We start from the raw sequence: 57,671 nt of genomic DNA on the forward strand, positions 1-57,671 counted from the left end.
TGATAGCTCTTTTCAAAACCATCTAAATGGCTCTCTAAAGTATTGGTATCACCTGGTGTTTGGTGTATACTAACGTGAGTAATGAACTGATTTTCATTGGATATTTGAGCATTATAAGCTGGTTTGAGCTGACCGTTTTTCATATGGTCATCTTTCATTCGCATAAAAGTAGCATCTGTATCTGTTTTGCTATAAGAATTTCTATCTCCCATTATTTTTAGACTTTCTTCATATTTTTCTAACTTTGGAAGATGCTCATTTTGAAGTTTTTCTAACTCCTTAGCTTGTTTTTTAGTAGGTTCTTTTAGCCTTTTATTAATCTCAGCTAATTTCTCTTTAAGCTCTTTGGTATTGATTTCTTTAGGAAGTTCTTGCTTAGTAATCTCTTGGTTATCTGATTGTATGCTATCTTCTATATCAGAGAGCACTTTATTTATTTTAGCCTCTAACTTCTTCTTGTACTTCTCTACAGAACCTCTCCACACAAAAGTATATTTGTTAGCAACTGATTCTATTTTTGTACCGTCAATATACTGTACATCAAGGCTTAGATAACCCTCTTTTACTAAGAGTTTTACTATTTCAGCAAAAAGTTTTTGCAAAGAATCTTTCAAAATTTTACCTCTAAAGTCATTGATTGTTCTAAAATCAGGAGTTGTACCTCCTGCAAGATACATAAGGGAGAGATTTTCTTTGACAGCAATAGCCATTTTGCGGCAAGAATAAATGTTAGAAAGATAGCTATAGAAGATTATTTTTATCATTGTACGAGGGTGGTATGCAGAACAGCCTCCACCCTTATATTTTTGAATAACATCAGTTATATCTAACTGATTAACAACCATTTCTACTAATTTAGCAGGGTGGTTACTATCTAACTTATCAAAAATATTCTCGGGGAAAAGTGTTAAAAATTTGTGAGGTTCAGATTTAAATGATACTTTTGCCATTGTGTTTTTTTTAGGAACCACAAAGATACAACTTTTGTGGTAAAACACCAAATAATAAGAGGCTATCTTTTGCCAGATAGCCTCTTTTTTATTCATTGCTGATAATCAGCCTGTTAAAACTTTTCGGACAGGCTCTTTTTTTTATTATATCATCATTTCATAAAATCTCATCACAGTTCCTCACCATTACTCCTTCCCAATCAGCCTTGTCAGAGTCGTCTGCCCGTCCGATTTTCTCCTACATTCTAAAAATAAAAAGAACCCTATCACTAGAATAGGGCTCCTTTAAATGTTTTCACAACGGAATAATCCTTATTGTGAATTGCTTTCAAATTCTGCGACAAAGGTAAGTGTAATATTTTTTATAAGCAAATTTTTCTTAATATTTTTTGTTTTTATTTCTTTTTTATTATCTTTGCCTCACCAAAATATAAAAAGAATGAAACGTATATTAGGCTTAGATTTGGGCTCAAACTCTATCGGTTGGGCTCTTGTACAACAAGATTTTGAAAACAAACAAGGAAAAATTATTGCTACTGGTAGTAGGATTATTCCTATGGATCAGGGTATATTAGGTGACTTTGAGAAGGGAAATACAGTTTCTCAAACTGCCGAAAGAACTACTTATCGCAGTACACGTCGTCTGAGAGAACGGCATTTACTTCGCCGTGAGCGACTTCATAGAGTACTTCACATATTAGGTTTTTTACCTCCTCACTATGATTCACAAATAGACTTTACCAAAAGATATGGTAAATTTATAGATAATGCTGAACCCAAAATAGCTTATAACAATGGGAATTTTATCTTTATGAATAGTTTCAATGAGATGATTGAGGATTTCAAAAAATATCAACCTCAGTTATTTTACAAGAAATCTAATGGCGAAGAGAGTAAAATCCCTTATGATTGGACAATTTATTACCTACGTAAAAAAGCACTCTCACAAAAGATTACCCAACAAGAATTAGCTTGGCTTATACTTCATTTCAATCAGAAAAGAGGGTACTATCAGTTACGAGGGGAGGAAGAAACAGAAAACCCTAACAAGGAAGTTGCTTTTCACTCCTTAAAAGTTGTAGATGTAGAGGCTGAAGCCCCTAATAAAAAAGGAGAGATTTGGTATACAATCCGTTTAGAAAATGGTTGGATATACCGTCGCACAAGTAAAATTCCATTGGACGATTGGAAGGGAAAAACGCGTGATTTCATTGTTACTACCGATCTTAATGATGATGGCACAATTAAAGTAGACAAAGAGGGAAAAGAAAAGCGTTCCTTCAGAGCTCCTGACGAAAATGATTGGAATTTACTCAAAAAGAAAACAGAGCACGATATTGATTTTTCTGGAAAAACTGTAGGTGCTTATATCTACGACCATTTGTTGCAAAACCCTAATCAGAAAATAAAAGGAAAATTAGTTCGTACTATTGAAAGAAAGTACTATAAAGACGAACTAAAGGCTATTTTGGCTAAACAAATAGCTCTTCAACCAGAATTGTTCACTGAAACCCTATTGGCGGACTGTATAAGAGAATTATACCGCAAAAACGAGACACAACAGCAAAATCTACTATCAAAAGATTTCCTTCATCTGTTTGTAGAAGATATCATTTTCTACCAACGCCCATTGCGTAGCAAAAAATCTACTATTGCCAATTGTACCTTAGAAAAACGTTCGTATATAGATAAGGAAACTAATGAGCGCAAAGACACTTTTATAAAAGTATGTGCCAAATCTAATCCTTACTACCAAGAGTTTAGAGTGTTACAATGGCTGCAAAACTTGAGAATTTACGAAATAGAAACCGACCGTGAGGTAACTGCTGAGTTTATCGAAACAGCCGAAGACTATGAGGCTCTCTTCAACTTCTTGATGTCTCAAAAAGAAATAGATAACGAAGGTTTACTGAAATACTTTTTGTTTGCAAAAAATCCTCAAATTAAAGATAAAGTAGCTAAAAGTGAGCTTAAAAAATGGCTCACTACTTATCGCTGGAACTATGTGTATGATGCGGCGGATAACTCTTCCAAAAAATACCCTATGAATGAAACAGGCTATGACCTTCAGCGGTATTTGCAGAAAGTAGAAGGACTCCCTGCCAACTTTCTAACCTTTGATACAACGTATCAATTGTGGCATTTGTTATATTCGGTGAAGGACAAAGTTGAATTTGAGAAAGCATTAAAGAGATTTGCTAAAAAGAAGCAATTAGACGAAACATCTTTCGTAGAAAGTTTCAAAAACTTCAAACCCTATCCTAATGAGTATGGTAGTTTCTCAGAAAAAGCTATTAAAAAATTGCTTCCTCTAATGCGTTTTGGCAATCATTGGGACTTTAATCGCATTGATGTATCTACTCAGAAACGTATAGATGACCTTATCAATGGAGTGGCGAATGAGGATATCCGTACCATCATTAGAGAAAAAGCAGAGAAGTATCAACTCAATAATGAGACCTGCTTTCAAGGATTACCGCTTTGGTTAGCTCAGTATGTAGTCTATAACCGTCACGCTGAAGCTACTGATATAGAAAAATGGACTTCAGTGAGTGATTTAGAAACATATTTAGAAGATTTCAAACAACACTCTCTTAGAAACCCTATAGTAGAGCAAGTAGTTACCGAAACTTTACGCGTAGTAAGAGATATTTGGCAACAATACGGCGGGGGACAAGCGAATTTCTTTGATGAAATACACATAGAACTGGGTAGAGAACTCAAAAAAACAGCCGAAGAAAGAAAACAACTTTCCAATAGAAATCAAGAGAATGAAAATACCAACCTACGCATTAAGAAATTACTTGCCGAATTAAAAGAAGATGCAAGCATACAAAACGTGCGTCCGTATTCGCCTGTACAGCAAGAACTGCTTAAAATCTATGAAGAAGGTGTGTTCAGTAGTACAGATCAAGTAGAGGAAGATATTCAGAAAATTCGCAAAAAAGCTGAACCTACCACCCTTGAGATACAACGCTATAAGCTTTGGTTAGAACAAAAGTATAAATCGCCCTATACAGGAGAGGTGATTTCACTTACAAAACTATTCACTGAGGACTATGAAATAGAACATATTATTCCGCAAAGCCGTTATTACGACGATAGTTTATCTAATAAAGTAATATGCGAATCGGCTGTAAATAAGCTAAAAACAAATCTATTAGGATTAGAATTTATTCAAAAACACCACGGAGAAAAGGTGCGCATAACAGGTAATAAAGAAGTTACTATTTTCACAGAAGAACAATACAAAGAGTTTGTGAAGAAACATTACGCTAATAATTCAGCTAAACAACAAAAACTTCTTTTGAATGAAATACCTGAAAAAATGGTGGCTCGCCAGCTCAATGACACTCGCTACATCAGTAAGTATATTTCAGAAATACTTTCTAAAATAGTGCGTTCAGACGAAAAAGATGAGGGGGTAAATTCTAAAAATGTAATACCTTGTACAGGAAAAATTACCACCGCTCTCAAACAAGATTGGGGACTTAATGATGTGTGGAATGAGCTTATACTTCCTCGTTTTGAGCGAATGAATCAGCTTACCCAAACACAGCTATTTACCTCATATAACGACAGACTTCAAAAAAATCTCCCTACTGTTCCAATAGAATACAGCCAAGGTTTTCAAAAGAAACGCATAGACCACCGTCATCACGCTATGGACGCCTTAGTGATTGCTTGTGCTACGAGAGAGCACATCAATTATATGAATAACCAACACGCATTGGATAAGAATAAGGATAAAAAAGAAAAACAACAATCTCGCATAGACCTTCGCACTATCCTCTGTGAGAAAAAGAATAATAACTGGCAGTTCAAGAAACCTTGGGGTACTTTCACTCAAGAAGCCAAAGAAGCCCTTGAACATATAGTAGTGAGTTTTAAACAAAACCTAAGAGTGATTAATAAGGCTACCAACTATTATGAAAAATGGGAAGAGAAAAATGGTGTACTTGTAAAAAAGAAAGTAAAACAAGAGGGGACTAATTGGGCTATCAGAAAGCCTTTACACAAAGAAACGGTTTCAGGTAAAATTGTTTTGGATAGAAAAATAGGTAAAGATAAAATACTTACAGCTACCCGAAAAGCAGTAGATATAACCTTTACAGAAAAGATTATCAGTAGTATTACCGATACGGGCATTCAGAAAATATTACTCAACTATCTCAACTATAAAGGAAGCCCCGAAGTTGCTTTTTCAGCAGAAGGATTAGAAGAACTCAACAAAAATATCGCTCAATATAACGATGGCAAGAAACATCAGCCCATTTATAAAGTGCGTATTTTTGAAGAAGGAAGTAAATTTCCTCTTGGAGAAACGGGTGCTAAAGCTACCAAATATGTAGAAGCAGCCAAAGGAACGAACCTCTTTTTTGGAGTATATCAAGGCAAAGAAAAACGCTCGTATGCAACGATCCCCCTCAACGAAGTAATTGAACGACAAAAACAAGGACTTCCTTCTGTTCCCGAGCGCAATGAAAAAGGAGAACCATTGTTGTTTAGCCTTTCGCCTAACGATTTAGTGTACGTACCAATGGAAGGAGAAGCCACAGAGACAATAGATTTCAATAATCTCAGCAAAGAACAGAAAGAAAGAATTTACAATGTAAATGATTTTTCTTCTACCACTTGTTATTTTACACCTAATAGAGTTGCAAAAGCTATTTGTCCTAAAGAGATTGATAAAAAGGGAAAAGATTCTGGTTCTTTTGATACTAAAACAGCGAGTATAGAAGGGGTGCAAATAAAAGAAGTCTGTATCAAACTAAAAGTAGATCGCTTAGGAAACATCATCAAAGCATAGAACAAAAACCAATAAACGCCCTTTAAACTATGTTATACCGTTCTATTTACATCGGCAATCCTACCCATTTGAAGTTGAAAGATAAGCAACTCAAAATAACAGACCCCACTACCCAAACTGTAAAAGGGAGTGTACCTATTGAAGATTTGGGCTTGCTGATGCTTGACCATTATCAAATTACTGTTTCACATCAGTTATTGCAAGAGTTGATGAAGAACAATGTGGTGCTTATCAGCTGTGATGAAAAACACTTACCCTTAGGAGCAATGCTTCCTTTTAGTGGAAATACTCAATATTCCGAACGGGTGAAAACACAGTTGGAAGTGAGCGAACCTCTTAAAAAACAACTTTGGAAGCAAACTGTGGAATGCAAAATTCAGAACCAAGCTAAGGTATTAGAACATTTAGGAAAGTATGCTGACCCGATGTACGACTATCTAAAAGAAGTAAAATCGGGCGATACAACCAATATGGAAGGTATTGCAGCGCAACACTATTGGAAGTACCTTATCGATTACGATTTTCTAAGAGATAGATTTGGTGAATATCCTAATCAGTTTTTCAATTTTGGATATGGAGTTTTGCTCAGTATCGTAGCCCGCGCATTGGTAGATACAGGTTTATTATTAGTATTAGGAATTTTCCATCGCAATAAGTACAACCCCTATTGTTTGGCAAGCGACATAATGGAACCCTACCGCCCCATAGTAGATTTATTGGTAATGGAATGGCTCACAACACATCCTGAAGTAGAAGAACTCAACAAAGAAAGTAAAGCTCATATACTTCAGATGGCAACCCGTGATGTACAGATAGAAAAGAATACCCACCCCTTGATAGTAGCAGTAAAGAACACAGCTTCTTCTTTATACAAATGCTATACGGGTGAAAAGCGACTGATAGCTTATCCTGAATTATGATCATAGCCGAACGATATAATGCTTATAGAATTATGTGGGTATTAGTATTATACGATTTGCCAACAGAAACGAAAAAGATGCGTAAAGAAGCACAGAACTTTCGTGATAAACTCATAAAGGACGGTTTTACGCTCTTTCAGTTTTCGATGTACATAAGGCATTGCCCTAGTAGAGAGAATGCCCAAGTGCATATCAATCGTGTAAAACAAAACTTACCTCAGTATGGCAATATAGCTATAATGTGCTTAACTGATAAGCAGTTTGGCGATATGGAGTTCTTTTACTGTCAGAGAGAAACAGCAGCGCCCGAAACTTATGTGCAATTAGAACTTTTTTAAGAAGAATAGGAAAGAGAAAACCTCCTCTTTAGCCTTTGTTTATAAGGTAAAAGAGGAGGTTTTTCAGTACTGTTTTTAAGCAAAACTGATTGATACTAAAACCTTTAAAATATTGAGGTTGTTATCAATCACAAAACTACAAAATTTGAAAGCAATTCACAACATATCGAGGATATATACTACGATATGAAGAGTTGTTATCAATCACAAAACTACAAAATTTGAAAGCAATTCACAACCAATTCCAGCCCCTTCAAGGGATAAAAGTGGTTGTTATCAATCACAAAACTACAAAATTTGAAAGCAATTCACAACTACAGGCGCAAACATACAACCGATAGCCTTGTTGTTATCAATCACAAAACTACAAAATTTGAAAGCAATTCACAACGCTACATCGGCTATAAACAAATCTCCAAATGTTGTTATCAATCACAAAACTACAAAATTTGAAAGCAATTCACAACCCAATGCGATAAAATGCAATGGTTAGGTCTGTTGTTATCAATCACAAAACTACAAAATTTGAAAGCAATTCACAACAATACGCTTCCTCTATCTCTCGCTTCTGCTGTTGTTATCAATCACAAAACTACAAAATTTGAAAGCAATTCACAACAAGACTTTGATGTGCTTGACCCTGTGGCTTGTTGTTATCAATCACAAAACTACAAAATTTGAAAGCAATTCACAACAGTCTCATCCTCACTATCATCTAATTGTATGTTGTTATCAATCACAAAACTACAAAATTTGAAAGCAATTCACAACAGACAAATGTTTAACTAAAATAAGTAAAACGTTGTTATCAATCACAAAACTACAAAATTTGAAAGCAATTCACAACAATGTAAATTTGCTCGGAAAAATAGCTTAAGTTGTTATCAATCACAAAACTACAAAATTTGAAAGCAATTCACAACAAGGAAGCCCATTATTTCCTCTACCTCGTCTGTTGTTATCAATCACAAAACTACAAAATTTGAAAGCAATTCACAACAGTCCCCTTAATGCTCAAAAGCTCCCTATGGTTGTTATCAATCACAAAACTACAAAATTTGAAAGCAATTCACAACTAGATGGGAAGCGACTAAATTTGTCAGTGAGTTGTTATCAATCACAAAACTACAAAATTTGAAAGCAATTCACAACAGCATAAACACAAATTCTTAAACAAAAAATGTTGTTATCAATCACAAAACTACAAAATTTGAAAGCAATTCACAACATTTCCAGCGGTTTCACAATTCTTCAGCCAGTTGTTATCAATCACAAAACTACAAAATTTGAAAGCAATTCACAACATTCGCTCCAATCTGTTGCGATGTTTCCTTGTTGTTATCAATCACAAAACTACAAAATTTGAAAGCAATTCACAACTTGCCCATCTGTTTTATGATAGCACGAACAAGTTGTTATCAATCACAAAACTACAAAATTTGAAAGCAATTCACAACAGCATAAACACAAATTCTTAAACAAAAAATGTTGTTATCAATCACAAAACTACAAAATTTGAAAGCAATTCACAACTATTCCTTTTGCAAAACTGCAATACAATCTGTTGTTATCAATCACAAAACTACAAAATTTGAAAGCAATTCACAACTAACGGAAAAACGACTTTTTATAACGGAAAGTTGTTATCAATCACAAAACTACAAAATTTGAAAGCAATTCACAACTGCATTCGCCTAATCTTGAATTTTCGGTTAGTTGTTATCAATCACAAAACTACAAAATTTGAAAGCAATTCACAACGCTGTAGCTATGATAGCAGGGTGTAGCAAGGTTGTTATCAATCACAAAACTACAAAATTTGAAAGCAATTCACAACACTTCGCCTCTCAATGGTGATATTGATATGTTGTTATCAATCACAAAACTACAAAATTTGAAAGCAATTCACAACAATTATTTCAGTCATATTTTTTACGAGTTGTTGTTATCAATCACAAAACTACAAAATTTGAAAGCAATTCACAACTGTCTCTTGATGATACTGTTACTCTCAAATGTTGTTATCAATCACAAAACTACAAAATTTGAAAGCAATTCACAACACGTATTGAGAGTATTAGCTTTTCGTAATGTTGTTATCAATCACAAAACTACAAAATTTGAAAGCAATTCACAACATCTGTTTTATACATTTTATAGACCTTATAGTTGTTATCAATCACAAAACTACAAAATTTGAAAGCAATTCACAACAAGTTTCCAGATTTCAAGAATAACACGGCAGTTGTTATCAATCACAAAACTACAAAATTTGAAAGCAATTCACAACTCTTTGCGCTCTTCGGTAATAAATCGTTCTGTTGTTATCAATCACAAAACTACAAAATTTGAAAGCAATTCACAACGCTTAGGCTCTTCACCACCTGAAAAAGAGCGTTGTTATCAATCACAAAACTACAAAATTTGAAAGCAATTCACAACAGTTGCAAAATAATATATACCTCCAGCGGAGTTGTTATCAATCACAAAACTACAAAATTTGAAAGCAATTCACAACCTGTGATGAGGTTGCCAGTGCGGGCGGTAAGTTGTTATCAATCACAAAACTACAAAATTTGAAAGCAATTCACAACTAGTTCGCTGAAAATCAAACATTTACAAAAGTTGTTATCAATCACAAAACTACAAAATTTGAAAGCAATTCACAACTACTTTGTCGATTTGTAGAATACTTTCAAAGTTGTTATCAATCACAAAACTACAAAATTTGAAAGCAATTCACAACAACTGCTTTGCTGTTGCGTCTTTTGTAACGTTGTTATCAATCGCAAAACTACAAAATTTGAAAGCAATTCACAACGTAACTGCACTTCCTAAGTGTCCAGTGGCTGTTGTTATCAATCACAAAACTACAAAATTTGAAAGCAATTCACAACAAGGGTAGTGATTGTAATAATTACAAAAAAGTTGTTATCAATCACAAAACTACAAAATTTGAAAGCAATTCACAACGAGCATCGTTGGTTTCTACGAATAGGTATTGTTGTTATCAATCACAAAACTACAAAATTTGAAAGCAATTCACAACCAATACAACGTATAAAAGGCGTATCCTGAAGTTGTTATCAATCACAAAACTACAAAATTTGAAAGCAATTCACAACTACTTGGCGAATGGAGTTGGCAATGATTACGTTGTTATCAATCACAAAACTACAAAATTTGAAAGCAATTCACAACAATGTCTTCATCTAAATCATAGCCTTTTGTGTTGTTATCAATCGCAAAACTACAAAATTTGAAAGCAATTCACAACTATATTGGTGAACATAGGTTTAGAGGTTAGGTTGTTATCAATCGCAAAACTACAAAATTTGAAAGCAATTCACAACGATGAGGCAGATTTTGATAATCTGAACACTGTTGTTATCAATCGCAAAACTACAAAATTTGAAAGCAATTCACAACCAATACAACGTATAAAAGGCGTATCCTGAAGTTGTTATCAATCACAAAACTACAAAATTTGAAAGCAATTCACAACTACTTGGCGAATGGAGTTGGCAATGATTACGTTGTTATCAATCACAAAACTACAAAATTTGAAAGCAATTCACAAAATCTAACTTATTAGCCCTTTCAGATAGTAAGTTGTTATCAATCACAAAACTACAAAATTTGAAAGCAATTCACAACTAAGGTTGTTGTATAGAGCGGTTTGTATTGGTTGTTATCAATCACAAAACTACAAAATTTGAAAGCAATTCACAACAGGTACTATTTAAGTGCGTATGTATCTAATGTTGTTATCAATCACAAAACTACAAAATTTGAAAGCAATTCACAACAGAGCAGCGCAAGTATATTAAAGAGCAGGTGTTGTTATCAATCACAAAACTACAAAATTTGAAAGCAATTCACAACTACTTGGCGAATGGAGTTGGCAATGATTACGTTGTTATCAATCACAAAACTACAAAATTTGAAAGCAATTCACAACACTTAAAAGAGCCTAACGGCGACAAAGATAGTTGTTATCAATCACAAAACTACAAAATTTGAAAGCAATTCACAACAGAATTTAAGGGAAAGTGGTATTGAGATAAAGTTGTTATCAATCACAAAACTACAAAATTTGAAAGCAATTCACAACTGTGAGGGTCATCGGGATAATTAGGGTTGAGTTGTTATCAATCACAAAACTACGAAATTTGAAAGCAATTCACAACTATCTTGGCAATCATCGCTTGGTTCTCGGTGTTGTTATCAATCACAAAACTACAAAATTTGAAAGCAATTCACAACGAGACATCACCCCTTCATTGGAAGTGAACAGTTGTTATCAATCACAAAACTACAAAATTTGAAAGCAATTCACAACAATCTTCTTTATCTACACGCAGGTACTGTAGTTGTTATCAATCGCAAAACTACAAAATTTGAAAGCAATTCACAACATAAATGTTTAATTTATCAAATAGTTCAACAATAAAGCGCGAAGATACAAAAAAAATATTTTATAAGTAACAAAGCATAAAAAAGGTTGCCCAGACTTCTGAGCAACCTCTTTCTATATTCTATTAGATGATTAACTTCCTAAGGTATACCAATGTACGCCTATCAAATATTGAAACTCCGCTGAAAACGACAACCGTACGGCAACTACCAGCAGAAAAGCCAACACGGATAAACCTATCTTTTGGTACGTCTTGCTCACGGTGGCAATGAGCATTCCTAATAAAAAAGCTGCCCCTGTGCTCACAATATAAATCAGAGCTAAACTGAAATGTGCATCAGGCAGACTCCCTGCAATAAGCATTAACCCCGTAAACGGAAGAACAATGCGTAAGGCACTTTGTAGGCATTCTTGGGGTCTCTCTCTCACAAAAAGATAACTGATAATCACCATCCCTGTTAAGTACAAGGGTAGGGTTACCAAATGATCTCCATAGGCTATTGAACTTATAAACAAGTAAAGTGCAATAGCTGAGATAAGTTCTAAAAAGATTTGTACTGACTTTTTCATAATTAAATATTTTAGAATTTTGCGACAAAGTTATAAGATATTCTCTTCTCTGTCAAGTAAGTTGACAAAGTTTAAGATTGTTTTAACTTTTAATTGTAGACTTTGTATTGTTTTTAACAAATTCTAAATAACAACCTTTAAGAATAAAATGCTAATGCCTTCCTCTCTCTCCTCTGATCACTGCCTCAAACTCCTTAACTAATGCAGGCTGCCGCCCAGCGATATTGTGTCTCTCAGCAGGGTCTACGCTCAGGTCGTAGAGCTGAGGAGCGCCCTCAAAGCCTGTTTCGATGCCTGTCTCCCAAGCCCGTTTCATAGTTTGGGCGGTAGGCTCGATATACTTGTATTTGCCTTTCAGCACTGCCAGCACATTGCGCAGCCCTTCCTGCACCGCATAAGTACGACCCTTCTTGTCCTTACCTACCCACGAAGCCCAATGCGGCTGATGCCATTCACTATCGTCATATAATGCCCGTGCGAGTAGCGCATACGCAGCAGCTCAGGGTTCTCCTTGCCCGTAGGCAGATTGCCTATCTTGTGCTGGTAGTTCACCTCCAAAGGGTCATCAGGGCTAAGGTTCAGCACCCGACCGTTGCGCAAATACACACAAGGCACGCGGTCAGAGGTCGCTGGCATAATAAAGCTCTCGTCAAAGCCAATATCATTAGGCGTATGAGGGATCGGCTTATTCCAATCGATACCGCCTCTATCGCCTAAGCCTAAGTGCCACTTGCCGATGGCAGCCGTAGCGTAGCCCGCCTTCTTAAAAAAAGTAGCCACCGTCTGATGCCTCGCAGGGATGAGCGCAAAGGCATCGTTGTTATCAATCGCAAAACTACAAAATTTGAAAGCAATTCACAACTATAAATTAGCAAATTTGAGAATTAGCCAATTTGAAAATTACCTAAGTTGTTATCAACCAAATAGCTATAAAGTTTGAAAGCAATTCACAACTATAAATTAGCAAATTTGAGAATTAGCCAATTTGGAAATTACCTAAGTTGTTATCAATCAAATAGCTACAAAGTTTGAAAGCACTCACACTGTTTTTCCTGTCTGTGCGGCTCGTACATCACAGAGCTACAAAATTTGAAAACAATTCACAAAATGTATAAGTAAATAATCTGAACAATAACGCCAAGTAAAGCGAGCGAATCCTCTCCCTTTTATGATTTTTATTTGTTTTTTAAATAATAATTCTTACCTTTGTACCCTAATTTAATATTAAAAATTATGGGTATTATCGCAACACTTATTATTGGAGCCATCGCTGGATGGTTAGGAGGAACTATCTACAAAGGTAGTGGATTAGGTCTTATTGGCAATATCATTATTGGTATTCTTGGAAGTGGCGTGGGATATTGGCTTTTAGGAGATGTGTTTCACGTCTCACTTGGAGGAGGATGGATTGGCGCTATCTTAACAGGAGCTATTGGAGCTATCGTTATTTTATTCTTGATAAATTTGATATTTAAAAAGAAGTAATAAGGAAGAGCTCATATTAAAAATCAAAAAAACCTCGAAAATTATATATTTTCGAGGTTTTTTAGTGCTTCTTTTTTAGAATTATTACCTACTTGCGTTAGCAATCCAGGTCTTTCCATCTGTAGTATACAGAATGTACAATGAAGAGGCGTTAATTCTGATTACTTTTAAACCATCTTGCAAATCAACATTTATTAAAGTGTTATCTCCTTCTTTTTTGAAGCTAACACCTTTAAGGTCAGGGATGCCGTCTGAAAAACGGAAATAATAGTTATTTCCTGTTTTAATAACTGTCACGGCTCCATTATCAGCAGATTTTTTCTGTTGACTATCAAAGTAAGAGACTTTACCTTTGTAGGTTCCTACAAAAAGGTCATTGTCTGCAGGGTCGTCATTCTTGCTGCAAGATATACAAGAAAAAGCTATTAGTGATAAACAAATCACCGATACTAAAGCAATAGTTTTTTTCATACTTGATTCAATTTAAAAATTAATATTAAAGTTTGATGCAATAATTATACCATTGGAATACTTTATGCAATTTTTAATACATTAATTGTGAGATTTTTAGTTATAATCTTGTTCGAAATTTGTAAATATATATCTTAATATTTTCAATATGGAAGATGGAGATGAAGCAAAAAATATTCAAGAATGGTTGAGTGACGACCCTAAAATAGAAGAGTAGGGTAGGGATAATGTTTCAGTTCATCACGGGGCTAATCGCTCTATTTTCCAGTCGTAATCTTCAGTGAGGGTGTAGCGCAGGCGGTCGTGTAGGCGGTTGGGACGTCCTTGCCAGAACTCTATGCTCAGAGGGCGCACTAAGTAGCCACCCCAATGAGGAGGGCGTGGTACTTCTTTGCCTTCGTATTGGGCTTCTAAGGTGTGTAGACGTTCTTCTAAGTACTCACGTGTGGGGATTACTTCGCTCTGTGGCGATACCACTGCTCCTAACTGACTGCCTAACGGGCGCGATTCGAAATAACCATCAGAAGTATTGGCAGCTACACGTTCGGCGATACCTTTGATGATGATTTGTCGCTCAAGAGATGGCCAAAAAAACGATAAACACAAGTGCGGATTGGCTTCTATAGCTCTACCTTTTTCGCTGTGGTAGTTGGTGTAGAATATAAATCCTTCGTAAGTGTATTGTTTGAGTAGTACAACGCGTGTTTTTGGAAATCCATCAAGCCCTATGGTGCTGACCGACATAGCATTAGCTTCGTCAATGCTATCAGCTTCATCGGCTTCATAAAACCACGTTTGAAAGAGCTGCATTGGGTTTTCGGGTGCGTCTTTCTCTAAAAGTTCCCGTTTGTTATAGGTTTTTCGATAATTACTTAAGTCCATTTATTTTTTTTTTGCAAATATACTAATAATTTATCAATTCACAACCGTATTTTTTGTAACAGATTGAATAATATTGCGTTGTTTTTTTGGTGGTATGCTTTTTGTGGCTTATTTTGGTAGTTCTAATTCAGATTAATTGTTGTGCTGATTTTATGGCAAAAGAAGGGTTTTTTACTATGGAAACTTCTTTAAATATTCTTAAAAATCTTTTTAAAGAAGAGCTTATCAGTTTTGATAAACAATATGATGAACTTACTTTAAAGTTTAAAGGCTACTATTTATGGTGTTATGTATATAAAGATACTGAAGAGGAAATATTGGAAGAGGAATTAGGAAAATTAAATTTGAACATTAAGTATGAAGCAGAAACACCACAACAAGTAATTGCTGATTTTAAGAAAAAGGCTTTAATGTTAGGACTTAAAGAAAGATTATTATGATATTAACACTCAGGAAACCTAAGAAATATGAAGAATATATAATTAATTCTCTAGACGAACTCATACAAAAGTTGATTCCTTTTTCACAAATTGAACAGGCTAAAATTCGTTTAGCAATAGATGATACTTGGGATGCTGATTGCCTTTCTTGTCAAATAGATAAAGGTAAGTATTTGTTGCTCTATTATACTACAGACCTTGATAATCCTCAAGAGAAATATCCTCGTAGTTATAATAGAAGACTTGCCACCCACAATAAGATAGAGATTAATGGTGATTTGTATGACGAGAATACTATTTGCTATGATTTTGGTTTTGTATTGATGCTATTTAAAGAGTTTTTTCAGCAGAAAGATATCCCTTTATATATTCTTGATTAATAAAATAACCAATTAAAAAATGAAAGAGTATGAGAGTAGTTATTCAAAAAGTAACCCACGCTTCAGTGGATATAGAGAAGCAAACGGTAGCCTCTATCAATAGAGGCTTATTAGTATTGGTAGGGATAGAAGATAGCGATAGCGATGAGGATATTGCGTGGCTATCGGCGAAGATAGTGAATTTACGCGTTTTTGAAGATGAAAATGGTGTGATGAACCTCTCGGTGAAGGATGTGGAAGGCGAGGTGCTTATAGTGTCGCAATTCACTTTGCACGCTGCTACTAAAAAAGGTAATCGCCCCAGCTATATCAGAGCAGCACGTCCTGAGGTGGCAATTCCTATCTATGAGGCGTTTGTAAAGCAAGTGGAAATATTGCTTGGCAAACGAGTGCCTACGGGGCAATTTGGAGCGATGATGCAGGTAAATCTCTGTAACGATGGACCAGTAACGATTTTGATAGATACAAAAAATAAGGATTTTTAAATGTCGGTAATTACTTTTTATCTTTGGTTAGGATGTTTGTTAGAATAGCAAAATTACATCTTTTTTTGAATAGTTGTAAATTGTTGGTTGTAAATTGTTAATTATTTTGTACTTTTGTGCGCTTAATATTTTTTACGTTTTTTTTGAATATGCAAAAACCTTTGATATTAGTAACAAACGACGATGGTATTACCGCTCCTGGTATCCGTTATCTGATAGACATAATGAAAGAATTAGGTGAAGTGGTGGTAGTAGCTCCTGATTCACCACAGAGTGGTAAAGGGCACGCCGTTACCCTCGATACTACGATGTACTGCGACCCTGTGCCGTCACATAACGGAGCTACTCGCGAATACGCTTGTAGTGGTACTCCTGCCGACTGTGTGAAAATAGCCAAACATGAAGTGCTGAACGGTCGTCTGCCCGATTTGTGTGTGAGTGGTATCAATCACGGTTCCAATGCTTCTATCAACGTGATATATTCAGGAACGATGAGTGCGGCTATTGAGGCGGGTACTGAGGGAATTCCTGCTATTGGTTTTTCGTTGTTAGACCCGAGTTGGAATGCTGATTTCTCTCAAGCGCGCTCTTATATCAAAAATATTGCTGAGAAGGTGCTTGCTAATGGGTTGCCTAAAGGAACAGTGCTGAACGTAAACATCCCTAATATCAAGAAGGAAGAAATTAAAGGTGTGAAAATATGCCGACAAGCACGTTCTCGATGGATAGAGAGTTTTGACAAACGCGTGAACCCACAGGGAAGAGTATACTATTGGATGACAGGTACTTTTGTGAATGAAGATGAAGGTACTGACACCGACCAATGGGCGCTTGAAAATGGCTATATATCGGTTGTGCCTATTCAGTTTGACCTTACTGCTCACCAAAATATTGAACCGCTAAAACAATGGGATTTATAGATATGAACTACAACCGAAAAAATCAACTTATAGGTTTTACAATAGGGATATTGGCTAATGCGATTGGGATATTGGCTTATATCCTTATTTTTTCTAAAAACAGTATTGGTGTAACCCTTCAAGATGCTTACTACAGAGGCTATTTGGGAAAACTCATTCTGTTGGGAGCCTTGTTAGACCTTGCTGTTTTCTTCTTTTTTATCAATCGTTATGAAAACGAACGCGCCAGAGGGGTGCTTATCGCTTCGGCAGTGCTTACCATCATTATTTTAATATTACAATTCATTTAAAAAACTAAATACAATGAGAATTAGAGAATATATAGTTTTTTTATACCGTATCTTCTTGGTATATTTGTTCTATGCTATTGCCCGTGGTTTGTTTATCTATTTCAATCACGGAGAAATGGGTGATTATAACTTATCAGACCTTTTTTATTATGGATTAGCGTTTGATAACTGTGCTATAATGTACACTAACTTGCTGTTTATACTGCTCAGTTTACTCCCTTTGTGGATAAATACCCATAAAAAGTTTCAAAAAGTGGTGTTTTGGTCGTATTTTATACCTAATACGATTGCTTATACTACTAACTTTATCGATATGGCATATTATCCTTTTAGCAAGTCCCGTCTTACCTCGGCATCGTTTGCTGTTATTGAACACGAAAATAACAAGATGAAATTATTTGGTAGTTTTTTAATAGACTATTGGTATTTATTTGTGGGCTTCTTTTTGTTGATAGCACTTTGGATTTTTCTCTATAAACGCGTGAAGCTTACTGAAACGCCTATCGCTCAAAAGAAATCTTACTTTGGATGGTCTGCTGTATTTTTCTTAGGCTTCGGTACTCTGATAATGATGGCTATACGAGGCGGTGGTTTTACCTCGGATACTCGTCCTATCAATATGCTTGATGCTAGCCGACACGTGAATATTACAGCACAGGCTGATGCAATTCTCAACACGCCTTTTTGCCTTATTCGCAGTATGGGTAAGAACAAAGGATTTAAAGAATATCACTTTGTAGATGAAGCCTACATCAATGAGAGTTTAAAACCTATTAAGCAGTACAACCGCGAAGTAGCTACCAAGCCTAATGTCGTCCTCTTTATTTTAGAAAGTTTCGGTAAAGAGTATTGGGGCTGTATGAATACTAAAACCCATATTCCTAACTTTAAGTCGTATACTCCCTTTTTAGACTCGCTCTCTCAACATTCTTATGTGCTCGATAACGCTTATTGCACAGGTCGCCAGTCGATACACGGAATGTCGTCAATGTTAGCGGGAATCCCCTCTTTTCAAGTGGCTTATACTTCTTCTCCTTATGTGAAACAACCTACACAGTCTTTGGTGTCTATCGCCAAAGAAATGGGGTACGATACTTCTTTCTTCCATTCAGCTCCTAACGGTTCTATGGGATTTTTAGGTTTTTCTAATATCTTAGGTTTTGACCATTACTACGGTAAAAATGAGTATAATAACGATGCTGATGACGATGGGCATTGGGGAATTTGGGACGAACCTTTCTTCCAATATATGTGCAGAACTTATTCCGAAAAGAAACAACCTTTTTTAGGCACTATTTTCACGCTTTCATCTCATCACCCTTTTCAAATTCCTAAACAATATGAGGGTAAATTTCCTAAAGGGAATTTAGAGATTCACCAATGTATTGGCTATACCGATTATGCTCTCAAACGATTTTTTGAGTGTGCTAAAAAACAACCTTGGTATAACAATACGATTTTTGCTTTTGTGAATGATCACCCTAACCAAACTTATTACGACCTTTATAAAGAGCCTATTACAGGTAGAGGAGCGGCGATAATGTTTTATAGTCCGAATCCTAATTTAGTGCCTAAAGGGGTAAATTCGGATATCGCTCAACAAATAGACATCTATCCTTCGTTAGTAGATTTGATAGGGTATAAAAAACCTTTCCGCTCTTGGGGACGCAGTGTGTTTGCCAATCGCCCTGATGAAACACCACGTGCTTTCATTTCGGATGCGCTGATGTATCAAATGATGCAAGGTAATTATACTTATATCATAGACGAGACTGGCAAAGTGAATGGAGTGTATAAAAAAGAAGATGGAGCTCTGAAAAACAATCTTTTAGGTAAAGAAGATAATGCTGAAATACAAAAAGGTATCAAAGATTTAAAAGCCTTTATGCAGGATTATATGGATAGGATTATCAATCACAAATTGAATAATTAGCAAATTAGGTGCCAGCGGCACAAGCAAATAAATTAGCAAAAGAGAAAGCGCGATGTTTCCAATGATAAACATCGCGCTTTCTTATCTCTTACCTCTTAGCTATTCAAGAGTAAGAAGGTATTTCTCTGCGTCCAACGCTGCCATACAACCTGAACCGGCAGCAGTAATGGCTTGGCGGTAGCGAGTATCGGCGGCATCACCTGCAACAAATACTCCTGCTACATTGGTGAGCGAAGTGCCCGCTACGTTTTTGATATAGCCTACTTCATCAGTATCAATATAAGGTTTAAAGACATCGGTATTAGGTTTGTGACCGATAGCTACAAAGAAGCCTGTGATAGCTATTTCGCTTATTTCTCCCGTTTTGTTGTTGCGGACTTTCATACCCGTAACGACTTGTCCGTCACCGAGAATTTCTTCAGTTTCAGTATTGAAAAGCACTTCTATTTTAGGTGAATTGAGTACGCGTTCTTTCATAATTTGCGAAGCGCGGAACTCATCGCGACGTACGAGCATAGTTACTTTTGAACAAAGGTTTGCCAAGTAAAGCGCTTCTTCACAAGCTGAGTCGCCTGCTCCTACAATAGCCACGTGTTGATTGCGGTAGAAGAAACCATCGCACACAGCGCAAGCCGATACGCCGCCTCCTGTTTGGAGGTAGTGTTGTTCGGAGGGTAACCCTAAGTATTTAGCTGAAGCACCTGTAGCGATAATCACGGCATCGGCGTGGAGTTCTTGGTCGTCTACCCATATTTTGTGAGGATGAGCCGAGAAGTCTACTTTAGTTACCCAGCCATTGCGAATATCAGCACCAAAACGTTTAGCTTGTTGTTCTAATTGCATCATCATTTCTGTACCCATTACCCCCTCAGGATAGCCAGGGAAGTTTTCTACCTCAAAGGTAGTAGTGAGTTGTCCGCCAGGTTGTTCGCCTTGGTAGAGTACAGGATTAAGGTTAGCGCGAGAGGCATAGATAGCGGCAGTATAGCCCGCAGGACCTGAGCCTATAATGAGGCATTTTATTTTTTCGATGTTTGCCATAGTGATTTTTTCTTTTTTAAATTTAGGCTGCAAAAGTACGAGATAATTAGCAAATTAGCAAATTAGCAAATTGGGGAATTAGCAAATTAGGGAATTAGCAAATTAGGGAATTAGCAAATTGGGGAATTAGCAAATTAGAGAATTAGCCAAAAGTTGCAGTTTATAGCTCTTAATTACGTTTAGCGTATCATAATTGATATTATTTTTTTATAAAAGGTTGCTTTCTGTACTTATCTTTAAAATTTTGAAATAATTTATTAGATTGTATATAGGGATCATTACAAGTTTCTAATGCTTCCCAAATACATTCTCTCAAATCTTCGGTTATTGGTTTATTGCTGAAATGAGCTATTTTTGTTATTATATAACAAGCAGGTGGGTAATGACTGTCACAAGCTCTTTTAATATAATATAACCCTCTGAATAAATCTGCTGCGTTATCTGTTATACATAGAAAATCTCCTGCGACCATTTGTGCAGGGGGGTAATCTAAATCAGCGGACTGTTTTATAAGTTCTACACCCGTCTTAAAATCTTTTTGTATCTTAATATTCTCTAAAATACCTTCCATAAGAGCCATTCCCCATATAAACATATACTTAGGGCGTTTTAGATCAGACAGACGTTTTACGTAGTATAACAACTTATCTTCATCTTCTTTATTATTTTTCTCTTTTATAACATAGTGGTAACGATGGTAGAGATTTTCACACGCTGAATTATCGCCTTCTTCACAAAGCCGTTTAGTTTCTTCTAAATTTTCTTTGAGATTATTCTCCTTTTCTTGAGAATAAGCTACTACCCCAATAAGAAGTAGTAGCAAAGATATAAGTTTTAATTTCATTTTAGTACTTGTCTTTATTAAAGAAAACAAACAATAGAAATACTATTTGGTGTATAATCCAACCAATAGCTCCCCATAAGATTAGAAAAAGGATTATACTCCAAAAACCTTTTGGATGAGATATTTTCCAAGAGATAATTCCTGAAACTATATAAAGAATTATTCTGTAGATGTTCATTGCGAAGAATAAATTTTCGCCTTCTTGTGAATTGTTATTACTCATAGTTTTATAAATTATTTAAATATTTACAATTATCTCCTTCTGCATACTTAGCAATAATATTTTCAATAAAATTAGTATCTGTTATTTCTAACGAAACAGAAACCTTTTCTACTTTATCATTTATATTCATTTCAAAGAGAGAAATGAAGTTACTTTCACCAAAAGAAATAGAACCAGAAAAATAATCTTGTTTTTTTAAGAGAATATTCCCATTTATATCTAAAAAATTGATGTACAAGTTATAAGTTGAAGAGGGAATAGAATATCTCGACGAGTTTTTATATTCAATATCTCCTCTAACCCAAACTTGGTTAGTCATTTGTTCTTTGTTAGCAGAAATATTTACAAGCCCAACATTACTTTCAATCTCATTCTTGATTTTTGTTACTAAATTCTTAAATTGAGGTTTGTTTTGTACACAAACTTTTGATATTTCTACATCATAACTGTTTGAAGGAATACAGCCTATATTCTTACAAAAAGTATATAAGTTTGTGTTAAGATAAATTGATAATCCTTTTGTTTTGGTAATGATATAATTTTCTTTTTCTTTTTTTATCTCAAAATATACCTCTCTTTTTTCTGCTCTACCTATGATTATAACGACTTCATTTTTTACTATAGTATTGGTTACTTTGAAGTCGTTCAATTTCCAAAAACTATCCATTTCCTTAGAAGCTGGATAATAGGTGTAAATATCCTCAAAATTTTCAAGATTGCAGCTACTTATAAAAAGAGTCACAACTTCTTTTGCTTTGTTTATTTTGTCCTCGTTTGTTTCACAAGCTATCAAACATAATAATAAACAAAAAAATAGTATATTTCTCATAAGGTTTAGAATTAATTGCATAATGATTTATAGGCTTTATTACCTAACTCATCTCCTTTATCAGAAGCTACTGAAAAGTCATTACAAGCTCCCCTAATATCTCCACTCTTATACTTAGCTCTTCCTCTTTCGAAATATTCTTGAGCTAATAATTCTTGGTTTTGCTCATTTTTGATAGCCATACTGTAGTTTTTAATAGCTTCATCATATTTTTTTAAGTTGTAATAGTTATTACCTTTCGTCATAAAGACTCGAGAAGTCATATCATTAGGAATATTATTCACTTCACTATAAGTTTTGTTACTTTGTTCCCACATTCCTAATCTATTTTCTATGATGGCTTTGTTACTCAATAAAACTATATTATTATAGTTATCGGCTCTTTCTCCTATGTCGTATGATACATTTTTTTTATCATTAGTGCTTCTATAGAGTTCTAGAGACTTTAGAATGTTAGAATAGGCAGTTTTATATCTCCTTTGTCTTAATTGAATAACAGACAAATCACTATATATATCACTTAATACTAAAATTAGATAACTACTAAGTTGTGTTTTAGGTAAGGTTTCTATGGCTTCTTCTTTAGCTTTCTCAATAGCAAAATCCAGAATCTGTTCAGCTTTTAGAAAATCTTCATCTTTAGCATAAAATCTTGCTAATTTTTTTAAAGATTCTATGTTACGAATATTTTTATAGTCTATCTTTTTTAATTCTTCTGAATACTGATTGCAAGATTTAGAAATATATTCTTGATTCATAATATGGTATTGAGTACAAAGATCATATACATCAATCAAATATTCAGGACGTTTATTGATAACGTAAGCTTTTTTAGTATATGTTTCAGCATTATGATAATCAAGTAGTAAGGCATAAACACTTCCTATTTCACTATAAACATTAGCATCATTAGGAGCTTCCCCTACTACTTTAAGATAGTTATTTAAAGCTTTTTCTAATTTTGATTTGTTATTTGACAATAGATAATCATAGAAATTTTCTCTCGCAAGAGATAGGCTTTTTTCATAAAGTCTCTTTTCAAAATATTTTTCTAAGATTGTACTATATTTTCTTAAAATACTCTTTTCTTCTTCAACCCCCATTCTATAACCATCTAATGCTGAAGCTAATCGTTTTTCGTTTATAGGGTGAGTCCCTGTATCATCTTTAGGATGAGGAATGGATTTAACTGCTTTTTTTAAATTCTCAATACTCCCCCCTAACTTACGAATTACAAAACCGGCAAATTTGTCACAATCTAATTCTTGTTGTCTTAGTTCTTTATTATTTTTCACATACATTATGGTATGTCCATTTAGATGATGAGCAATTTCGTGAGCTAATACAAAAATAGAAGTCCATTGATAATTTTTAGGATTTAGATTATAAACAAATTTTTCATCTACTGCAATATATCTAATTTTGTTATAGGAATCATAGTAAGCTATTGCATTATAAATATCTTTACAGCTTTTAGTAATGAAATTAGCATTTGATATACCTATTGTTTTTAGTATATTATCGATGGCTTTCTGATTTGTAGACTCAAGTTTTGCTTCATTATAAGTTGATAAACAACTCTCTATATTATAGCGTTCTATATCTGAAATACTACAAATATTTTGAGCATTTATTACACTATTTAAGTAGAAAGATGATAGTATATATATAATTACTCTTAAAAAACTTTTCATAACTGAGATTATTAGATGTCTTTATTGATAGTTACAAATATATCTCCTCCTAGCTTATTTATAATTAGCGTTATTGACAAAATCATTCCGTTGGTTTTTCTTTCAAAAACATAAGTAACACCATCTTCACCTTCATATTCTTCAGGAGAAGGAGATACATAACGTTGATAATCTTTAAGAGCTAAAGCAAAAAAAACTTTATCAATAGGAAGACAACGAAATAGTAATTTGTTAGAAGAGGTCTTGATAGCATAATAGTCATCTGATCTTGCTACTAAAAAACCTTCCTTTTGACTATAGTTATATTTAGACATAATGTTATAGACAAAATTTTCGTCAGTAAAAGCTAACATAATGTTGTTAAAAGTAGGGAGTACAATTAAACTTCCAGACCTATTCACAACATCTATTTCTTGAGAATGTATTTTTTGTGAAATTATTGCTGTAAAAGTCAGCAACAAAAATAATTTTAAAATATTCTTTTTCATTTGTTGTATATGAATTATTGATTATTTACTTACAATTTTAATGATTCTTTAAATCGATACCAAATAGGAGCATTTGAAGGTTCTTTACTATACATACAAGAAAAAGTAATGGTATAGAGTAAATTGCCTTTTACAACTTGATAGTTCTTATAATAGAATAGCCCATTATCTGTAATATAATCAAACCAAATAGCAGTAGCACCACTAAGTGTTGTTTTACCATATTTTAACACTTGAGGCGTGTTGAAATATTCATAAGCTCCTTCTTCCCAGTTTTTTACATAAGAAGGTAAATCATTTATAAGGTCTCCGATGGTATATTTCTTATTGTCAAACGATATTTGTTTCACAACAATAATGATAGAGTTTCCTTTCTCTTCACTACTTATTTTGAAATCTACATTGCTACCTACAATTTGTTGCGTTTTAAATCCTTTAGGAATTTCAACGGAATAACCATACCTTGAACTTTTCCATAAAGTTTGAGCATTAGTGGCTATAGAAAATAGCACTAAACTAACAAAAAATACCTTTCGTAACATTTTTAACTTGCTGATGATTAAAAAGATTAATTTTTCTTTTTCCAGATGACTCTAAAGCCAAGAAAGAGCACTCCAAAGAAAATTAAGGAGCCTATAAAACCAGCTCCGCCAGCTTGTCTAATGCCTGCAAGAATTACTGAGGCTACTACAAATAGTACAATAGATAATAAAATTTTTACACCTGTATTCATTATATAAAATTTAAAAGTTACTAAACATTGTCTAATAGATGCGTGCTAATACCTTTCATTTGGTAAAACTTTTTGGTAGCTATCAAAATAGCATTTTTAGCACGCCACGGAGCAAGATCTACTTTTTCAGCAATAAAAGAAAGTTCAATAGTAACCATTGATACATATTGAAACTGTAAGAAATTTTCCATTCCTTGTTTACTACCCTTCTCAGTAAAGTATTCTTGGTAGTTTTCATTAAGTCTCAAGAAAACAAAAGCTTCAATGTTAGGGTATGCACTATGCCATTTAATAATGTGATAAATAAAAAAGCCTACTACAGCAATAATGATAAATGTCCACATATCTTATTTTATTTAGTTACAAATTTTACTAAGATAAGAAGTGTTATCTTTACTCTTTAGAAGAAGTTGCACACAGCAAAGGAAAGCACTTTTGTGCTCCCTTTGCTACTAGGCTAACTCATTCTGTGTTGTGCTATTGAAGAATTTACCAGATTCCTGATAGCAGAATAAAGCTAACATTTTTAAACATAATAAAAAAAGTGTGAGTTTCACTATCTGCTATCAGAGGCTCTGGTATGCCATACAACACAGATAAGTCAGCTCACACCTATATAGGCTGAGCATTTACTTTCTTCTGTGTTGTAATAGAAATTTACCAGATTTCTGATAACAGAACAAAAGCTAATGCTTTTAATATGTCTAATTTTGGTGCATAGTTACGGCGATTTTTTATACTATGCAAATTTTTTAACATTTATTTTTTTACATTTAATTGTAACTCATTCATTTCCAAAATTATTAATTGTCATTATTATTTCTTTGAGTTCTCATAAATTGATCCCACCATTCCCTTTCTTTCTCGTCTCTTTCTTCAATTCTTGATTGAAAACTCTCTATCTCTTTAATTCTTTTTTCTTTACAGTCTTGTAAATCATCCTCTAATTCACTTTTTTCATCTATACAAGAACTTAATTCATTTTCTTTATCACTTAGAATACTTTCTAAGTTATTTAGTTCTTCTTTTAGATTTTCACTTTTTCTTACATAGAAAACTAATAAACCAAGAGAAATAACAAACCAAGAGGAAAAAATGATATAAATGATTTGTTGTCTGTTTATTTTCATTTGATTGTAATTTTTCTTAAAAAACTTTCTGGATTTCTGATAACATAACAAAAGCTAACGCTTATAATATGTCTAATTTTGGTGCATAGTTACGGCAAATTTTTATACTATGCAAATTTTTTAACATTCATTTTTTACAATGAAAGGGTAAGAAGTTGCAAATCAGGTAAGAGGTAAGAGATAAGAGATAAGAGATAAGAAAATGTGTTGTCTCATTAGCAAATTAGCAAATTGTGGAATTCATTGGCGGGGAGTAACTTTTCGCCAATACTGATGTATAGACTGTTGGGTGTGTTTTCTTGTAGATAGTGTTGTAGAAAGGTTTTTAGTATGTTTTGGACATCGTTGAAAGTATCGTAGTAATGATATAGGTAGATAGTTTTTACTTTAAAAGGGATTTGCGCTAACCATTCCTTAGTAAATACTCTCTTTATACGATTGTATTTGTAGAAACACACCCATTGATAACCGTTTTTATGGGAATATACTTGGGTGTAATTTACCGAACTTGTTATTTTGTGAGAAATATCTTTTAAATAATCGCTAATAGTTACTTTATCATCGGCAAAAAACAAGTGAATTTGCTCGGTAGCAATGGAAGGAGGGAGCTTATAATCGGGGGTTGATACTTTTTCTTTCCATTTGCGCAAGATTTTTAGTAGTAACTCGCGGTTCTTTTTGCTTTTTACAAAGGTGGGGAGCTTGGCTACCATTGTCATTCCCTCACGTTCGCGTAGGTCAGAGGCGATGTAATCTTCCATTACCTCTAAATGGCTCATATTTCTTGCCCAAAATAGGTTGCCGCGCACATTCTCTTGGAAAAAATAGGGCAACCCGAAAGTACTATCGCATTTCAGTCCGTTAGAGGGAGTGGGGTTGGGCTGTCGGTAGGATTCGTATTGGGGTTTTACAAGATATTCTTCGCTGCATTTGGGACATTTTACTTGCCAGAATTCATTGGTTTCTTTCAGTCCGCCTTGTCGTTGTTCAATTGGGGTGCCACAATTGGGGCAATTGAGTTTTACGATAGCTGCGAACAACTCTAATTCTTCAGCTTTCTTTTCAAAACCACAGTGCAGGCAATGTACTTGGCAATTGGTAACAACGGCGATTTTTTGGCACTCGGGACAGGTTACCCAAGTATCGTCTTTCCAAAGAATAATATGTTTTTCGGTATATCGTTTCATTAGAATATATCAAGAGTTCTCTCTTCCTCAAAGCCATCGGGGAGGGTGAAAACTACAGTGTAGCGCCCTTTGGGGAGATAGACTTTGCCATCGGTAGCGGTGGATAGGAATATCTTTTGGAGGCTTTTTTCATAAGCTAATTTGCCTTCGGGCGAGATGCTCAGGTCGTAAGGAATATAGTTAAACCCTTTATTGCTCTTGTAGTTGAAAGTTTGAAGTGTTACTCTGCCTTTCATTATTTTAATAGGCACTTCCACATTGTCGTTGGCAGCAAAAGCATAGAAATACACTTTAGGTTGTACGGGGTCATCCCATTCACTTGCAGCATTGCCCCAATTGGGTGAATAGGGGATTGTGATGGGAGTTTCTAACGGGAAAAAGGCTTGAGTTACAATAGCAGCACGGAGCTCTTGCATCATTTTCACTGAAGTGCGATAGATGCCACGTCCTAAAGTAGCGACGGTCATTTCACCATTTGAGTCATCGATATAAATATCATTCACACCTGTTTCGGGTAACCCTTGGCTGAAAGGTTGCCAGCTTTCGCCTAAATTGAAGGTGATATACAAACCGTTATCGGTTCCGGCATAGAGAATTTGTTCGTTTTTAGGGTCTTCTTTGAGAACGTTCACTTTGGCATCGGGGAGGTTAGAGTGAATGTCTGTCCAGCTTTTTCCGTTGTCGTTACTCATAAAAATAATGGGGTCGCCTTGAGTTTCGTCGGTGCTGATGAGGGTCGCCAATACGCGGTTGCGTTGGTGCTTAGAGGCGATAAGGTTGTTCACTTTTAGGGCACGAGGGAAGGCGTTGTATATCTGTTTCCACGATACGCCCCCATTATCGGTGGTGTAAATCATACCGTCATCACTACCTGTGTAAAGCAAGCCAAACATAAAAGGCGATTCGGCAATAGCCGAAATTGTGCCATAAGCCTTGTTACCCTGCTTGTTACCATTAGTTACATCGTCGGAAATAGTACGCCAATTGCGACCTTTGTCCATTGAGATATGTAGCTTGTTGCTCCCGATGTAGATGATATCTTTATTTTGAGGAGATATGAGCAGCGGTGCTTTTTCACCGAAGCGCAAAGGAGCTTTATTTTCGCCATAGTAAGCACTTCCGAGAGGGAAAAGTTGGTCTCTATCGGGGAAGAAAGTGAAGAATTTGCCATAAGGTTCAGCGGCATAGCTGTCGTTGCCAAACGAAAGGGAATGTATGTTTTTTTTGAAAGTATTCCAATGGCTGTTGTTCTGAGCCAATACAGCTTGATCACTCACATAATAAGGCGTTTTGCTCGCTTGGTCGTAACACAACTGATTGAAGGCTATAGCTTGAGGTACGTTTTTAGTAGCAAAACTTTTACCATTGTCGTAAGAGAGTTGTAGTCCGTTAGGGGTAGTACAGAACAAAGTGCCTTGTTGTAAGTAGAGTTGTTCATAACTATTTTGTAAAGAGAGCGGCTGTTTGCTTCTCCACGTTTTGCCACCGTCGCCAGATTCGAGCAGAGGATACCCCCCTATAAACAAGTGGTTTTTATTGGTAAGGTTTACGGCAATGCCTCCGAATTGTTCTCCATTTTGATAGTACATATCGTTGAGAGGTTGGCTGTTAGCTTTTTGCCAAGAGTTACCGCCGTCGTTAGTTACATACACTTCAGCACCTATAATCTCTTGAGTGCTTACGCCTAAATAACTGAAAAGTTTTGCAGGCGAAGTAACCTCGGCGGCTATCATATCCTTGAGGTTTTGTGCAGTATATTTCTTATCTTGACCGATATTGTGCAGGAAGATGTTCAATCGGTTGTTGTCTAAAGCAAGAAAATCGGCTTTGCTCATCGCATCGAAATCCTGAGCGGTAAGGTGGATACGCGCTGTTTTTTGCAGACTGTTATTGTTCTCTTTTTTCTTAGGATTGCGGTTATCAACCACGGCATAATAAATTTGCGAATTGAAACAAGTAACCCCTATTTTGCCGATGTTATTTCCTTTGATAAATCCGTTGTTTGCAGTGATTTTTGTCCACGAATTTCCACCATCAACACTCTTGTAAACAGCGCTATAGCTGCCATAAGGGAGGTCGTCCCACTGACTGTTGTTCACATCCCAAGCAACGGCTAAAAGCACACTGCCATCGGGGGAGGGGCTGATTTGGCTGATACCAGCACGAGTGCTCACAAATAGCTTTTGTTGCCAAGTTTTACCACCGTCGGTGGTTTTGAAGATACCGCGTTTTTCGTCGGCTTTGTAGGGGTTGCCTAATATTCCGGCGATAATTTCTTGAGGGTTGATAGGATTGATGTACAAACTGCTGATGTGCTGTGTGTTAGCCAATCCGCTGAATTTGGTTGTTTTTCCTTTATCAGCAGAGATGAAGATGCCGTAGGGGGTAGCAAGTGCTAAAGTGCCTGAAGTCCAGTCCATAGCGATAGCGCTGATAGATTGGGTAGGTAGGGTAGGGCAGAGAGGGGTATAGGTCTCGCCGCCATTTTGGGTGAGCCAGATGCCTCCGCTTTCAGGAGCGACGAGAAACTCGTTACTGTTTTTAGGGTTTACATTCAGCGCACTGATACGGTTGCCTATTTCTTTTACGATTACCTGTTCAAAAGGCGTTTCACGCACCCACGAACGCGCTTTGAGTTCTTCTTTTTGGCGTAAAGGCAGAGGGAGTAACTCTTGAGCGGTAAGGGTTACACTGCTTATTAATAAGGATATAGTACAAAAGACATTGTTTTTCATAGTAATGAATATACTTTATTGATTTGAAGTAATAGGGAATGCAATATATTCTTTTATCAATTCGTTATAATGATTGTAACACTCATATACAAAGGCAGTTATTTGAGGTTTGAGTTCTTCAAAGCGCCCTTCAGCTATCAGCATCGTATTGTATATGTTCATCTGTTATAGGAATTTTTCGATATGTTTTTATGTTTTGTATAAATTCTTGAAGCATTTTATCTTTTTAGCCATCTTCTTTTTCTATTTTTCAACTGCAAAAGTACAATAAATTATTGAATTACAATAGCTGAATGCCGTTTTCTTCGCAAAGTTGCAGCATATCGTCTGTCCAGATAGAGGCTTGAACTTCGCCTATATGCGCTTTTTGCATCAGTAGCATACAAATACGCGACTGACCGATACCCCCACCGATGGTGAGCGGGAGTTCACCTTTGAGCAACATTTGGTGATAGTCTAAGGTTTTGCGGTGTTCGGCATTAGCGAGTTGCAATTGGTGTGCTAATGATTTTTCGTCTACTCGTATACCCATAGACGAGAGTTCTAACGCGCTGTTTAACAAGGGATTCCAGATGATAAGGTCGCCGTTGAGTTCCCAATCGTCATAGTCGGGGGCACGGTTGTCGTGTTTTTTACCTGAGCGCAAGGTTTTACCTATCTGAGTGATAAAAATAGCCCCTTTTTCTTTGGCAAATACTTCTTCGCGTTTTTGAGGCGATAGAGTAGGGTAGCGGTCTTCTAACTCCTGCGAACTGATGAAGGTTATTTCTTTGGGCAAAAAAGCCTTACATTTAGGGTAGTGAGCAACGAGAGCAGCTTCAGTTTCTAAAAATGCGTTATAAAGCTGGTTGACTGTTTGTTGTAAGTATTCCAAGGAACGGTCGGAAGGAGCGATAACTTTTTCCCAATCCCATTGGTCAACGTAAATAGAATGGGTATTATCTAAAGTTTCATCGCGACGGATGGCGTTCATATCGGTATAGATGCCTTCGTGTAGTGCGATGCCATAGCGTTTCAGTGCCAAGCGTTTCCATTTGGCAAGAGAGTGAATGATTTCGATAGTTTGACCTTCGCCGTCTTTCATTTCGAAACTCACGGGTCGTTCTACTCCGTTGAGGTCGTCGTTGAGACCTGTATTGCGTTTCACGAATAGAGGGGCGGAGATACGAGTGAGGTGTAAGGCTTCAGCTAAAGCTTTTTCGAAAGTATCTTTGATGAGCTTGATCGCGCGCTCAGTGTCCATAATGCCATAAGGCGATGAGTAGTTTTTAGGAATGATAATCATAATGAGTTGATTTTCTGATTTGGTGAATTGGTGGTGAAGAAATGCACAAAATTTGTACCAATATTAATGATTAAGAGCAGGCGTTTTGTTCGATACGTGTTCGATGTGTGTTCGATGTGTGTTCGAATAGAGGAAAGGTTTTATTATTTTGGTATTAGTATAGGGGTCTGCCATTTTGTCATTTTTTAGTACTTTGGTACTCTTTTCGCTATTACGCTAACACTAAAAAATTAAATAAAAATGAAAGGAAATATAAACGTCTCTGTGGAAAACATCTTTCCACTTATTAAAAAATTCTTGTACAGCGATCACGAGATATTCTTACGCGAACTCATCTCCAACGCTACCGATGCCACCCTTAAACTGAAACACCTCACTACCATAGGCGAGGCAAAAGTGGAATATGGTAACCCTATCATCGAAGTGAAGGTCGATAAGGACAATAAAACCCTCCATATAATCGACCAAGGTATCGGTATGACCGCTGAAGAGGTCGAAAAGTACATCAACCAAATTGCCTTTTCAGGAGCTGAGGAGTTTTTGGAGAAATATAAAGATACAGCCAAAGACGCTGGAGTGATAGGTCATTTTGGATTGGGCTTCTACTCTGCTTTTATGGTAGCCAAACAAGTGGAAATCATCACCAAATCCTATACTGATGCTCCAGCCGTGCGCTGGGTATGCGACGGTAGTCCTGAATTTACCTTAGAGGAAACCGACCTGCGCACCGAACGTGGTACTGAAATTATCTTGCACATCGCCGATGACTCTACTGAGTTTCTGGAAGACTTTCGTATTGAAGAGTTGTTGCGCAAGTACAACCGCTTTATGCCTATCCCAATTAAATTTGGTACGAAACAAGAGCCGTTACCTCGTCCTGAAAATGCCCCTGACGACTATAAAACGGAATATGTAACGGTTGATAATATTGTAAATAACCCTAATCCTGCTTGGACGAAACAGCCAGCCGATTTAAAAGATGAGGATTATAAGGCGTTCTATCACGAACTCTACCCAATGCAGTTCGATGAACCTCTTTTCTACATTCATCTGAACGTAGATTATCCGTTCCACCTTACCGGTATTCTCTATTTCCCTAAGCTTACTAACGATATGCAGTTACAGAAAGACCGCATACAGTTGTATCAAAACCAAGTATTTGTTACCGATAACGTCGAAGGTATAGTGCCCGAGTTCTTAACAATGCTCAAAGGGGTGATAGATTCGCCAGATATTCCGCTAAACGTATCGCGTTCTTACCTCCAATCCGATGGTAATGTAAAGAAGATTGCCAATTACATCACTCGTAAGGTAGCTGATAAGCTGAAATCACTCTTTACTAATAATCGCGACGACTTCCAAAACAAGTGGAACGACATTAAGATAGTGCTCGAATATGGTATGCTTACCGATGATAAATTCTACGAAAAAGCAGCCGATTTTATGTTGTACCCCACTACCGATGGCAAGTATTACACTTTGGCAGAACTAAAAGAAGCAATAAAAGCTGAACAAACCGACAAAAATGGTACTTTGGTAGTGTTATATGCTCAAAATAAAGAACAACAATATACAGCTATTGAGCAAGCCAAAGAAAAAGGCTACGAAGTGTTGTTGTTGGATAGCCCTATTGTATCGCACTTGATACAGAAGTTAGAGGGTGATAATGAGAAACTTACTTTCACCCGTGTAGATGCTGCTCCTGTAGCTAAGCTGATACAAAAAGAAGAACCTATTATTGCCAAACTTTCTGACGAAGAGAAAAACACGCTGAAAGCTGAAATCGAAAAGGTAATTCCCAAAGAAGGCTATATGGTGCAGTTAGAAGACTTAGACAGCGATGATACGCCATTCGTTATCAATCAACCCGAGTTTATGCGCCGTATGAAGGAAATGAGTGCTACCGGAGGAGGTGGTATGTTCGCTATGGGAGGCTTCCCCGAAGTGTATCACGTAGTGGTAAATAGCAATTCTCCTTTAGCCGATGCTATCCTCCACTCTAAAGATGAAGTTCAAAAAGAAAGTCTTATCAAGCAAGCCTTCGATTTAGCACGACTCTCACAAGGTCTCCTCAAAGGTAAAGAGCTTGCCGACTTTGTAAAAAGAAATTGGGAAATTAACAAATTAGCAAATTAGTAAATGAACACCATACACTTTGCCAAAGGTTTTAGTAGCTTGTCGTGCTACGACCTTTGGCAAAGTTGAATATAATGATAATCAGGTATTTTTACAATATATTTTGTAGAAACGTTTTGTAAAATTCCTTACAATTTTTTTAGACAATCTTTTAATTATTCTGATAACTTATATTGATATGTTTAAGATTATAATGTTTGTGCGCAAGAAACAGCATCTTAGCACAGAAGAATTTATAAAACTATGGGAAGCACATTCTCAAAAAGTAATAAACTATAAAGAAGCCCTGCTGATAAAGGATTATACTAAAACATTTCCTTTTCAACCTACTGATGAAAAATCGTCTACACAGCGAGAAACCCTCCCTTTTACCTTTGATGCTATGGGTGAATTGTGGTATGAAAGTAAAGACGATTTTCTCAGAGCCCGAAACACTCCTGAGGGGCAAAAAGCCTTAGCCGACCTCCGTGCCGATGAACTCAAATTTGTAGATATGGCAAACTCCGTAATGTGGCTCGGTACTGAGGAAAGAATATTTGATAAATTGCCTTTTGAAGTTAAAAGTTGGACAGTTCTCGATGAGTATTTCTATTTGTCAGATTATGCAGGAAATAGTGTAGCAGACTTTGATAAGTTAATAGCTTTGTTTTCTGAAGATATTACAATGTTAAGTGCTGATGGCTCACAAATGAAAGGGAAAACTGCAGTAATCTCCTTTTTTAAACAATTTTTTGAAAGAAATAAAACTACAAAACACCTTTGGGAAACCATTAAAGTTGCTGAAAATACTCTTGAGACTCATTGGGCTGTCTCAGGGAAACGAAAAGATGGTACTTTCTTTGCCTTTAAAGGTAAAGATACAGCAAAACTAAATTCAGAAGGTAAAATCAATTATTTAAAAGTAGAGTTTTTATAATAAAAATCATCATACGCTGGCGCGAGCTTGTAGCTCGTGCCTCTTTTTTTGTAGTTTCTAAGAAAAACTTTATTTTTGCAGAGAATATACGATAAACTATTATGAAGAAGCCTTTACTTCTATATTCCTTTTTCTTATTCAGTTATCCTCTTTTTTCTCAGTCAATAAAAGGGAAAGTTACTGATATGTACCAGCTCCCTATTGAATTTGCTGAAGTGATACTATATGAGAATAATAAACCTTTTTTAAGTGAATTATCGGGAAATAAAGGTGATTTTACATTGTCTGTAAATAAGAAAGGGAACTTTACCCTTGTGATAAGATATTTAGGTGAGATACTATACCAAAAAACAATAGTACTTAATGAAAATATAGACTTAGGGGTGTTGAAGGTTGATAATGCACATCAGTTATCAGAAGTAATCCTTACAGCAAAGAAACAACTAATTGAAAAGAAGTCGGATAGGTTGGTGTATAATGTACAGAATAGTTTACTTTCTACAGGGGTCAGTAGTGATGAATTGCTTAAAAACATTCCTCGAATCGACCCCACCAGCGACGGACTAAAAATTATCGGGAAAAGCAATGTATTAGTAATGTTAGACGATAGACCGCTCAATATTTCGGGTGATGATTTAAAGAACTACTTAAAAACATTAAGGTCTGAGAATATCGACAAAATAGAGATTATTACTAACCCATCAGCAAAGTACGATGCGGCAGGAAATACAGGTCTTATTAATATTAAGCTAAAGAAAAAACTAAATACAGGTTTTGATGCCAATATCTCTTCAACTTCTATACTCAGAACCAAAGCAAGCGTAAATAACACTTTAACACTCAATTATTCCAACGAGAAGCTAATTCTCAATTACAATTTGTTTTATGGTGATGAAAATAGGAATTTTGAGAATAAAAACAAACTACTTTTCACCGATGAGCAAAGAGAGTCCGTTGAAAATACTGAGAGAATAGACAAAGGATTAAGTCATCAGCTCAATGCCGACTATCAGTTAGTAAAAGCTATTAATTTGGGTTTCTACCTCAATTACAGCAACTGGGATAATAATGCTTACGGGCATTCTGAGGTTAAATTCTACAATAATGTCCAAAGTGTATTAAAAACTCAACAATTGCCTACTAATACTTTGGGTAATAATAAAGGTCTCTCATTTTCTCCTTACTTAGATATCAAATTAGATACTTTGGGTAGCCAATTAAAGTTTTATTTCAATCATAATAGAAATACTAATAATTCTACCTCTGTATTCAGAGCTAATAATTACAGAGGAGATGGACAAATATTAGAAAGTTCTTTTGAAAATAAGAATAATATAGACTATACTTTCAAAATCAATGCTTTTGGTACCGACTTAGAAACAACTTTTTTGAATACAAAAATTGAAATAGGTGGTAAAGGTACTTATTTCAGTAATGATAACGGAGTGAAATTCTACAATAAAATAGGCGGATTAGATGTTTTTGTTACCTCAAAATCCAATGATTTTCTTTACAAAGAACGCTTATGGGCAATGTATTTGAATCTCTCTCGCAATCTTACTGAAAAACTCTTTTTAAGTGCTGGTATAAGATATGAGCATACCCAAACAGAAGAAACATTAATAACCCAAAATATTACCAATGAAAAACGTTATTACAATTGGTTTCCTACCGTATCTCTTTCTTATGAGCCAAATAATAATCATTCTTATGCTCTCTCTTTCAACCAACGAATTGCAAGACCAAGTTTATATGATTTGAATCCTTTTAGGAATTACAAAGACGCCAATAATTACGAAATAGGCAATCCAGATTTATTGCCTAATATTACCACCAATATAGAGTTTGGTTATGTGTATAAAGGAAACCTATCGTTTTCTCTATATGGTTCTAAAATAGCTGATAATTGGGCTTTTGTAGTTTCTACTGAAAATAATAACAATGTAGTAGTAACACAACCAAAGAATGTATTAACTACTTATAGTGTAGGTTCTGAGTTGGCTTATAATTGGGAGATTTCTAATTGTATATCTAACTATAGTAGTGCTAATGTATCCTATCAACAATCTAAATCGGCAGAGGAAAGTTTGCCTGATAAGAATTTAAGAGGAATACACGGCACTTTGTTATCAAATTTCACCATAACCTTGAATGAGAATAAAACTAATAAACTGTTTTTGAATATGCTGTACAACACCAAAGGAGTTGAAGAAATGTATGTCTCTAAGAACACTTTCCTAATGCGGTTAGGAGCTTCTCTATCGTTCTTACAACAGAAATTGAATCTGAATGTCTACTTAACCGACCCTTTTAACACAACAATAGCAAGGAATAGCGTCGATTATAGCACTTATAAATTTAGAAATAGAATTTTCAACGATAATCGCAGTGTACATTTTTCTGTAATCTATAAGTTTGGTAATAATCAATCTAAAACAAATGAAATACAAGTAGATAATTCAGAAAAAGATAGATTAATAAAAGAATAAATTTGTGTAGTTAGGAGAAAACTCTCTATATTTGCACATTAATTAATTGAGAATCGACAAATTAAATTAAGATGTTACAAGAACTAAAATCTCGTAGTGGTAATTGTTGTGAGCTCTGTGGAGCGACTGAAAGCCTAAGTGTATATACAGTGCCTCCTGCTAGAAACGAAAGTACAGATGATAGCCTTTTAGTATGTGCTACTTGCCTTAGTCAAATACAAAATCCCGAAACGATGGATAGTAACCATTGGCGTTGCCTCAACGATAGTATGTGGAGCGAACACCGCCCTGTAAAGATAATGGCGTGGCGTCTCCTCAACCGACTCAAAAACGAAGGCTGGTCGCTCGACCTTCTAAATATGATGTATTTAGATGAGGAAGAATTGGCTTTTGCCCAAGCTTCCGACGACCATTTGGAAGAGAGCGAAAAGGTAATTCACAAAGATAGCAATGGGGCAGTACTCGCTAATGGTGATAACGTTGTACTTATCAAAGACCTGAAAGTAAAAGGTACAAGTATGACAGCTAAACAAGGTACTGTTGTGCGCAAAATCACTCTCGATCCCGAAAACGCTGAATATATAGAAGGTAAAGTTGATGGACAACAAATCGTTATCCTCACTCAATACGTGAAAAAAGCCTAATAATTTTATATCACACACTTAGCCAAAATCTCTAATGTTTATATGACTTATATCTTTGACTAAGCTGATTACACCAGAATGTGTCTATTTGTTAATGAGAAATTTAATAAATAGACATATTTTTTATTTGGTAGTTTAAAAATAAAATTATACCTTTGCAGAGAAATTACTAAATATTTTTTGTAAATAACTTTGAATTGATAAATCTATATATTGGAAAATTAATATATTAATTTCTTATGAAACAACTATTTACCATTATTGCATTATGCTTCCTTAGCTTTGGCTATGCCCAAAAGGGAATGACTTTTACTCAAGCACAAATGCCTTTGGCTACTGATAAAGATAATCCTGTTACCTCATTTGTACTGCCTGTAAAGCAAGGAACAGAGGTAAAAGAACTCTCTTTGCAGTTTAAAAGTAAAAAGCTTAATCTATCTGAACTCTCTGTTTATGTAGGTGCTAACGCTAAAAGAGAACAAGCAACACTTTTTGCTAAAACTTCAAATCTCAGTTGTAACACCAAACTACAAGGAAATTTTAAATCTACTAATGATAGCCTTTTTGTTTGGGTTTCTGCCCGCACTACTCAAAAACCAGACCTCTTACAAAAACTCTACTTATCAAAGATAAAACTCACCACTAATGAGGCTATATTCACGCTCAACAATGCTAAAAAAGAAGGACAACGTTTTGCTATTGCTCTTCGTCAGCGTAAGCAAGACGGCATAGAATGCTACCGTATACCAGGGCTTGTAACCACTAATAAAGGTACGCTGATAGCCGTTTACGACAATCGTTACAACAACTGCAAGGATTTGCAAGAAGATATCGATGTAGGAATGAGTCGTAGTACTGATGGCGGACAAACGTGGGAGCCAATGAAAAAAGTGATTGATATGGGTGAATGGGGAGGAAAACCTAACCGCCTTAATGGGGTGGGAGATCCCGCAGTTTTGGTAGATGAGCAAACCAACACTATTTGGGTGATGGGCTTGTGGCAGCACGGCTTAGATCCTCAAACAATGAGTTGGTGGGGCTCTAAAAGTGGAATGACTCCTGAGGAAACAGGACAAATAGTAGTAGTGAAAAGTGAAGACGATGGCAAAACGTGGAGTGAACCTATTAATATCACCTCTCAAATCAAAAATCCTGAATGGAGGCTATTTTTCCAAGGACCTGGCAGAGGTATCTCGATGAGTAATGGTACCTTGGTGTTTGCAGGTCAGTTTAAAGATAAAGACCAAGTGCCTCATTCTACTATTATTTACAGTAAAGACCACGGCAAGACGTGGCACGTAGGTACAGGAGCTAAAACACACACTACTGAGGCGCAAGTGGTAGAACTTTCCGATGGTACACTAATGCTCAATATGCGCGACGACCGCAATCGCACCAACTATAAGCTCTCTGATAACTATCACGGTCGTTCCGTAGCCGTTACTGCCGATATGGGCAAAACGTGGATAGAGCACAACACCTCTCGCACTGCCCTCACCGAACCTAATTGTATGGCAAGTATCATTTCTTATAAAGACAAAAAGGGAAAACAGTATTTATTCTTCTCTAATCCTAATGATGCAAAGAATAGAGTAAATATGACTATCAAAACAAGTAACGACGAAGGTAATACTTGGGATAAACTACCTTCAATATTGTTGTATGAACAAGCAGCTATGGGCTATTCTTGTCTTACGGTAATAGATAATAAATACATAGGTATTCTTTACGAAGGTGACGGTGATTTGCTCTTCCAGAAAATACCTATCAAAGAATTTATAAAATAATAAGGATTAATACAGGTCGTCTTGATATTCTTGTGATCAATCAATAAATTATTTGTTACAATATTTGCTAGCAATTCATAGTATTCTTGCAACTATTGAATTGGTAGCTTTACATATTATAACACGTCTTCTTTGAAAATGCACCTATTGCAAACGCCAATCCTCAATCCTTTAAACCCCTTAATGGAGGGTATGCAATGGATAAATATCGTATTACAAAAATGTAAAAGAAATCTTTTCTAAAGGTGTTTAACTAAAAGATTTTCTAAAAACTCAATTGTAAAAATCATTTATATTTGCTAATTATTGTTATTTAACAATGTATTAACAAGATTTAACTTTGTTATAAAACGCTGATAAACAAATATTTGTTTAAGAAAAATTCTTCTGTAATGCTAAGTATGTGTAAAACTATTGTTACTTTCATAAAAAAAATATACTTTTGTGAATCATTTTACGTTTTTTCAGAACAAAAGTACTCATTTCAATTATGAAAAAGTTTCTAATAGCAATTGTATTATTTGTGGTAGGTTTATCAGTATCAGCACAAGAATGTTTTGATGTCCAACTAACTCCTACCGCTGGGCAGTGTAAGTCGGATGCGAAGTTACGTGTGACAGCACAGCCTAAATCACCTATGCCTGCAGGTTGTACTTCTTCAGGTAACTACTCTGTTGAACTGACAAAACCTTCAGGAAGCCCAAGTCTACAAGCCCTTTCGGGTACTCCAGCCTCCTATGAGTTTGCCGATTTGCAACCAGGAGTTTATACGGTTACAGTCTATGATAACAACGCAGTAGGGGTAAAACCAATTGTAAGAACTGTTACCATTACTACTACCTATAAAACTATGAATATCACAGCTGAAGGTATAGCACCTACTTGTGCGGGAGTGATTGATGGACAAATACAGTTCAAAATTCCTTCTGGTGGTACAGGTCCTTTTGAAGTAACAGTTACTGATGAAAGTGGAAATATATTAATTCCTATGCAAACTTTCAATCGTCCTTCACCTGCTACGAAATTTATTACCATACAAGGAGGCCCTGGTAAAGAATTGCGCACAGGTAATGTAGTATTAGTAGTGCACGACAAAACAAATATAAGTAATGTTTGTGGAGAAACACAATACGTCCCTGTAGAAATAAAAGAACCTGAGGATCCTTCTTGTTTTGAAATTCAAATGTATCAGACCCGTTTTTCTATGGGGGCTAATTGTAAGTTCAAACTCTATTTTATAATTAGAAAAAAAGATGGGGGGTATGTATTTGCTGAACCTTATCGAGCAGCAGCAAACAATTATTTTAAAGGAAAAGCAAAAGTAGAGATTCTCAATAGAGTTCAACCTGTTGCTACACCTCGTTTTGTAGATGAAAACTTCTATGTAGATGATTATATCTTCCAAAAAGGTGACCAAATACGCATAACCGTAAATGGAGGTAAAAATACAATAGTCCAAACTGTTGAATTAGATAATGGTATTGATATACCCCAATGTCCTTCTGACCCCCGCTATCAAATAGGATTGTATCACAATGATGCTTCTACTTATCAGTGTGGTACTGCTTCCTATACATTGTATATGTATTTTCAATATGCAGATCGTCAAGTTAAAGATGTAATCAATGGAGGTACAAGGAGAATACAAGTCAAATATAATAATGAACAAGTAAAGCCTACATTTATTGTAGAAAAAGAAACGTCTCCAGGGGTTTGGTCTACCATTACACCTGCTTGGCATACCTTTGCAGCTGATAACAATAGTGCCAGAGTAAATCTTCCCTCTTCTGGTAAATACCGTATCCGTTACCAACACCCTAATGGTTGCTCTGAACTCTGTAGAACAGTGGAATTAACGCCTCCTGCAAGCATTGACCCTGCTCAGGCTTTTAGAAATATAAGGTATGCCTATGGTGTTTATGAAAATACAGGGGCGTTCTATAGATATATTTACCGTCGTAACAAAGAAGTAATCTTTCCAATTACAGTGAAATTGACTCCTACCGATGGTCGTTCTGCAATTTCTTTCCAAACACGCTTGCCTTTTGAAACCGCTACTTATACTAAAACTGTAGTTTTCCCTTTGGTACAGACTTGGAATGATGAACATTATTATGGTTGGGGCGATTTGCCAGCAGGTACTTACTCCCTTTCTATCACCGATGCTTGCGGCAATATAGCTACCACAACTGTTCAAATCGCTTTACTGCGCAAAATTACTGATTCCATTAAAGTAGAAACAACTTGTAATAGCGGAAAAGTGACTTATGATTTAGGTGAAATGTATGGCTCAACTCCTAAAGTGTACTTGACTCGTGAAACTTTTCCTGGAAATTATGTAGATATCGATACAAAAACCCCAAAAGGATATAGTCAACAGCCTGTAGGAAGTTTTTCTAACTTATTTCCAGGTAATTACGCCTTGAAATATAGGAATTTATATTACCAAGCTACAGACAATAGCCCAGTCCATTGGCAGGTAGAGACTGCTTTACCCACTGCGGCGGGTAAATACCCTCATAGCCAAATCTATTACCATCCATTTACAGTAAAACCTCAACCTTCTTTAGATCCTGTGCTCTCGGCTTCTGCTTGTAGTGCTTCAAGCGGTTCTGGTATCATTTCTGTAGATCTAACAGGACAGCAAATTTCTTATCCACTTACCTTTACACTATTTAAAAAACCTAATCTCACCACTCCAGTGAGAACGATCACTTTCCAAGCTACTGATCCTAACAACACTTATGCTGTCTTTAATAATTTGGACGATGGTAGTTATATGGTGCGTACTACTCACGCCTGTCAGTCAGTGCAAAACGATATTGAGGTGAAAATCAATACTGCTTTTACTCCTAATGTGGTGATAACAGCTGCAGCCAATTGTCGCGGAGATCAAGCTAAATTATACTTTAGTCTATCTGATTTCTTATTCGATATTCGTTGGTATCAACTCAATGCAGCAGGACAACGTACTACCAGCACTCCTCTTGGTACACAGCGTACTTTTTCTCGTGCTATCTCCGAAACTACTACTTTTGAGGTAGAGTACCAACTCAAAAGTAATATAGGCTGTGGTGGTTCTACTACCCCTATGACCAAAACCGTAACAGTTTCTCTGCCTAAGGATACAACACCCCCAGTAATTTCAGGCTGCCCTTCTGATATTACGGTAATAGCCGATGCTGGCAAATGTAGTAAAAAAGTATCGTGGATTGAACCTACTGCTACCGATACTTGTTTTGATACAACTCGCACTACACGTTCTCATACTCCTAATACCGAATTTGGTATAGGTACACATACCGTAGTGTATACTTTCTCTGATATTTATGGTAATACCAGCACTTGTACTTTCAAAGTAATTGTAAAATCGCGTGCTTTGGAAATGACTGTAAATGCTCGCTATACCAATAACGCAGGGGTAGCAGTAACACAACTCAATCCTAATGATGAGTTTATATACGAAATTTCTTATCAAAATACAGGTCAGAATGCTATTAGTACAGCTTCTCTCACCGTGAAATTGCCCGCAAATGCAAGAGTAATCACCAATGGTAATCCTATTCTAACAGGAGCTACCCAAGGAGGAATTGCTCCAGGACAAAGCTATGACCCTATCACTAAAACCTACCTATTTAATATACCTGGTACTACTATTCCTTTGGGTGGAGCTACTAAGGTAATCAAAATCCCAATGAAACATATAGGAGGATGTGCCGAAGCGTCTAAACCTTGTGGCAATTACTTCACTATGAGCTACCAAATGAATTATGGTAGTATAACTCCTGGTTGTAATATAGCACCTCAAGCTAAAGAAGGAACTCACTCTATGACTATTAATACAGCAGGTTGTTCTCGCCAAGAAGTGTTCTGTGTAGGTAGTACACTCAACCTCACTGCAGAACAAGGTTTTGATACCTATAAATGGTTTGTTAATGGCACGCTCCAACCTACTTATACTACCTATCAATATACAGGTGCAGGAACTGCTGGCACTTACAGAGTAGAAAAAACTAAAATCTGCGATGGCGTACAAATCACAAGTGAAGAGGTAATCAACTTCCAAACAGCAACTACGGCTACCGATCCTATTCGATCTCAAGCAAACAATGTTGGAGTAACCTGTGCCGATAATAATACTTGGACAAGCCACTTTTATTTGTGTGATGGCAAAAGCAAAGCTATTAGTGTGAACTATGTGAACACTACTTTCCAATGGCAACAATGGAATGGCTCTTGTACCGAATCCTCTTCTGATTGTAGAAATTCAGACGACCAATGTTGGACACCTTTGCACTCCAATAGTATTTTCCAACTCAATACCTCAGGTAAATACCGCTTAAAAGTACAAAGTGGTAGCTGTGCTAATTTCTTCTATTTCGAAGCCTTTACAGCTGGCTTAGGAGGTACTGTAACTGATGTAATTCATCAAACTGATTTTACACAAGGTTCCGTGAAAATATCAATGAATACTAATGGAATCAATTATAATATACAGATATTTGATGCAAGTGATACAAGAGTCAAAAATATCACTACTTCTAATAGTGAAACTCTTGTAGATGGACTTTCACAAGGTACTTATACCGTAAAAGTAACCTCTCCTCAAGTAGTAGGTTGTGAACTCAACGACTCTTTTGAGATTAAAAAACTCAATAAGATGACAATGACGGCTACTTTCAAAGGTTTCAAACAGTGTAATACAGCAACCTTTGAGCTTAAAGCCGAAGGGGGCGAAGCACCTTATCATTTCTTCTTATGGTCGATAGATGGCGTACAACAGCATGCTAATGAGTCTGCAGCTTTGAATTCCACCCCTATTGCTACTCAAAGCGTGAGTGAAAGTTCTAAAACCATAGATGTGCCTAATATCACTCAAGTAGGGGAATATGTATTCTTAGTAGGTGATGCACGTAACGGAGCATTTGCTCTTTCTAATAAGGTGACAGTTACACCTCCTAATCCACATAACTTTACTGTATCGGCAACTACCGAAATTGCTTGTGCAACCCAATCTAATACCGGAATCATCAATACTATATTTGGTGTTCCTAATCAAAAACGCAAAGTAACCCTTTATACACTCGATGCTAATGGTAACCGCTTGCCTAATCCACGTACTAGTGTAGGTGGCCTGTTCACTGGCCTAACTGCCGGTACTTACGAAATATTCATCGAAGCAAAAGTAGGAGTTACTACTTGTACTTATAGCAAAAAACCTATAGTAATTCTTCCTACTCAAAAACCATTACAAGGCTTTGCAACCATAGTAGCCGATAAGTCTTGTGATACAAACAACCCTAAACAGTACAAAGTAGCTGTAGCTAATATTTCAGGCGGAACGACTCCTTATCGTTATAGTTTTGATGGAGGAGCTACTTTTGGTTCAACTGCTATAGGTTATATGGGAGCTTCAGGAAATATATTTGTTGAAGATAGCAAAGGATGTCGTATCTCATTGCCTATCAAGGTGGCTCCTGATGTAATTCCTTCAGTAGGAATAAGCTCTATTACCTATCGTTGTGATAGTGGCAATGGGGTTGTAACCCTCACTGTTTCAGCTACTGCTTCACAAACTTACGAATATAGCATTGATGGTGAAACTCCTCAATCGATGAGTGGAACCACCGTAGTGCGTGAGCTTACACCTGGGGTACACTCACTCACAATATACTACAAAACTGTAGTGACCGATACTACTACCAATGTGCTCTTTAGAGAAGATTTTGGAACAGGAAACAATGGTTGTCTCTCTGATGCTACCACAGCGTTCACTTGTGCAGCTACGGGAACCCTTTCCGATGGTAACTATATCCTCACTAAAGCAGTAACCCTCCAATCTGGTTGGGTAACAACTCCTCCTACCGATGCTTCAGGCGGTCGCTATATGGCGATAGCAGGTAGCGGAGGCAATGAAAAGGTATACGAAAAACGTTTGAACGGAATAGAACCTAACAAACCACTTTCTGTGAGTTTAGATGCAATGAGCTTGATTCCTACAGCAGGAATTGCACCTCGCTTTAATATAGAAGTTCGTAAAAGTGATGGTTCGCTACTCCTTAGCAGATATGCAGGTACGGCTACTAATGGAGTAGGGTGGACAAGCCTAAAAGCAGATTTCTTAGCTACCGAAATAACTGGATTTAGCGATAATCAACTTATTATAAGAATCGTAAATATAGCAGTTAATACCTATAACAATTTAGGCAACGACTATGTAATCGATAATATAACAGTATTCCAACAACCTAAAATCTGTGACAATAGTATCACTCAGCTCATCAATATAGAAGCTAATAAGCAAATGCGTGTTGAAAAATACGGAGCCGAGAAAAATGTAAGTTGTTATGGTAACCACGATGGTGCTGTAGCTATAAGGGTCGTAAATCCTGTTTCTAATCAAGTGAAATACACTACCGATCCTTATCAAACTACTTGGACAACCACTACACTCAACGCCCAAGGAGTCTTTACAATAACGGGGCTCTCAGCTACTCAAAACGGAGTACTTACCGTACAAGATGCTACTCAAAATACTTGTGTGGTATCTCTTGCTGGTGGTTATAAAATAGGTGAACCTGGAGTGATTACACCTACTGTAATAGTAACCGATAAAGCTACTTGTTTCAATAATCAAAAAGCAAAAGTGAAAGTTTCGGCTACAGGGGGTACTCCTAACTATCGTTTCCAAGTAGGACTCGTAACAGGTACCCTTAGTGCGATGTCAGCTCCTTCTATTAACCCGATAGAGTTCTCTAACCTATCACCTGGCACTTATAGTTTAGTAGTAACCGATAATAACAATTGTACTACTCAAACTACTTTCGAGATTGTAGCTCCTGATACTATTTCGGCTATTGCCGAACCGGCTTCATATTGCTATCAATTTAGTGATGCCAAATATGTAGTAATTAATATCTTGAGTGGTAATGGTAACTACAAAGTACAAAAACAAGGTAGTACAAGCATTTATGCGTTCTCTTCAGGTAGCTTCACTTACCCTGAAGAAGTAGCTTCAGGTACTCACACCTTTATGATTACCGATGGTTATGGTTGTACAACAAGTGTAACTACTAAAGTGTTTGAGGCACTTAGCTTGCAAGTATCGCCTACCTATCAACAGTATGCAAATTGTAAAGGTAATTTAGTAACCTATACGCTTACAGCAAAAGGTGGAGACCCAGCCGCTATCAAAGAATTTAGAGTGAGCACCGATAGTGGAGCTACTTATAGTACGATAGGTTCGGCAACAAGCCAAGTCGAATATGGTGCCAATGCTACTACTCATACCGATTTCAAATTCCAAGTGCGTTACTATCCTGATGGTAGCGAGTGTAAAGCTGAACAGTATATAACCTTGCGTAGTGATCCTCCGCGTTTGCTTGTAGGTACACTCACCGTTACAGCAGCTACTTGTGGTCGTGCTAATGGAGCTTTATTGCTCTCCCCGTCCGATTATCACGTTGGAACCTCTTCACACACAGTACAAGTGTTAGATGCTTCTAATGCAGTACAAACAATGACGGCTTTAGCTCCAGGAGTTTATACCTTAAAAATCACTGACGATAGAGGTTGTGAGTTTACACAAAACTTTACTGTAAATGGAGTGCCTCAACTTACCGCTACAGTCACAGTTACTAAACAAATTAGCTGTAACTCCCCTACTGCCGATTTAGCAGTAAAATTGATTACAGGAGGTAAAGCTCCTTATACAGTTAAGGTAGAAAATACAACTCATAACACTACGCAAAGTGCTACTCACAATAGTCAGGCCGCTAATACTACACTGCCATTTACAGGATTGAACTATGGTAATTACAATATTACTATTGTCGATGCTAATGGTTGTGAAACTCACTTGCAAACGGTAGTGAATGCAAATACAACCTCTATTACGGTACGTTATGATACACCTACAACTTGTAGTACTACCCATAATGCTTATGTAAAAGCAGCAAGTACAGCCTCATTCACTACTACTGCTAATGCTTACTTTGCTGTATATCGCACAGGTATCCAAAATCCAATAGCTCCTTGGATAACACCTAAGGTTGTTCCTAATAGTACAGGAGGTAGTGATACTTGGTACAAAGGTAATCCGGTAACAGGAGGTGTGGAAGCTAATATACCTAACCTTACTTCAGGGGTACGTTATACCTTTGTAGTATACAATGCCGATACAGGTTGCCGTTATACACATGAGGCTACTATACCAGTGCCTACACTTTCTGCCTTAGCGGTAACTTTATCTCAAACGCCTACAACCTCTTGTGCTGAAGGTAATGATGGTAAAGTAAATTACACCCTTAGCGGTTGGCAAGCAGGTAGCACTATTAGCTGGAAAATATTCAATAATAGTACCCATCAGCAAGTAGATACAGGTACGGCGGCAGCAGTAACTACGCCACAAACAGCCGGAAGTGCTTTAGCAGCAGGTCATTACTATATTGTATTTACCGAAAGCCCAAGCAATTGTACGCAAGTACTTCACTTCGAAGTAAAAAAATCTCATTTGCAAATGCAGATATCTGCAACAGCTACCCAAAAAGCTTCTTGTAATACTCAGGGTGAAGCTTGGTTGAATATCACAGGAGGTACAGCTACTTATACTTATGGATATGTAGCTTCAGGAACAGCCTACACATCATCTGTAATGACTCGTACGCTTCAAGCCTCAGATTATATCAAATTGCCTGCAGGTAATTGGGATGTATATGTACTTGATGCTTATGGTTGCTTGCAATCTACTACAGTTACTATTGATATTTTTGATACACCTAACATTGTAACTGTAACTACTTTGGCTTGCCAAGCATATAACAACCTTAATGGTAAAGTCCCAGTGAAAGTAACTCTTGATAAGATAGGTCAAGGAGCTCATTACTATAGCTTAGATGGCAGTGCTGAAAAAGTGATTGCTTGGACAATAGCGAACCAAGCGTTTGAGGTAGAAGTAGATCCTATAATAACACACACCATTACTGTAAAAGATGTAAATGGCTGTGTGACTACAGCTACTTTCAGTACTACAGCTATTATTACTGCTTCAGCTACACTCAGCAAACTTAAAACTTGTGCATCACCTACTGCAGCAATCAGTGTAACAGTAGCTGGAGGAACAGGTACTTATAGTTATACTTTAGAACATATAGATAATGGTAGCTCTGCTGGACAAATCATTGCTCAAAACCAAGCTTTGTCAGCAGGAACTACTACCATTACAATTCCAGCACCTGCCGATGAAGGTACTTACCGCATCACTATTTACGATGCCGAAACAATAAATTGTCCTATAGTAAAAGAAGTAATTCTTCCTGTTCCTATATGGCCTAATATCGATGATTTAGTGGTACAACCTTACCACGAAAAATGTAATTTAGGACTCACTGCTACGGGTACGGGGGTTATAGAAGTAGCAATGCCTACCGATAGTGATAGTTATACATTCCGTATCCTAAGCGCTACCGATCGTACTACAGGCTTAGCTGTTCCATTTACGCCTACACCAAGCAGTGCAGGAACACACAACGCTACCTTTACTCAGTTGCACGGAACACCTATAGGAGTATTGTATGTATTACAACTTACAGTAAACTCAACAGGTTGTACAGCTAATTTTACAGCTGAAATCACCTCTCCAGAACCATTAGAGTTACAAACGGGAGTGATTAGTGCCACACAATATGTTTGTGAGGGCAATAAAGGCTTATCAACTCCAAAAGTAAGTGTTGATACGAGCAAGATACGTGGAGGAATACCACCTTATACCATTGAGTTTTTTGATAATGGAGGAAATAGTTTAGGAAATGGTACAGAGTACACACTTTCGAACTTGAATGGAGGTACTTTCTACGCTATGATAAAAGACGCTTCAGGTACTTGTGCTACGAGCACCACAAGCGTAACAGTAGAACCAGCCTTCGAGTTGCAAACACTCAGTATCACCACAACAACATCAGCTACTTGCGCTGTAGACGAGGTGATCAACATCAGTGTAACCGCTACGCCTACTTATATAGCAGGTACACCATTGCGCTATGAGATAAAAGGAAGTGACAATGCCTTTACCACTATCACCACCACTACAGCAACCAACTTGAGTTTGACCCTTACAGGTTCACAAAACTTATCAGGTTCAAATTATAAGGTAGAGGTATTCAACGAAAAAACAGGTTGTAGCATCACAGGAGTACATACAGTGAAAGATGCTAATACCTTCGAGATAACCTCAAGTAACCCAGTGAGAGCCATTTGTCATAATGGAAATGGTAGTATAATGCTTACCTTTGTAGATAAAGATCTCTCTAACGGTGACCAATCTACAACAGGCTTTACCTATACAGTTACAGCAGTAAGTGGAGGAGCGACCATTTCAGGAAGCATACCAGTTGGAGGTAATACTAGAACACTTACTTTAGTAGGAGGATCTTATGATATCGAAGCGATTTCTAATGCTACAGGTTGTAAAGTAGCGAAACATCGTTTTGTAATACCATCAAATCCAGCCGAGATAAAAGTAACAAATGTATCTCAAAAAGTATCGGTAGATTGTGGTAATCATAATGGTGTAGTAGCACTTACAGTTATAGGAGGAGAACAAACCTATACAGTAACCCTTGCTCCATTAGGAGGAGGAACGCCCAAAGTACAACCTAATGTACCAGAAGGTTATCCAGGTATTGAAATAGCAGGTTTAGACGCGGGTACTTATAATATTACAGTAGAAGATGCCTTAGGCTGTACAACAGCAACAGGCACCCTAAGTGTAACATTAGCACCTTATAGTGCTATCAATACCGCAAGTATTACAGTAGCCACAACTTCAATTACTTGTATAGATGCTAAAGATGGAACACTCAAAGTATCAGGAGTAACAGGAGGAGTACGTCCTTACCATTTTATATTGTTCAAAGGCTCAACAAAATCAGATGAAATATCAGGAGTTAATGGAGATGAAGTTACTTTTAGTAACATAGAACCAGGTACTTATCACATAGATATTTTAGATGCTCAAAACTGTTCAGTAACCCTTGCAGGAAGCTATTCATTTGTAAATCCAACAGCTATAACAGCCGATATCAACGCTCTGAACTCTAAATTTGTAACTTGTAAAGGCACAAGAGACGGCAAGGTAGAGATAGTGAATATCACAGGCGGGACAGGAACATATACAATTAGTATAGCCAGAGCCGATACTAAACAAAACGTAAAAACACATCGAGATGTAACAAGTTCAACCGATCTGTTTGATGAATTAGGAGTTTTAGAAGGCACTTACTATGAGGTAGTAATAAAGGATAGTAACGATTGTACGATGACTAAGACCTTGTCATTCACGGTAGAAGAATTACCAGATGTTACAATCAAGGAACTCAAATACTATGGTACTTGTCAAGCAAGTTCTAATAGTTACGTAGATTATTTAGAGGTACATTTCAACAATCCATCGCCCGACTATAGTAAGATAACCTATAGTTTGAATGGAGCTCCAGCAGCTACTTTCACACGAACCACAGGCAATGTAGCTTATATTGATAATTTCAATAGAAGTTCAGTTACCCAAACGGTTGAAGTAACCTATACTATAGTATCCTCTATTCCAGGAATGACGGGAAGTTGTAGTGCCTCCGAGACTATCACGATAGATCCTTACACACCACTTACAGTTACGAGAGTAACGACTAATACCACGCTCAACACCTTAGAGGTATTAGCACGAGGAGGTAGGACGAATAACTTTAGAGGTTATACATACTACTTTAATGAGGTGAGTAAAGGAGATAATCCGGTGTACAAAATCAACCACGACGATCCTGATAAGTTAGTAAACGGACGTCGTTATAAAGTAGTGAATGTACGCGTGGAAGATGCAGAAGGTTGTACAGTAACAGCGACTTACGATTTAGAATACTTTGATATAGAAGTACCGAACTTCTTCACGCCCAATGGAGATGGAGAGAATGATGTATGGAAAGCGAAGTATTTAGACAACAATGTAAATGCCCGTATCTACATTTTCGATCGTTATGGTCGTCGTTTAGTGAAGTTAGAACCAGGAGAAGGCTGGGATGGTACGTATGAAAAACAAGCGATGCCATCAGGCGACTATTGGTATATCATCGAAATCAACGATCAATTGTACGACAAACGTGAGTTCTATGGTAACTTCACTCTATTTAGATAATAAAGCAAATTAACAAAATAATGAGAGAGCTATTCACCAGAGTAGCTCTCTTGTTATTATTTCGTAATTTGTATTTCGTAATTTGTATTTCGTAATTCGTAATTCGTAATTATTTTGTACCTTTGCCGCCAAAATGATTTTTTATTATGACGGAACACGAGCTGCTAAAAGCCCGTTGGGAGGAAATTGTGCAACGCCTCTCCGATACTTTTACAGAGGGTGAAACTCTGAATGTCGATGGTATCATCTATCTCATTGGAGTACAAGAACTCGGACAAATAGGTCGCCCTTACGCCAAAGATGAAAAAGTAGACCTAATGCACATCGCTATTTGTAAACTCCTTGAACCCTTTGGTTATTATAAATATGAATTTACTGACCCTGATGGTTGGCCTCATTATAGTTTAGTACAAGAGCTCCCCGCTCTCAAACCTGGAGAACAAACCATACTGATGAAAAAAGCCATTGTCCAATACTTTTTGGATAGAGACTTTTTTTCTAACGACTAATGACTAAACGCTAACAACTAAATGAAAAAAGTAGCATTCTATACTTTGGGTTGCAAACTCAACTTTGCCGAAACTTCTACTATTGCACGTAGCTTTGAAGAAGATGGTTATATTCGTGTTGATTTCGACGACCCTGCCGATATATATGTGATTAACACCTGTTCGGTTACCGAAAACGCCGACAAACAATTCAAACAAATTGTACGCAAAGCACTGAAAACAAACCCTAAGGCATTCTTGGCGGCAGTGGGTTGTTATGCTCAATTAAAACCAGAAGAACTCGCTTCAGTAGATGGGGTTGATTTGGTATTAGGTGCCAAAGAAAAGTTCAATATCACTCAATATATTGATGACCTCACCAAAAACAACGAGGGCATCGTGCACTCCTGCGAAATTTCCGAAACCGACTTCTACGTCGGAAGTTATTCTATTGGTGACCGTACACGTGCTTTTTTGAAGGTGCAGGACGGTTGCGATTATAAGTGCACTTATTGCACTATCCCAATGGCACGTGGTATTTCGCGAAGTGATACCATCGAAAATATATTGAACAACGCTAAAAAAATATCCGACAAAGGTATCAAAGAAATTGTGCTTACGGGTGTGAATATAGGCGATTACGGCAAAGGAGAATTTGGTAATAAAAAACACGAACATACCTTTTTAGAATTAGTGCAGGCTCTTGATAAGGTCGAAGGTATCGAACGCCTGCGCATTTCCTCTATTGAACCCAATCTTATCAAAGACGAAACTATCGACTTCATAGCACAGTCTAAAAGTTTTGTGCCTCACTTTCATATCCCATTACAGAGTGGAAGTAACGAAATCCTTAAAAAGATGAAACGCCGCTATTTGCGTGAACTCTATGTAAGTAGAGTCGCCAAAATACGTGAAGTGATGCCTGATGCTTGCATCGGGGTAGATGTGATTGTAGGTTTCCCTGGCGAAACAGATGAACATTTCTTAGAAACTTATCATTTTCTAAACGAATTAGATATTTCTTACTTACACGTATTTACTTATTCCGAGCGTGACAATACCGAAGCAGTACTTATGGATGGTGTAGTCCCCGATGCAGTACGTGCTAAACGCAGCAAAATGTTACGCGGATTGTCAGCTAAGAAACGTAATGCTTTTTATGAGAGCCAGTTAGGTAAAGAAAAAACAGTCCTTTTCGAGAGCGACAACAAGCAGGGATATATTCACGGGTTTACCGAGAATTATGTAAAAGTAAAAGCTCCTTGGGATCCTGCTTTAGTGAATACCCTCCACAAAGTAAAACTTACCAAAATAGATGTAGACGGAATGGTGCGCTTTGAGTTTGTATAAGTAGAACAAAGAAATTTAAAAATAATAAAACAACAATGGTACACTATAAAACAGAATTAATGTTAGAATTCCCTGGTTTTGTACTCTTCGATCCAGTAGTACTACAAGAATTTGTACTTGAAAAAGGAATAGAAGATGACGATTTACTGAAATACTTCATCAATAATCCTACTATAGGTGAGGAAAGTATCCAACGAGGAATATTACTACCTATCTATAATATAGAGCCTTTTGATTATGAAATACTCATAAACACAACTACCAAAAGTGAAATTCCTACCGAATGGGTAGTTTTTAAAAAAGAAGTCTCATTACCTCTACAAGTAAAAAGCGGAAGATTAGCTGTGGAAGATATCTTTATGATAATGAATTGGGATTATGAAAGTAATTATTCCGATTTTGCTACAGAAAAAAGTCTAAATCCTCAACCTAATGTAGAAGGAGGAGAACTAAATGGAGATACAGGAGATAGATTTGATATTCCAGCAGGTAATTACGGGGTAAAAGTATTAGGCTTTTTAGATGTAAATGAGCCTGATATTTTTGAGAGTAAGTGTGGCTATGAATTGTTTTTTGAAAAGATGGATACTTTGCCTATAATTCCTGAAAACATAAATGTAGATAAGTTGGATTATAAAGTAAAAGTAATATCTGAAAGATGAAAATCCTTTTAACAATTACCCTATCTCTACTGCTTTTTTCCTGCGACAACTCCGTTATAGGCTTCAAAAAATCTTGCAATGCCGAAACAGCAAAACAAACAGTTGCCGAATTAGCAGAAGTAAAAGCTAAAATAAAGCAATTAGAAACCCTTTCAGGGAACAATCCCACTTATTGGATGCAGGATAGTGTGCAAAGAGATAATAAAACCTATTATCGTTTGCAACTACTCAACAAATTGTCGTATACCGATGTACATCTCTATACTTTTGCAGTGCCAAAAGATGATTGTAAACAGGTGTTTTGGGAACAAAAAAAAGCTACGCTATTACCTTATGCCGAAATGAAAAAATTAACTGAGCAAACAAAAACTCAGCAAAAGCAATTCCCCGATTTTTTTAAGCAATTCACTACTGATATGGCTTTTAGGCAGCAGCACTTAGCTGAACCGCTCTTGCGCTTATTGAGGCAGAATGACGGCAGTGTACTTCTTACCGAAGAAGAACTCCTTACCGATGAGTTCAACGAATTACAAACATATAACTTTAGTTATTATCCTGATAGTGTGTTGTGTGAAAACACTGAAAAATCAATAACACTCGTCTTTATTCCTATAGGAAACACTTGGAAACTTACTCAAATTTGGCATTAAAATGGATGATTTGATTCAATTTTTATCACAAATCGACCAGATTTATCTCTGGGATTTAATCGGAACGACTGTTTTTGGTGTTTCGGGCGTATTGCTGGGCTTAGAACGCCGTATGGATATCTTTGGAATGCTCATCTTAGCCTTTGTAACAGGAGTAGGAGGGGGAACACTCCGCGATATTATGATAGGTAGTGTACCCGTATTTTGGATGAATAACCTCACTTATATATTGATGATTGTCATTAGTGTTGTGATTACCATTCTCTTCAAAAAGCAGTTTTCAGAACACTGGAGCAAATCACTGATGTTATTCGATACCATTGGGTTGGGGGTCTTTACAATTATAGGGATAGAAAAAGCCCTGCGTTTTGGTTTATCGCCTACCATCGCTATTATTCTGGGTACGATGACGGGTAGTTTTGGAGGAGTCATACGTGATATCTTAGCCAACAAATTGCCTGCCCTCTTTCATAAAGAAATTTATGCAACCGCTTGTATTGCAGGAGGTACAGTCTATTTTCTTATTGATGATTTCGTCAATCATAATTTAGTAGTGTTCATCACCATAATGGTAGTGATTTCTGTCCGATTGCTGTCGGTAAAATATCATTGGGAATTGCCAAAATTCTAATTCCTAATTCCTAATTTCTAAAAAAACACATAAAACCTTGTGTATATAAACATTTTGTACTACCTTTGCAATTTGAAATTTTAGATTAAATATTTTTAAAAATGAATATCAACAGAGAGCAAGTAGATGCTTTAAATGCGATCATTAAGATAGCAATTGAAAAAAACGACTACGCCGATAAAGTAGAAAAAGTACTAAACGATTACAGAAAAACCGCTTCTATCCCTGGATTTAGAAAAGGTCACGTACCTGCAGGTATGATTAAAAGACAGTACGGCAAAGCTGTAAAATTTGACGAGATCAACCGTGTGTTGCAAGACTCGTTGTACAAATATATAAACGACGAAAAACTCAATATCTTAGGAAATCCACTGCCTAAAGAAAAACAAGATATCAACTTAGATGCCGACGATTTTACTTTCGAGTTCGAAATTGGCTTAGCTCCTACTATCGAAGTGAATTTAAAACCTAAAAAAGCTATAGTTCGCTATGAAATAGAAGTAGCCGATGACCAAATCGATAAACAAGTAGAACGTATCCAAAAACAATTTGGTAAACTCGTTGCTAAAGGTGAAGTAATCAACGATGATAGCCTTGAAATTACAGGTACTTTCTTCAACGAAGAAAAATCTATCGACTCTCAAGCTACTTTCACTTTAGAAGAACTTAGTGATGCAGCACGCAAAGAGTTCATCGGTAAAAAAATAGGCGACCAATTCCAATTGCAAACTAAAGGTTTGTTCAAAGATGCTCACAGTCTAATGCACTACCTCAAAGTATCTCACGACGAGGCTCACCACTTAGAGGTGGAAGTTACTTTCACTTTGGAAGAGGTAAACGAACGTCAAGGTGCTGCTTTAGATCAAGAATTGTTCGACAAACTCTTCCCTGATGGAAGTGTAACTACTGAGCAACAATTGCGCGACAAAATAAAAGAAGGCGCTCAACATCAATACAACGAGCAAGCCGACCAGCATTTCCTCAACACAGTTACCGATTATTTAGTAGATAATACTAAATTTGACCTCCCTGAAACTTTCCTTAAAAAATGGTTACGTACAGCAGGTGAAAAAGAACTTACCGAGCAAGAAGCTGAAGAAGAGTACAGCCGTTCAGAAAAAGGTTTGCGCTACCAGCTTATAGAAGGTAAAGTATTGGATGAAAATAACTTACATCCTAAGTTCGAAGAGTTGAAAGATTTTGCACGTGATTATATCAAAGGTCAATTAGCGCAATATGGTATGCCTACTGATGACGATAGCTATGTAGATGGTATCGTTGATCGCGTATTGCAAAACCGTGAAGAAGTACAACGTATTCAGCAACAATTAGTATTCAAAAAACTCATCGACTTCTACAAAGAAAATGTTAAAACAGAAGTTAAAAAAGTAACTTTTGATGAGTTTGTAAAAGTAGCTTTCCCTGAATAGTAATTTTTGCAAAATACTATAAACCAGTCCAAAATTGCTAATGATAAATACTATTGTTGTATCTTATTTGGCAATTTTGGACTACATTTATTAAAAATGAAACAAACAATTCTCAACCGACTACAAGCCCTTGGCGATGATATTAGTAAACTAAAGATAACCATAGAAGAACTCATCAATATTTTAGAAAATCAATATTTTAGAAAAATATAGATAAATTATAACCTAATCACCACAACACTAAAAACTTAATGACTAACAACTAATAACTAAACAAATGAATTTAGCAGACGAATTTAAAAAATACGCAATTAAACAACACGGAGTAAACAGCCTTTACTACGATAAAATAGTAGGTAGTATGACTCCTTATATTATGGAAGAACGCCAGCTAAACGTAGCTCAAATGGACGTTTTTTCCCGCTTGATGATGGATAGAATCATCTTCCTTGGCACTGATGTGAACGATCAAGTAGCAAATATCGTTACCGCTCAATTGCTTTTCTTGGAAAGCGTGGATAGTGCCAAAGATATCCAAATCTATATCAACTCTCCCGGTGGTAGTGTATATGCAGGATTGGGTATGTACGACACTATGCAGTTCATCAAACCCGATGTAGCCACTATCTGTACAGGTATTGCTGCTTCAATGGCTGCTGTATTACTATGTGCAGGAGCTGAAGGTAAACGCTCAGCTTTGCCACACTCTCGTGTAATGATTCATCAACCCTCAGGAGGAGCACAAGGAGTAGCCAGTGATATGGAAATTAACCTCAAAGAAATGTTGAAACTCAAAAATGAACTCTACGAAATCATTGCCAAAC

General features: G+C 36.4%; 42 protein-coding genes and 1 CRISPR repeat array (2 of these 43 running past the window's edge). Of the genes, 23 read left to right on the forward strand and 19 right to left on the reverse strand.

Annotated elements, in window-relative coordinates:
- Positions 1-950, reverse strand: the 5' portion of a protein-coding gene (locus tag CBG49_RS07400) for an IS1182 family transposase (protein ID WP_227002993.1). The gene continues 673 nt to the left of window position 1, outside the view; the window shows 950 of its 1,623 coding nt (coding positions 1-950); its start codon is at positions 948-950; the stop codon falls past the left edge of the window.
- A 439-nt stretch (positions 951-1,389) separates the two neighbouring features.
- On the opposite strand from CBG49_RS07400, the gene cas9 reads away from it, so the two are divergent.
- Genes cas9 through cas2 form a run of 3 tightly spaced genes read left to right on the forward strand, consistent with a single transcriptional unit; the run spans position 1,390 to position 7,018 of the window.
- Positions 1,390-5,760: a type II CRISPR RNA-guided endonuclease Cas9 gene (gene cas9 / locus CBG49_RS07405; protein WP_088593991.1), complete on the forward strand. Its 4,371-nt coding sequence runs from the start codon at positions 1,390-1,392 to the stop codon at positions 5,758-5,760.
- 29 nt (positions 5,761-5,789) lie between these two features.
- Positions 5,790-6,680 carry a type II CRISPR-associated endonuclease Cas1 gene (gene cas1, locus CBG49_RS07410; protein ID WP_088593992.1) on the forward strand — a complete coding sequence of 297 codons (891 nt, stop codon included), beginning with the start codon at positions 5,790-5,792 and terminating at the stop codon, positions 6,678-6,680.
- A complete protein-coding gene (cas2, locus tag CBG49_RS07415; RefSeq protein WP_009412677.1) occupies positions 6,677-7,018 on the forward strand; it encodes a CRISPR-associated endonuclease Cas2 in 342 nt (113 codons plus the stop codon). The genes cas1 and cas2 overlap by 4 nt, the downstream gene beginning before the upstream one ends.
- A 117-nt stretch (positions 7,019-7,135) precedes the next feature.
- Positions 7,136-11,436: direct repeats of the CRISPR family, unit length 46 nt; unit sequence GTTGTTATCAATCACAAAACTACAAAATTTGAAAGCAATTCACAAC.
- Positions 11,437-11,567: 131 nt separating this feature from the next.
- On the opposite strand, the gene CBG49_RS07420 is transcribed toward cas2, so the two are convergent.
- Together CBG49_RS07420 and CBG49_RS16360 are read right to left on the reverse strand one after the other, a co-directional pair.
- Positions 11,568-12,005 (reverse strand): hypothetical protein, encoded by a 438-nt coding sequence (locus CBG49_RS07420; RefSeq protein ID WP_088593993.1) that lies wholly within the window; start codon positions 12,003-12,005, stop codon positions 11,568-11,570.
- Between the two features lie 420 nt (positions 12,006-12,425).
- Entirely contained in the window at positions 12,426-12,641 is a 216-nt protein-coding gene (locus CBG49_RS16360; RefSeq protein WP_236854649.1) for a hypothetical protein, read from the reverse strand.
- A 597-nt stretch (positions 12,642-13,238) separates the two neighbouring features.
- Between CBG49_RS16360 and CBG49_RS07435 the strand changes: the two genes are divergently transcribed.
- On the forward strand, positions 13,239-13,490 hold the full coding sequence (locus tag CBG49_RS07435) for a GlsB/YeaQ/YmgE family stress response membrane protein (protein WP_088593996.1): 252 nt from the start codon (positions 13,239-13,241) through the stop codon (positions 13,488-13,490).
- Positions 13,491-13,574: 84 nt separating this feature from the next.
- On the opposite strand, the gene CBG49_RS07440 is transcribed toward CBG49_RS07435, so the two are convergent.
- Both CBG49_RS07440 and pdxH read right to left on the reverse strand, forming a co-directional pair.
- Positions 13,575-13,961 (reverse strand): hypothetical protein, encoded by a 387-nt coding sequence (locus tag CBG49_RS07440; RefSeq protein WP_088593997.1) that lies wholly within the window; start codon positions 13,959-13,961, stop codon positions 13,575-13,577.
- 240 nt (positions 13,962-14,201) lie between these two features.
- Positions 14,202-14,843: a pyridoxamine 5'-phosphate oxidase gene (gene pdxH / locus CBG49_RS07445; protein ID WP_088593998.1), complete on the reverse strand. Its 642-nt coding sequence runs from the start codon at positions 14,841-14,843 to the stop codon at positions 14,202-14,204.
- A gap of 152 nt (positions 14,844-14,995) precedes the next feature.
- Between pdxH and CBG49_RS07450 the strand changes: the two genes are divergently transcribed.
- The 6 genes from CBG49_RS07450 to CBG49_RS07475 all read left to right on the forward strand — a co-directional run bounded on the left by CBG49_RS07450 (position 14,996) and on the right by CBG49_RS07475 (position 19,291).
- A complete protein-coding gene (locus tag CBG49_RS07450) occupies positions 14,996-15,283 on the forward strand; it encodes a hypothetical protein (protein ID WP_088593999.1) in 288 nt (95 codons plus the stop codon).
- The gene (locus CBG49_RS07455; protein WP_227002994.1) at positions 15,280-15,663 is read left to right on the forward strand and encodes a DUF6911 family protein; all 384 of its coding nucleotides are present in this window, start codon (positions 15,280-15,282) and stop codon (positions 15,661-15,663) included. Before CBG49_RS07450 ends, CBG49_RS07455 begins: the two co-directional genes overlap by 4 nt.
- Before the next feature lie 29 nt (positions 15,664-15,692).
- Positions 15,693-16,148 (forward strand): D-aminoacyl-tRNA deacylase, encoded by a 456-nt coding sequence (dtd, locus tag CBG49_RS07460; protein ID WP_088594000.1) that lies wholly within the window; start codon positions 15,693-15,695, stop codon positions 16,146-16,148.
- Between the two features lie 149 nt (positions 16,149-16,297).
- A complete protein-coding gene (surE, locus tag CBG49_RS07465; RefSeq protein WP_088594001.1) occupies positions 16,298-17,068 on the forward strand; it encodes a 5'/3'-nucleotidase SurE in 771 nt (256 codons plus the stop codon).
- Positions 17,056-17,358, forward strand: a complete 303-nt coding sequence (locus CBG49_RS07470; protein ID WP_009414498.1) for a hypothetical protein — start codon at positions 17,056-17,058, stop codon at positions 17,356-17,358. Before surE ends, CBG49_RS07470 begins: the two co-directional genes overlap by 13 nt.
- 13 nt (positions 17,359-17,371) lie before the next feature.
- Positions 17,372-19,291 (forward strand): LTA synthase family protein, encoded by a 1,920-nt coding sequence (locus CBG49_RS07475; RefSeq protein WP_088594002.1) that lies wholly within the window; start codon positions 17,372-17,374, stop codon positions 19,289-19,291.
- 99 nt (positions 19,292-19,390) lie between these two features.
- On the opposite strand, the gene trxB is transcribed toward CBG49_RS07475, so the two are convergent.
- The 14 genes from trxB to asnA form a co-directional block, all read right to left on the reverse strand.
- Complete coding sequence (gene trxB, locus CBG49_RS07480) at positions 19,391-20,332, reverse strand: thioredoxin-disulfide reductase (protein ID WP_088595291.1); 942 nt, start codon at positions 20,330-20,332, stop codon at positions 19,391-19,393.
- 199 nt (positions 20,333-20,531) lie between these two features.
- Complete coding sequence (locus CBG49_RS07485; RefSeq protein WP_088594003.1) at positions 20,532-21,176, reverse strand: SEL1-like repeat protein; 645 nt, start codon at positions 21,174-21,176, stop codon at positions 20,532-20,534.
- Position 21,177: 1 nt separating this feature from the next.
- Positions 21,178-21,399 (reverse strand): hypothetical protein, encoded by a 222-nt coding sequence (locus CBG49_RS07490; protein WP_088594004.1) that lies wholly within the window; start codon positions 21,397-21,399, stop codon positions 21,178-21,180.
- Between the two features lie 4 nt (positions 21,400-21,403).
- On the reverse strand, positions 21,404-22,228 hold the full coding sequence (locus CBG49_RS07495) for a hypothetical protein (protein WP_157668377.1): 825 nt from the start codon (positions 22,226-22,228) through the stop codon (positions 21,404-21,406).
- Positions 22,229-22,239: 11 nt separating this feature from the next.
- The gene (locus tag CBG49_RS07500; protein WP_088594006.1) at positions 22,240-23,922 is read right to left on the reverse strand and encodes a hypothetical protein; all 1,683 of its coding nucleotides are present in this window, start codon (positions 23,920-23,922) and stop codon (positions 22,240-22,242) included.
- 11 nt (positions 23,923-23,933) lie between these two features.
- The gene (locus tag CBG49_RS07505; RefSeq protein WP_088594007.1) at positions 23,934-24,410 is read right to left on the reverse strand and encodes a hypothetical protein; all 477 of its coding nucleotides are present in this window, start codon (positions 24,408-24,410) and stop codon (positions 23,934-23,936) included.
- Between the two features lie 29 nt (positions 24,411-24,439).
- Positions 24,440-24,952 (reverse strand): hypothetical protein, encoded by a 513-nt coding sequence (locus CBG49_RS07510; RefSeq protein WP_088594008.1) that lies wholly within the window; start codon positions 24,950-24,952, stop codon positions 24,440-24,442.
- Positions 24,953-24,978: 26 nt separating this feature from the next.
- Entirely contained in the window at positions 24,979-25,143 is a 165-nt protein-coding gene (locus CBG49_RS15780) for a hypothetical protein (RefSeq protein WP_157668378.1), read from the reverse strand.
- A gap of 20 nt (positions 25,144-25,163) precedes the next feature.
- Positions 25,164-25,487, reverse strand: a complete 324-nt coding sequence (locus CBG49_RS07515; protein ID WP_088594009.1) for a hypothetical protein — start codon at positions 25,485-25,487, stop codon at positions 25,164-25,166.
- A 459-nt stretch (positions 25,488-25,946) separates the two neighbouring features.
- Positions 25,947-26,273, reverse strand: coding sequence for a hypothetical protein (locus CBG49_RS07520; RefSeq protein ID WP_088594010.1), 327 nt, complete (start codon positions 26,271-26,273; stop codon positions 25,947-25,949).
- 215 nt (positions 26,274-26,488) lie between these two features.
- Entirely contained in the window at positions 26,489-27,460 is a 972-nt protein-coding gene (locus CBG49_RS07525; RefSeq protein WP_193433083.1) for a TFIIB-type zinc ribbon-containing protein, read from the reverse strand.
- Positions 27,460-30,195 carry a WD40/YVTN/BNR-like repeat-containing protein gene (locus tag CBG49_RS07530; protein ID WP_088594012.1) on the reverse strand — a complete coding sequence of 912 codons (2,736 nt, stop codon included), beginning with the start codon at positions 30,193-30,195 and terminating at the stop codon, positions 27,460-27,462. Before CBG49_RS07530 ends, CBG49_RS07525 begins: the two co-directional genes overlap by 1 nt.
- Positions 30,196-30,210: 15 nt before the next feature.
- Positions 30,211-30,357, reverse strand: a complete 147-nt coding sequence (locus CBG49_RS15785) for a hypothetical protein (RefSeq protein ID WP_157668379.1) — start codon at positions 30,355-30,357, stop codon at positions 30,211-30,213.
- A 118-nt stretch (positions 30,358-30,475) separates the two neighbouring features.
- Positions 30,476-31,483 carry an aspartate--ammonia ligase gene (gene asnA, locus CBG49_RS07535; RefSeq protein WP_269466912.1) on the reverse strand — a complete coding sequence of 336 codons (1,008 nt, stop codon included), beginning with the start codon at positions 31,481-31,483 and terminating at the stop codon, positions 30,476-30,478.
- A gap of 237 nt (positions 31,484-31,720) precedes the next feature.
- Here asnA and htpG point away from each other — a divergent pair, with 237 nt between their 5' ends.
- The 13 genes from htpG to clpP all read left to right on the forward strand — a co-directional run.
- Entirely contained in the window at positions 31,721-33,616 is a 1,896-nt protein-coding gene (htpG, locus tag CBG49_RS07540) for a molecular chaperone HtpG (protein ID WP_088594014.1), read from the forward strand.
- 178 nt (positions 33,617-33,794) lie between these two features.
- Positions 33,795-34,532, forward strand: coding sequence for an EthD domain-containing protein (locus CBG49_RS07545; protein ID WP_088594015.1), 738 nt, complete (start codon positions 33,795-33,797; stop codon positions 34,530-34,532).
- A gap of 101 nt (positions 34,533-34,633) precedes the next feature.
- On the forward strand, positions 34,634-37,021 hold the full coding sequence (locus CBG49_RS07550; protein ID WP_088594016.1) for a TonB-dependent receptor: 2,388 nt from the start codon (positions 34,634-34,636) through the stop codon (positions 37,019-37,021).
- A gap of 71 nt (positions 37,022-37,092) precedes the next feature.
- The gene (locus tag CBG49_RS07555; protein WP_088594017.1) at positions 37,093-37,665 is read left to right on the forward strand and encodes a PhnA domain-containing protein; all 573 of its coding nucleotides are present in this window, start codon (positions 37,093-37,095) and stop codon (positions 37,663-37,665) included.
- 239 nt (positions 37,666-37,904) lie between these two features.
- Positions 37,905-39,452: a sialidase family protein gene (locus CBG49_RS07560; RefSeq protein ID WP_088594018.1), complete on the forward strand. Its 1,548-nt coding sequence runs from the start codon at positions 37,905-37,907 to the stop codon at positions 39,450-39,452.
- Between the two features lie 490 nt (positions 39,453-39,942).
- A complete protein-coding gene (locus CBG49_RS07565) occupies positions 39,943-51,636 on the forward strand; it encodes a T9SS type B sorting domain-containing protein (RefSeq protein WP_088594019.1) in 11,694 nt (3,897 codons plus the stop codon).
- A 146-nt stretch (positions 51,637-51,782) separates the two neighbouring features.
- Positions 51,783-52,145 carry a hypothetical protein gene (locus CBG49_RS07570; protein ID WP_009414173.1) on the forward strand — a complete coding sequence of 121 codons (363 nt, stop codon included), beginning with the start codon at positions 51,783-51,785 and terminating at the stop codon, positions 52,143-52,145.
- Between the two features lie 21 nt (positions 52,146-52,166).
- Complete coding sequence (gene mtaB / locus CBG49_RS07575; RefSeq protein ID WP_088594020.1) at positions 52,167-53,474, forward strand: tRNA (N(6)-L-threonylcarbamoyladenosine(37)-C(2))-methylthiotransferase MtaB; 1,308 nt, start codon at positions 52,167-52,169, stop codon at positions 53,472-53,474.
- Positions 53,475-53,509: 35 nt separating this feature from the next.
- Positions 53,510-54,136: a hypothetical protein gene (locus CBG49_RS07580; RefSeq protein ID WP_088594021.1), complete on the forward strand. Its 627-nt coding sequence runs from the start codon at positions 53,510-53,512 to the stop codon at positions 54,134-54,136.
- On the forward strand, positions 54,133-54,786 hold the full coding sequence (locus CBG49_RS07585; RefSeq protein ID WP_088594022.1) for a hypothetical protein: 654 nt from the start codon (positions 54,133-54,135) through the stop codon (positions 54,784-54,786). Before CBG49_RS07580 ends, CBG49_RS07585 begins: the two co-directional genes overlap by 4 nt.
- Position 54,787: 1 nt before the next feature.
- The gene (locus tag CBG49_RS07590; protein ID WP_088594023.1) at positions 54,788-55,417 is read left to right on the forward strand and encodes a trimeric intracellular cation channel family protein; all 630 of its coding nucleotides are present in this window, start codon (positions 54,788-54,790) and stop codon (positions 55,415-55,417) included.
- A 101-nt stretch (positions 55,418-55,518) separates the two neighbouring features.
- Complete coding sequence (gene tig, locus CBG49_RS07595; RefSeq protein ID WP_088594024.1) at positions 55,519-56,847, forward strand: trigger factor; 1,329 nt, start codon at positions 55,519-55,521, stop codon at positions 56,845-56,847.
- A gap of 277 nt (positions 56,848-57,124) precedes the next feature.
- Positions 57,125-57,671: the 5' portion of an ATP-dependent Clp endopeptidase proteolytic subunit ClpP gene (clpP, locus tag CBG49_RS07605; protein WP_009414179.1), read on the forward strand. Its footprint extends 113 nt past the window's final position; only the first 547 of its 660 coding nucleotides appear in the window; the start codon lies at positions 57,125-57,127; the stop codon falls past the right edge of the window.

Origin of the sequence: Capnocytophaga endodontalis, assembly GCF_002209445.1 — a bacterium.
Lineage (GTDB): Bacteria > Bacteroidota > Bacteroidia > Flavobacteriales > Flavobacteriaceae > Capnocytophaga > Capnocytophaga periodontitidis.

Bases quoted from the DNA above. Each gene is read 5' to 3' on its own strand.
- cas9 (WP_088593991.1), top strand. From the start codon at position 1,390: ATGAAACGTATATTAGGCTTAGATTTGGGCTCAAACTCTATCGGTTGG.
- cas1 (WP_088593992.1), top strand. From the start codon at position 5,790: ATGTTATACCGTTCTATTTACATCGGCAATCCTACCCATTTGAAGTTG.
- cas2 (WP_009412677.1), top strand. From the start codon at position 6,677: ATGATCATAGCCGAACGATATAATGCTTATAGAATTATGTGGGTATTA.
- CBG49_RS07420 (WP_088593993.1), bottom strand. From the start codon at position 12,005: ATGAAAAAGTCAGTACAAATCTTTTTAGAACTTATCTCAGCTATTGCA.
- CBG49_RS16360 (WP_236854649.1), bottom strand. From the start codon at position 12,641: ATGCCAGCGACCTCTGACCGCGTGCCTTGTGTGTATTTGCGCAACGGT.
- CBG49_RS07435 (WP_088593996.1), top strand. From the start codon at position 13,239: ATGGGTATTATCGCAACACTTATTATTGGAGCCATCGCTGGATGGTTA.
- CBG49_RS07440 (WP_088593997.1), bottom strand. From the start codon at position 13,961: ATGAAAAAAACTATTGCTTTAGTATCGGTGATTTGTTTATCACTAATA.
- pdxH (WP_088593998.1), bottom strand. From the start codon at position 14,843: ATGGACTTAAGTAATTATCGAAAAACCTATAACAAACGGGAACTTTTA.
- CBG49_RS07450 (WP_088593999.1), top strand. From the start codon at position 14,996: ATGGCAAAAGAAGGGTTTTTTACTATGGAAACTTCTTTAAATATTCTT.
- CBG49_RS07455 (WP_227002994.1), top strand. From the start codon at position 15,280: ATGATATTAACACTCAGGAAACCTAAGAAATATGAAGAATATATAATT.
- dtd (WP_088594000.1), top strand. From the start codon at position 15,693: ATGAGAGTAGTTATTCAAAAAGTAACCCACGCTTCAGTGGATATAGAG.
- surE (WP_088594001.1), top strand. From the start codon at position 16,298: ATGCAAAAACCTTTGATATTAGTAACAAACGACGATGGTATTACCGCT.
- CBG49_RS07470 (WP_009414498.1), top strand. From the start codon at position 17,056: ATGGGATTTATAGATATGAACTACAACCGAAAAAATCAACTTATAGGT.
- CBG49_RS07475 (WP_088594002.1), top strand. From the start codon at position 17,372: ATGAGAATTAGAGAATATATAGTTTTTTTATACCGTATCTTCTTGGTA.
- trxB (WP_088595291.1), bottom strand. From the start codon at position 20,332: ATGGCAAACATCGAAAAAATAAAATGCCTCATTATAGGCTCAGGTCCT.
- CBG49_RS07485 (WP_088594003.1), bottom strand. From the start codon at position 21,176: ATGAAATTAAAACTTATATCTTTGCTACTACTTCTTATTGGGGTAGTA.
- CBG49_RS07490 (WP_088594004.1), bottom strand. From the start codon at position 21,399: ATGAGTAATAACAATTCACAAGAAGGCGAAAATTTATTCTTCGCAATG.
- CBG49_RS07495 (WP_157668377.1), bottom strand. From the start codon at position 22,228: ATGAGAAATATACTATTTTTTTGTTTATTATTATGTTTGATAGCTTGT.
- CBG49_RS07500 (WP_088594006.1), bottom strand. From the start codon at position 23,922: ATGAAAAGTTTTTTAAGAGTAATTATATATATACTATCATCTTTCTAC.
- CBG49_RS07505 (WP_088594007.1), bottom strand. From the start codon at position 24,410: ATGAAAAAGAATATTTTAAAATTATTTTTGTTGCTGACTTTTACAGCA.
- CBG49_RS07510 (WP_088594008.1), bottom strand. From the start codon at position 24,952: ATGTTACGAAAGGTATTTTTTGTTAGTTTAGTGCTATTTTCTATAGCC.
- CBG49_RS15780 (WP_157668378.1), bottom strand. From the start codon at position 25,143: ATGAATACAGGTGTAAAAATTTTATTATCTATTGTACTATTTGTAGTA.
- CBG49_RS07515 (WP_088594009.1), bottom strand. From the start codon at position 25,487: ATGTGGACATTTATCATTATTGCTGTAGTAGGCTTTTTTATTTATCAC.
- CBG49_RS07520 (WP_088594010.1), bottom strand. From the start codon at position 26,273: ATGAAAATAAACAGACAACAAATCATTTATATCATTTTTTCCTCTTGG.
- CBG49_RS07525 (WP_193433083.1), bottom strand. From the start codon at position 27,460: ATGAAACGATATACCGAAAAACATATTATTCTTTGGAAAGACGATACT.
- CBG49_RS07530 (WP_088594012.1), bottom strand. From the start codon at position 30,195: ATGAAAAACAATGTCTTTTGTACTATATCCTTATTAATAAGCAGTGTA.
- CBG49_RS15785 (WP_157668379.1), bottom strand. From the start codon at position 30,357: ATGAACATATACAATACGATGCTGATAGCTGAAGGGCGCTTTGAAGAA.
- htpG (WP_088594014.1), top strand. From the start codon at position 31,721: ATGAAAGGAAATATAAACGTCTCTGTGGAAAACATCTTTCCACTTATT.
- CBG49_RS07545 (WP_088594015.1), top strand. From the start codon at position 33,795: ATGTTTAAGATTATAATGTTTGTGCGCAAGAAACAGCATCTTAGCACA.
- CBG49_RS07550 (WP_088594016.1), top strand. From the start codon at position 34,634: ATGAAGAAGCCTTTACTTCTATATTCCTTTTTCTTATTCAGTTATCCT.
- CBG49_RS07555 (WP_088594017.1), top strand. From the start codon at position 37,093: ATGTTACAAGAACTAAAATCTCGTAGTGGTAATTGTTGTGAGCTCTGT.
- CBG49_RS07560 (WP_088594018.1), top strand. From the start codon at position 37,905: ATGAAACAACTATTTACCATTATTGCATTATGCTTCCTTAGCTTTGGC.
- CBG49_RS07565 (WP_088594019.1), top strand. From the start codon at position 39,943: ATGAAAAAGTTTCTAATAGCAATTGTATTATTTGTGGTAGGTTTATCA.
- CBG49_RS07570 (WP_009414173.1), top strand. From the start codon at position 51,783: ATGACGGAACACGAGCTGCTAAAAGCCCGTTGGGAGGAAATTGTGCAA.
- mtaB (WP_088594020.1), top strand. From the start codon at position 52,167: ATGAAAAAAGTAGCATTCTATACTTTGGGTTGCAAACTCAACTTTGCC.
- CBG49_RS07580 (WP_088594021.1), top strand. From the start codon at position 53,510: ATGGTACACTATAAAACAGAATTAATGTTAGAATTCCCTGGTTTTGTA.
- CBG49_RS07585 (WP_088594022.1), top strand. From the start codon at position 54,133: ATGAAAATCCTTTTAACAATTACCCTATCTCTACTGCTTTTTTCCTGC.
- CBG49_RS07590 (WP_088594023.1), top strand. From the start codon at position 54,788: ATGGATGATTTGATTCAATTTTTATCACAAATCGACCAGATTTATCTC.
- tig (WP_088594024.1), top strand. From the start codon at position 55,519: ATGAATATCAACAGAGAGCAAGTAGATGCTTTAAATGCGATCATTAAG.